The following is a 57,671-nucleotide window of genomic DNA, read 5'->3' as shown; positions in this document are numbered from 1 at the left end:
TTTGCTTCTGCTTTCACAAGTGGTTCATTGCTAGCATTTCTGGTATTTGGACCAATGGTGGATATTAAAGGTATTGGGCTAATGCTATCAATTTTTAAACCACGAGCATTGTTTTATTTATTTGCATTGGCAGGACTACTAACATTTTTGATGACGCTATTTTTGAATTTACACGTCTTTTAATATCAAATGACTAGTCAAACGAATACTAAACCCAAAATTTCTCCGAAACTTCTAGCTTGGCTTGATGTTGTAGCGATTGGTTCTTGGGGAGTTTTAATGTTGAAATACTGGCAAACTGGTAAATTAAACGTTTTAATTCACCCTGATTATTTTTGGTTAATAATTGTTGCGAGCATCGGATTATTATTAGTTGCTTTTTTAAAAGCTAAAGAATTATTACAAAGGCGCCGCTATAACGAAATAGTAGGCGCCCAACACATAACAGTTTTTCCTCCTGGTTGGAGTAGTTCGTTATTAATAATTACAGCGCTTTTAGGGTTTTTTATTACACCCCAAGTTTTTGCCTCTTCTAGCGCAATGAATAGAAGCGTCACCGAGTTACTGGGACCAACACGTTCGCAACCGCAAGCTTTCCGCGCTTCAGTTCGTCCAGAAGAAAGGTCATTAGTAGAGTGGATACGGACTCTTAGCGTTTACCCAGAACCTGATGCTTATACAGGGCAAAGAGCAAAAGTTCAAGGTTTTGCCATGTATCCCAAAGATATCGGTCAAGACTTTATGATGCTGTCACGGTTTGTAATTACTTGTTGTGCTGCTGACGCTTATCCAGTTGGAATACCCGTCAAACTATCTGAAGGTCGAGATAAATACCCCGCTGATAAATGGTTTGAGGTTGAAGGCAAAATCATTACAGAAACCTTTAATGGAAAACGTCACCTCGCCATTAACGCTACATCTATTAAAGAAATTCCACAACCAAAAAATCCTTACAGTTCATAAAAATTTTAGAGTTTGGATTTTGGATTTTGGATACAATCTTAAATCCAGAATCGATTCATGTGTGTAGCAAAATCTAAAATTTAAAATCTAGAATCTAAAATCAATAATGGCTAGAAAAAAGTTTTCATTATTACCTATTGACCGTATTTCTATTACCCTAATAGTAATAATATCTATACTAATTGGTATACTACTTATCCAAGGTGATGTTGTTAGGGCAAGCGTCAGAAACTTTAGTTGGGAAAATCAAAAAGTCGGCGCCGATGATACTTCTTTTAGCATGACATTTAGTCGTCCAATGGATGCTAAAAGTGTTGAAAATAATTTAAAAATAGACCCACCATTAGCTGGAAAGTATAGCTGGGCAGGACGACGGATGGTGTACACGCTGTTAACTCCGGCGCCTTATGGTACAAATTATAAAGTTCAATTACAGGGAGCAGTCGATAAATTTGCCAAAAAACAGGGTAAAAACTTAACGCTTCAACCTTTTTCAGGCGCCTTCCGCACGCGCGACCGTGCCATTCTTTATATTGGTGCGACAGGAGAAGAACAAGGAAGGTTAGTACTTCAGAACTTGACGCAAGACCAAAAAACAGTCCTTACCCCCAAAGACCTAGCGGTTATGGACTTTAAACCTTATCCAGAAGGAGATAAAGTTTTATTCTCTGCACGTGCGAAAACAAACCAAGATTTGCTCTCCAGCAAAATATATACTGTCACAACAGGCTTTCCGAGTAAACCTACAGAAGAAGCACAACCCCCAAGTCGAGTTGACTTGGTACTAGATAGTGATGGGTATCAAAATTTAAAATTCGATTTATCACCCGATGGCAAGACTATTGTTATTCAACGTGGCAAAAAAGATAGTCCTGGTGACTTTGGGTTATGGTTTATGTCCGCACGTAAAGATTCTTCAGAAGGAACTAAACTTACTCGTCTAGAAAGTCAACCAAGTGGAGACTTTTTAATTACCCCCGATAGTAAAGGGGTAGCTGTTGCCCAAGGTGAGGGTGCAGCAATTTTGCCAATACAAAAAGACGGTAGCAAACCACTTGACTTTTTACCTCAGTTTGGTTTAGTACAAGCGTTTTCTAAAGATGGGACACAAGCTGCAATGGTTAAGTTTAACCGCGACTTTCAAAACCCGACTCGCTCGTTATTTTTAGTCACAAACCAAGGTGTAAACAAAGAGCTGATAAAAACCACAGGTACAATAATAGGTTGTCAATTTGACACGGCATCTCCGAATCTTTACTGTTTAATTACCCAATTATTACCTGGCGACCAATTTTTAGAACAGCCATATTTTATAGCAATTAACCTAAAAACCGGGCAACAAAAAGCATTACTAGTTCTGCCAGCAGGGCAACGTAATATACAAATGAGTCTTGCTCCCGATGGTTTAGGGTTGCTGTTCGACCAAGTAGTAAGCCTTGAAGGTGGCGCCCCAACAACTAGCAGCTTAAAAACCTCATCAGGTGAAACAATATCAGGGAGTAGTCTTTGGCTAATGCCCTTGCTACCCGTTGCCGACGCATCAAATGCCGCCGAAATAAAACCCGAACAACTACCAATAGCTGGGTTTTACCCACGTTGGCTCCCCTGATTAGTTAGGAGTTAGGAGTTAGAAGTTAGGAGTTAACTCTTAACTCCTAACTTTCAAACAAGTAGAATGTAAGTACAATTAGTGCTATAAAATACTATGAACAGGTTTGTAAGCCCTAGGTCGCTTCAAGAGTGTTCTAGGTAAAATTTTATAATAAATGCGCTGAAAACCCTTGCTCTTGACACCGAAATAATATTTAAACTTGTGGGTGAGTGATGAATGAAACTAACACCCCAGATAATGGGGCTACCGAACAACCAACATTATCTGAGACAACCGCACAATCTGAGCCTATAGATTGCCCGTTTTACTCGGTTGTGCCGCATAATTTGACAAATCAAATGTTGACAAATACAACCCTTGTGTCAAGCGAACAGAGTAATGACGCTGATTTTAAGCAGCAAGTTTTCACCTTAAATGAAGAACAATGGGAAAGTCAGGTAATTACAACCCCTGAAATGTCAGAAAATAATGACAATCAGGCGCCATCAAAAGATTGGGTAGCAGAACCAGATAGTGCCAAATTAGCGGCAATTGATGCAGAATTTCAGCAAATGCTTGCGTTAAACCATGAGTTACGAGCAGCAAACGATAAACTATATAGTCAAGTAGAAGAATTAACGTCTCGTTTGGCAGAGTCTGAAAAAGCTGTGCAGTTTCAGCAAAAGCGTTATAGCGTCACCGAAGCAATGCTAAAACAACAAACGCAAGAACTTTGTGCCACTCAAGAACAAGTTCAATCACTTTATCAGCAATTAGACAATTCTTTACAAAACGTTCAACGTCAAGAAACTTTAGTTGAAACGTATAAAGCTCAGTTAGAATTTAACCAACAGCGTCTCGCACAGTTAGAGCGAGAATGCGCGAACTTGCAAGCTAATTATAGTTCGCAGTCACAGCAACTAATTCAGTCAGAAACTGCGTGTAAAGAACTGCGGACAAGGTTAATGCGACAGCAACGTCAAACATTGCAGTTTAAGGCAGCACTTGAAAAATGCCTAGACCCGATGTCTGTTGTCGAAAGCGATGATAACGAATCTCCAACGTGTCAAACTACAGTTAACGATTCTCCTTCTCTGAAAAAATTTAAGTCTTTGTTCGTAAATGCCGAACCGATAAAACCTTGGTCAGCTTCAGGAGATTTTGATTCTGTAGAGCAAAGTATCGAACCACTAAACGAAAGTATAATTGTACCACAACAGACACCCACACAACCAGAAGCATTAGAGGCGCCACCTCAACAAGAACCACATCCTCGTGACAACTTAAGTGAGCAAATCGACAGTGTAATTCAAATGTACTTTGTCTCTCAAACGGCGCCAGCTTCATCAGAAGTGAATATAGAACAAGATATACAAGAGATTATAGAGGCACCAAAAACAACTTCTTTTAAACAAGCAGAAGACATATGGGATACAGTAGCAGACGAAGTTGAAACTCAATCATTCAATTTTACAAGTCAACAAGCAGATAAAAATAGTACAAATAATGATACGGCAATTACTCCGGAAATAGTTATTGAGAAAAACTCAATTCCAAATGCTGTGGAAGAAGATTATTGGGCAGAAGTCTCGCAACTAACACATTTAGATTTACCAGCTACAGAATCACCACATCATCCTTCTCATAATATTGATGATGCAAATTCACCTTCACCAGTAGTTTACCCCAGGCGCCCACCTCAAGGACGTAAATCATTATCCTCTGTACAATTACCTAAATTTCCTCCAAAACCTCAACAGTAAAGAGCGTTTCAAATCAACTATCATGAACATAACGTACCAACGTTAATGCGTACTTATGTTATTTGATGAAACCCATCTTATGCGACTGTCGCAAGGACAACTTAATACACTAGAAAAGTGTCCGCGACAGTTTCAGCATACTTATTTAGAGCAACTTTACTCTCCTATTGACCCAGACCACGATGAAAAGCTAATGCTGGGAAGTCGGTTTCACTTGCTTATGCAGCAACGTGCAATGGGTTTATCTATCGATAGTTTTTTGGAAACTGATGCTCAATTACGCGGTTGGATAGATGGACTTAATACTGTGGCGCCGTTTATTCTAGAAAAAACGAGTGATGAAACGTTCAAGGAAAGCGAACACTATCGAACTCTACAATTTCAAGATTACTTACTCACGGTTGTTTACGATTTGTTGATTGCAGATAATGTACAAGCACAAATCTTAGATTGGAAAACTTATCCAAAACCGCAGAATCAGAAGTATTTAGAACAAAATTGGCAAACAAAACTTTATTTGTTTGTTTTGGCTGAAACTAGCCAATATGTGCCAGAAAATATTTCTATGACCTATTGGTTTGTTCAACCTCATGATAAACCACAAAGCATAAAATTTAATTACAGCACTGCTCAACATGAGCAAACAAAAAGAAAATTACAACAGTTACTTACTCAACTAAATCGATATATAACTGTATATTATCAAGGGCAAGATTTTCCACAAGTTCCTGAAGGCAGTAAAATATGCGACAACTGCCAATTTGCAGCACGGTGTAATCGAAATTACGCTGTCTCTAATAGCAACTCTCAACAGACTCCCTCCTTAGCATTAGACCCTTCGCTACTCGACTTAGTTACGATTGAAGAAGTAACCCTTTCATAATGTAGAGACGTGATATATCACGTCTTTCATAAGTCTTTTTTATGCAATTTGATAATAATGATACGGTGTTTGTTCGCGAATTAGGAATTGATGATATTGCCACCATCTACCATCTAGGGGAAGAATTATTTACAAGTGATTTATACCCGTATTTATACCGAACTTGGGATGAGTGGGAAGTGATAGGACTTTATAACACCGACCCAGAATATTGTTTAGTTGCTGAAATTGATGGCGAACTTGCTGGATTTATTTTAGGAACAATTATCACTAAAGCTACCTGGACTTATGGTTATATTCTCTGGTTAGGAGTTAATCCAAAGTTTCAGCGTCGTGGTGTAGCTGACAAACTGGTTGATAAAGCCATTTCGCGGATGATTGAAGACGGCGCCCGTTTTATGCTTGTAGATACCGACCCTGCCAATGCACCAGCGCTTAAGTTTTTTAACCGCAAAGGTTTTGGTAATACGCGCGAGCATATTTTTCTATCGATGAATTTAAGTAAGCACGAGCATTACGGCAGATTAATAGAATACGAACATCAAAAGGCAGAACGTGCAGGATATCGAAGAGTCGCAAGGGAGCGGAGTAGACGTAACCCCACATTGCGCGCAGGTAAACCAGATGCAGGCGCCAGTGATGTTGTTTTGAATCCCCTTGTCAACGATATTCCGTCAGTGGATGAAACATCTAACAGCCAGGATTAAAAAAACACCTCGCACAATGTAAAAAAAAGTTATGCTAACTTTTATGAAGATTTAAGAATTTGGGGAGAACACGGCAATGGAACTATCTCCATCGGTTAAGTACGGGTTGAATTTCGTCCACCCAGTCCTGATGTGGGGGTTATTATTAGTATCACTGTACGCAGCTTATCTGGGTTTAAAAATACAACGTACCCGTAGCGCGCAAGGTGAAGAAAAGAAAGAGCTAATTAAAGGACGTTATAATGTTCGTCACTTTCAAATTGGTTCTTTGCTACTAGGCTTTATGGTGGCTGGTTCTGTAGCGGCGATGGGTGTGACTTATATTAATAACGGTAAGTTATTCGTTGGTCCCCACTTGCTTATAGGACTTGGAATGACAGTTCTAATTGCGTTTTCAGCATCGCTTTCCCCTTTTATGCAAAAAGGCGCCAATTGGGCACGCATGACGCATATTTTAATCAATTTCACTATATTGGGTTTGTTTACTTACCAAGCTATTAGTGGTGTACAGATTGTACAGAGAATTATAAGTAAAGCTTAATTGAAAAGCGAATGGTCGCTGGAATATACTCCAGCGACCACCAAGCATCGATTATTGAGCATTATCACTTTTTTGGAAAAGGTACACCAATTGAACCGTGAAAATCGTCTTGAACCTTACGTGTTAAACGACGTGAGACTTGACGAACAATTTGGTTGAGTAAACGCTCACCTGTGCTTTCTATCAAAGACTGAGGTAAACGCTTAATAAACTTAGGAAATTGAATATGAACAGCTAAATTTAATTCCCACTCAACGCGCGTTTGAAGCGAACCAATTGAAACATCTTCCTCACGGCACTCGACGAGTTGCAAGCTAGCGCGATAATCTACATCGTATCCAGGTGGGTTGTAATCGGGAATTGGAATAGTCTGAATTTTGTAAACACCTTCATCGGGTGGTAAAAGTTCTAAACCGATTTTTGGTTCAACTTCATAATTGAAGGCGCCAAAGCGACCGATGACCAAAGCGTAACCATTTTGACCAAGTGGCTGAACCTTCATTGGTTCTGCACAGCGCACAAACCACTTAGAATGACAGTTTAAATACTCTGCCACAGTGTCAGATGGGGCGTACATTTCCATACAATCGCTGTGGCGACAATAAAACGTTATTGGTTTGCCAGCGTCAATATTAGAGATTAAGTCCTCTGTGTTGACTAAACCTGATGTTACAGACATTACTTGCTCCGTGGTATCAAGTGTTTGGTAGTCCTGGTCTTTCGATAGCATATCGGTACTCCTGTGTCTTTTTCCTTGCCCTTTATTAATCATTCCCATATTTAAGATAAGGTTTCGTACTAATTTTCTATTTTTACCAAAAGCTTAAAAATATGTAACAAAGTTCATTTAATCTTTTTAATAATCAGACTTAACCAAACACTTACTAGTTTCTTAGGGTAACGTTTATCATGAAAGCTTTTGTAGCAGGTGCAACAGGAGAAACAGGTCGTCGCATAGTTACTGAACTAGTTGCGCGTAATATTCCTGTCCGTGCCTTGGTTCGTGATATCAACAAAGCAAGAAGTATTCTTCCTGCGGGTGTTGATTTGGTACAGGGTGACGTTCTTGAACCTGGTACCCTTACGGCAGCAATAGGTGATAGTACTATAGTTCTTTGTGCTACTGGTGCCAAGCCAAGTTTTGATCCCACCGGACCATACAAGGTAGACTTGGAGGGAACGAAAAATTTGGTTGATGCTGCCAAAGGTAAAGGAATAGAGCATTTTGTTTTAGTGACTTCGCTGTGTACTTCACAATTTTTTCACCCCCTCAATTTGTTTTGGTTGATTTTGGTATGGAAAAAGCAAGCTGAAGAATATCTTCAAAAAAGTGGCTTGACTTATACAATTGTCCGTCCAGGTGGGTTAAAAAATGAAGACAACCAGGATGCAATTATCATGCAAAGTGCTGATACATTGTTTGACGGTAGCATACCCAGACAAAAAGTGGCGCAGGTTTGTGTAGAAGCTTTATCAGAACCAAGTGCAAAAAACAAGATAGTCGAAATTGTTGCAAAACCCGAAGCGGCGCCGAAAGGTTTTAGTGAGCTATTCGCGGGTGTTGCTTAGTAATCTTGCAACGGATGGAACAGATGTAACGGATAATTTATTACAAACTGAAATCAATCAACCATCCGTTACATCCGTTAGGCATCCGTTGCCAATTTACCCTCTTTTTTCCTATGTCTCTGAACCTGAAAAGCGAATACAAATCCTTTGGTGGTAAACTCAGCTTTTACTCCCACGCTTCCACCACTTGCAACAGCGAGATGTCCTTTGCTGTATATCAACCTCCACAAGTACAAAAGTCTTATCCAGTTTTATACTTCCTTTCTGGGTTAACTTGTACAGAAGAGAATTTTATTGTCAAAGCCAACGCTTTAAAATATGCTGCTGAATATGGGTTGATTTTAGTGGCGCCAGATACAAGTCCTAGAAATGCAGGTATTCCAGGTGAAAATGATAATTGGGACTTTGGCACAGGCGCCGGATTCTATGTTGATGCTACACTTGCACCTTGGTCAAACTATTACAACATGTATAGTTATATAGTTGAAGAGTTACCAAATTTAATCGCTGCTAATTTTTCTATTGATATAAACAAGCAAGGTATATTTGGTCACTCAATGGGAGGACACGGCGCCCTTGTTTGTGCCATAAGAAATCCAAATAAATTTAAGTCAGTATCAGCATTTGCACCAATTGTGGCGCCAATGCAGTGTACTTGGGGAACAAAAGCATTTACTGGTTATTTGGGTGAAGATAACCAAAATTGGCGCCTTTATGATGCGAGTGAGTTAGTTAGAAAACATAAGTATCACGGTCATATTCTGATTGATCAAGGTACAGACGATAAGTTTATACAAGAACAATTGAAGCCTGAGATATTTGAGCAGGCTTGTCAAGAAGTTAACCAGCCTTTAACATTACGTTATCAAGATGGCTATGACCATAGCTATTATTTTATTTCTAGCTTTATAGAAGACCATATAAAGCATCATGTTAAAGAGTTAGGTGTTTGACTAAAATCAGCGCAGTATTTTAAAAATCTTTGTGGAATTTCTGGAGAACTTCCCCAGTGTTGGTGAATATAAGAAGCATGAACATTAAATTGTGTACTCCATCCTTCCAAACCTGTAGGTTCTTCTGTATCAACACGATAAGTTTCAAAAGTAGGCGCCTTTGAGTTACACAATAAGTGTGAACGATGAAATTCGTGTCCATATATAACTGTATTTGTATCAAAAAGAAAATTTTTGTGTAATGTGACAGCACGTCGATAACCCAAAGTTAAGCGTTTGTCCATTACTGCTTGAGTTGGTAATGCTCCTACCATTGGGCAAGCTTTGCCTTCAAAGTCGATAATTTTTTCACATAGATACATCAAACCACCGCATTCAGCTATGGTGGGCATTCCTGTGTTTATGGCGGCTTTAACACTTTTAATGGCGCCTATATTGTTAGATAACTCCTGAGCAAATACTTCTGGAAATCCACCACCAAAATACATTCCCTGAATATGTTTGGGTAAATTATCTTTTATTGGACTCCAAAAAACTAACTCGGCGCCAAATTTTTGTAGTAAGTCTAAATTATCTTGATAGTAAAAATTAAAAGCATTATCTAACGCAACAGCGATTCTAACTGTATATTTGTCTTCGACACTTTCCCGTTTTCCGTTTCCCGTGTCCCCCAACAACGGTAATAAAGTTTGCCAGTCGAAACAATTGGCGCCTAAGTCAGCGAGTCGGGAGATAATAGCATCAAGTTCTGATAGCTCGCTAGTTGGGACTAAACCTAAGTGACGGTCGGGGATTGATATGTTATCTTCACGTCGCAATACACCTAAGATTTTGATTTGTAAGGGTAGAAGTGCATTTTTGAGTAAGTCTAAGTGACGGTCACTGCCAACCCGGTTAAGAACTACACCTGCAATATTTATAGTGGGGTCGAGTGTGCTGTAGCCATGTACGATTGCAGCTACAGAACCTGATAATCGACTACAATCAACTACTAAAATTACAGGTATATTTAATAACTTTGCTATGTGCGCTGTGCTAGCGAAGGGAATAGTTTTATTTCCAATTCCATCGAATAGTCCCATTACTCCTTCTATTAAGGCAATATCGACTTGTTGACGATGATGGTGATAACATTCTTTGACGTAAGTTTCTGATGTTAATACTGGGTCTAAGTTGCGACTTGGTTTACCTGTTATATAACGGTGAAACATTGGGTCTATATAATCTGGCCCAACTTTATATGATTGTACTTGGTAATTGTTTTTACATAAATATGCTAATAGGGCGAGCGTGACTGTTGTCTTGCCCACCCCACTGCGTTCTCCGGCGATGATTAATGACATGGTTGTTTGGCGATTTAAAAAGGCGGGTTTAGGAGATATGCTTACTGTTTTAGGATATCTGTTAACCCGCCCCGACGTATTTATTCTTCGGTGCTGAATCCTAATTTTAGGATTTGGGCACACGTTGCTAGGCTTTCTTCTAATAATGCTTCGTGACCCCAGCGTTGTACTTGTTGACTTAATAGGGCTTCTGCTTTTTGTTCAGAAAGTGAGGTTACTTGTTGGAATAGACCTGTGGATTGGGCGCCACCTTGAGTTTCCATCCGCATACAGCCACCTGTTTCGGAACAAATTAATGTGCCGCAGTCAGCGTTGATGTTGGTGGAGCTTAAGCGTAGTGCGATTAAGTCTCCTGGTATTTGACCACCTTCTCCCATTGGTACACCTGCTAATTCGGCTTCGATGGGTCGCTGGTCGTTGGAAAGGAATTTGATTTTGGTAATGTCGTAATCGCCTTTTTCTTGTTGATAACCAACTGGTTTCCAACCTAAGCGACTAGCAAACCAACCGATAAATAGTAGTGCTTGTACTGGACTACCTTTTTCGTAATCAATATTTACACGGTCAATATCACCTAGCGCTGCGCGACGGTTTGGTGCGTCATATGCTTGTGCTGCTAATTCTTGCCAACCAGAAATTCGGCGCCAATTTAGGTCTGCAAGCGGTACACCGTTTTCGACTAACTCTTGTAAGTTGAGTAAATCTTTTTCAGGTTCGTTGAAATTACAGGAGTCAACAATTACGTTATTACAAACTGCCGACAAGCGTTTAAATAATGGGTTATTTGGGTCGGGTGTTGCTTTCCACCATAAAAATTTAGGCAAACCACCAATTAATAAAGCTGGTATCATCCCACCAATACGTTCGAGTGCTGTTGCTGTACCTGTTAAAGTCAGGTATTCACAACAAACAAGCGTACCCGATGATTGTTTTTGAATAGGACAATAAGCAGCAACTTGAGCTTTTACACCTTCATCAGCACCCGCAACCGGAGAAAGAGTTACTATACGGCAGGGATTACGAAGTGCAATTTCATCGGCGATACGAGGACTTTTTGAGTCGCCCATAGATGAAGCGGCCTCAGAAATTGTTCCCGAAGCTCGACTTTTCGCTGCTTCTCCCCGCAATATTGTAAGTGTGTCAGGTGTTACGGTTCCTGTTTCTGGAATTTTAAAAGCTTTTTGGGCTGCCCGCAGTGCCACTTCGGTTTGAGGTCCTAATATCCCATCAATTGGGCCACTATAAAACCCTAACGCTGCTAAAAGTAGCTGCGTTTCTTCTGGTTCATAAACAACTAAAGTAAAAGTTGTTGCACGAGTTGCAGCAGGTAAAGCACCATCTTCGCCTGCCATACCATAACTTTGCCAAATTTGCCCTAATTCCGCTTCGATTTCAGTTAGCGAAATATCTTTAGGCGCCTGAAGTGAATAAATTGTAGGAGCTTGGGAAACCATAATTTTTACTAAGTATAAACAGTGATATGTAGAGACGTGATATATCACGTCTCCACATTTTTAGAGTCTTCTCCAACGACGACCGTCGCGGTTAATGAGTAGTTCGGCTTCAACAGGTTCCCAAGTACCAGCTTCATACTGAGGAACTACTATTGGGTTAGAGGATGCATCCCAAACACTTAGTGCTGGTGTTACTACTTGCCATGCGGCTTCTACTTCGTCACCGCGTGTAAATAAGGTTTGGTCTCCCATCATACAATCTAAAAATAGACGGTCGTATGCATCGGATGTTGCTTCGATACCAAACGAACCGTAACTAAAATCCATATCTACAGAACGAGTACGGAAGTCTGCTCCAGGCATTTTCACTTCAAAACGTAGCGAAATACCTTCGTTAGGTTGAATTCGCATTGCCAAAACGTTGGCGTTAACTTGTTGAGCGGCAGATTGGAAAATACGCGAGGGGACTTCGCGGAAGTGGATGGATATTTCGCTGACTTTTTTGGGCATTCGCTTTCCTGTTCTAAGGTAAAAAGGAACACCTTGCCAGCGCCAGTTATCGATGACAAATTTCATCGCTACAAATGTGGGGGTGGTTGAGTTGGGGTTAACGCCTGGTTCTTCGCGATACCCAGGTACTTGTTTACCCTTCATCCAGCCAGCACTGTATTGACCGCGTATTGCGGATAAATCTAAGTTATTAACGTCTGCCAGCCTAGTAGCTTGTAGCACCTTTACTTTTTCAGTACGGATACTTTCAGCATCCATTGCGTTAGGCGCCTCCATTGCGGTCATACAATAAAGTTGCATGAGGTGATTTTGCAACATGTCTCGTAAGGCGCCGGATGATTCATAGTAACCCGCGCGGTCTTCAACACCGACGGTTTCAGCAACTGTTATTTGTACGTGGTCTACAAAACGACGGTTCCACAATGGTTCAAAAATGGCGTTGGCAAAACGAAATACCAACAAGTTTTGTACTGTGTCTTTACCTAAATAGTGGTCAATACGGTAAACTTGGTTTTCTTTGCAGTGTTTTTGTACTACAACGTTTAGACTTTTTGCAGAAGCTAAATCGCGACCAAATGGTTTTTCAATTACTAAGCGATGCTTGTAAGGGTCATCAAGCATTTTAGCATTACCAAGCTGTTTAATAGCTTCGGCGAATAAATTAGGAGAAAGCGAAAGGTAGAACATGCGGTTGCCGCGCGTTCCTCGTTTCTCATCAAGTTCGCTTAAAAGTTTCTTAAGTTTTTGGTAATCTTCGGGTTTATCGGTGTTGCCAGAACAGTAAAACAAACCTTGAGCAAAGTCTTGCCAGAGTTCCTCTGGATGTACACCACCGTGAGCTTCTTCCATACCGCGCCGCATTTGCTCACGGAAGTATTCGTGAGTCCACTCGCGACGTGCGACTCCAACAATGGTTGTTTCTGGTGGAATGCGTCGTTCTTTTCGCAGTTTGTACAATGATGGTACAAGCTTACGCCAAGTCAAGTCTCCGGAGGCGCCGAAGATTATAATGATTTGGGGTTCGGGCATCCCTTGTTGTTGCAGACCAACCCGCAAAGGATTTTCTAGCAGACTGACCATAGAATTTTTGATGTTAGATTACGGATTTTAGATTGGGTTAGGGGCTAGTCCCTAACCCATTATTCCTACACAGGAGACAATAGCTTAATTTTGTCTTCTAAAGAGTTCATCAATGACTCAAAAGGTTTGACAAACTTATCAATACCGTCGGTGAGAAGTTCATCCATGACGGCATTAATGTCAATATTGATATCTGGGTCTTTAAGACTCTCAATAAGGTTGTAAGCTTCGTCAACATTACTTTCTACGCGACTTGCAACGTCACAATGGTCGCTACAAGCTTCGATTGTTGCAGGAGGTAAAGTATTAACGGTTTCTGGACCAATTAGTTGATCAACGTACATAACGTCACTGTAACTGGGGTCTTTAGTACTTGTAGAAGCCCATAGTAACCGTTGTACATTTGCACCCTTTGCTGCCAAAGCTTGCCAGCGTTCGTCTTGTATAATTTTCTTATACTCTTGGTAGGCGATTTTGGCGTTAGCAATTGCAACTTTTCCTTTCACTGCGCGTAGTTTAGCATCTACAGCAATGTCGGGAACCCCCTTTTTAAGTGTCGCATCGATTTTGCCATCAATATTGCTATCGATTCGGCTAAGAAAGAAACTAGCAACAGAAGAAATTTTGTTAATAGGATTACCATTCGCTGAACGTTTTTCTAAGCCGCGAATATAAGCCCAGAAACAATTAACATAACTTTGCACACTAAATAGCAGTGTGACGTTAACGTTAATCCCTTCCGATATTACAGTCTCTACAGCAGGCAACCCGGCTTCTGTTCCGGGAATCTTAATCATTACGTTGTCTTTGCCAATTTCTTCGTAGTAGCGACGAGCTTCTTTAATTGTTGCCTCGGTGTCATGGGCAATAGTAGGTGGGACTTCTATACTTACATACCCATCTAAACCATCTGTAGCATCATATACTGGGCGTAATATGTCACAGGCGTTGCGGATATCTTCAAATACAAGCGATTCGTAGATTTTATACGTAGGTAATCCGGCGCGAACACCTGCTTCGATATCAGCATCGTAGATGGCATTACCGTATATAGCCTTTTCAAAGATGGCAGGGTTTGAGGTAATTCCACAAATCCCTTGGTTTTCGACGAGATTTTTGAGTTCCCCTGATTTGATAATATCCCTAGTCAAATTATCCATCCAGATACTTTGACCGTGGTTTTTAATTTCCAGTAGATGATTGGTTGCCATAATTACCCTCGCAGATTGCTAATTTAATCCCGCTATAGCCACCTTCCGGAATAATTCTTCGTTTGTAGAGACGTGACATGTCACGTCTCTACATTCATTAATGACCATTTTTAATGAATGATTCTACTTTTGCCACATCATGCTTACTACCGATGATTAATGGAGTACGCTGGTGCAGTTTTTCTGCCACTACATCCAATATATCTGTAGTACCAGTAGTTGCACGACCACCAGCTTGTTCGATGATGAATGCTAATGGCGCCGTTTCGTAGAGCAAACGTAGTTTACCTTCAGGTTTTTTGACTGTGCCGGGATACAAGAACACACCGCCTTGCAATAATACTCTATGAATATCGCTGACCATTGCGCCACTATAGCGAGCGGTATATCCTTCTGTCCGATGGACATAGCGAATGTACTCACGTATTGATTCATCCCACTGCCAGAAGTTACCTTCGTTAACGCTGTAAACAGAGCCTTGTTCAGGAATCTTAATATTTTCTTCAGTTAAGATAAACTCGCCTAAACTGGGGTCGAGTGTAAACGAATGAACCCCACGACCGATGGTATATACGAGCATTGTGCTGGGCCCGTAGAGAATATATCCAGCAGCAATTTGATTACGTCCAGCGGCGAGCAAATCACTGGCTTTGCCGTCTAAATCTTCGCCTTCTTGTTTACGAATTGAAAAAATAGAACCAAGACTCAGATTAGTATCAGTATTTGACGAACCATCTATTGGGTCGTAAAGCAAAGTATACCGACCAATAGGACAATTTTCTGGAATATAGTAAGGTTCATCCATTTCTTCGGATGCTAGTCTACATACCAAACCGCTTTGCTTAAAGACGGAGATAAATACGTCATTAGCGTACACATCCATCTTTTTAACAGATTCACCTTGAACATTAACCTCTCCAGTGAATCCCAATACACCTTCCATCAACCCAGCGCGACTAAGACGACGAGCTACTAACTTACCAGCAAGCCCGATACGATTCATTAACGCGCTTAAATCCTGTGCCTCTGGGGAAAAACTCTGTAATTGCTGTAGAACGTGACGTGACAGGGTTGTGCAATCACGGTCTAAGCCATCCGAAACAGCGTTAACCATCGATAAATCGGTATATTCTGATGCTTGAGCCATGTTTTTAATCCTCTTGCTCGTGCTGCCTCTATATTAGAAATTTAATTTCAAAACTGATAAGTGTTTTTAGATTAACTAAAGAAAGTTCGAGCTAGGCGCCTTTGTATCAAGCGCCAAAAACCGACCAGTCGTGATAGTTATAGGAATAACACGACTCGTCGGTTTACATTGTCTATGGCTTACATTGACCGGAATTGTTTTCTGTCAATAAAAACGCGACCAATGGCTTGCGCTCAAAGAAAACAATTTGCTATGATTATGTTCCATTATTCATAGGCTTCCTGTTTCCCTGCCCAACCTCCTCGACGATTACCGCCACCGTCACCGCCACCGCCTTCGCGTGGTTTAGCTTTATTGACGCGAAGCTGGCGTCCCATCCATTCGGCGCCGTCAAGTTCGGTAATAGCGTTATCCTCTTGGGCATCTTCGTTCATGTCAACAAAGGCAAACCCGCGCATCCGACCAGTTTCACGGTCGGTAGGCAGGACTACTCTAGTCACCTCGCCGTAGTCTGCGAACACTGCTCTTAGGTCTGCTTCGGTAGCGCGGTAAGAGAGATTTCCAACGTAAATAGTCATGTGGATCGCGTTAAATATAAACAGAAAACATTTTCGTTCAACTGCAAGACCGTTTGTTACAAATTGCTATTTAAAATAAGCTATTGCTACTTTACGATCAATAACTGGCGCCGTCCGAGGCTAACATATTATTATGTCGTACCGTAAACAGCGCAATCATTATTTGGGCTGAACTTGTGTATACGCTCATAATAATAACTGATTGTGTCAAATTTCAAAGTATGAGATTTTACAAAGGTTAGTAAGTTTAGGTAAGTCTAACTTATATTTCAGATGTCTTAACCTTTTGTGCTAATTAGACGTATATCTTTTCTTTGGATAAAGATAATAAAACCATCATTAAACTTCATTTAAATAGATTCATAGTAACCATAAGAAAATACAAACATTCTCTTAAACTCACTTTAAATTTAGCGCATTTTTACCGCATCATCCATAAATTTCCCCTTGAGTAATTATACTCAATACGTAAGGTGCGTGACGCTACCAACGCACCTTACCATAAAGCATTACTCAATAGAGATAGACTGAGGGCCAGTAGACTTGCCATTGTGAGTAACCGGAGGAGTATAGCTAGTACCCATTTGCTGGTTAAGCCAACTTCTTACAGGGTCATCAGCAAGGTGAAGACGCAGGGCGCCAGAAGCAAAACCGCCCAAAAACGAAACCGGATGCTGAAGCAATTGCTTAAATATAGGAGACAGTTCATCAAGAAACATAATATTCATACCCCCAAAGGCGCCGTATCATAAACCATTGTAATCATTAATTATTGTAACAATCCCCCAATTCGTAGGGGCGGGTTAACCAAAAATCATCAGCCCCGCGCAAAATAAACGTAAACCCGCCCCAACAAGGCGCCCACAAAAACGCACAGTTAAACAACCGAAGCACGTAAATACAGCAATTGAAATTGAGGAAAGAAGTAAGAGAGCGCAGAGAAAACAAGAGTATTAACCCTGTTAGTTTCATTGGGAATAGTAAATATATTCTTGTGGACACTCTTGTGGAGCGGGCATCCCTGCCCGCCTCCTAATCTAAAAATTAATTATATGTAATACAAATATCCTAATATTTAGTGAGAAACCTGGTTTCCTTTGGGGTTTCTTTACTCTTGAAGTATTTCGTACCAGAATGAAAGGTCTTTGACGTGGTGGGAACCGTTTTGAGGATGGCGCCCGATGCCGAAGTTGTCTCTGTTTTGTAGCCAGGATGTTCGGTATAAACCGACTGTATCACCTGTAACTTTGCGTAGAACTTGGTATGTTAAATTGCCTATAACAGATGCGGCGCCGAGCGCACCTGTAACGCTTGCTACTTGTGGTGCTGCTATAGCTAGTCCTAGTAAGGTTGCGGCGGCGCCTTGAAATTCTGTAGACGGTAGTTGTTCTTTTAGTAATGTTGCTAGGTCATCAGAGTCTTGGCGGTTGCGAGATACTGTAATAAAAATATCTAGGAAGTGTTGTGCTTGACCGTAAAAGATTAATAAGCCGTTTTCACCTGTGGGTAAACGGTCGTTGTTTTTGACTCCAGGAAAACGGAAGGTTTGGGGTGTGTAAATACTTGTTTGTTCTCCTGGTGTGGCGCAACCATGTACGACTAGTGCGTCTAGGCGCATTTCAGCATCACCAAACCACTTTTTAGTGTCCCAAATAAAAATATCTTGTAACTTGACAGCAAGATTAGTTGGTTCAGGTATACTTACTGATTCTCTAGTGGCGCCTCGACTGACGGCTAAGGGTACAGTTTCATCTATCAACCATTCTTGTTGAATCATTTATAGATTTTTAATTAAAAGTACAGCGTAAATTTTATCACAAGGTAGTAAGGCAGGTTTATTCCCCAAAAGTATGATAAAAGTTTGCGGGTGAGCAGTACCTAAACCAAATCCTACAGTGTACTGAGTGTTGTAGTTTTTTGAGGTTGAATTTTTAAACGCTCTCGTATATTTTGTTAGCAGAAGGTGCTGAGTCAGGAGTTGAAAATACGCTAGAGAAAATTAGTTTACCCCACCCTAATGATGATGTCGGTTTAAGACCTACCGATTTTGGATTTAATCCACGTCAAGTAGATATTAATGAACCATTATTACTTCAAGATGCAGATAAACTCGTTAAGTTAGTTTATGAGTATTTTGATAGTACAATTGCTTCGCTTTCCAATAATCAACGCGGATCTGTGCTGGCAGGCGTAATGCATAGAACTCAAAGTATAATTCGTTTTGATATTAATCAAGTCAAACCGTATAAAGAAATTTTTCCTCTTCTACATCCTATTTTCCTGAATAGGCTCAATAGATATATTGATGATGCAGCAGATTCAGGCTTGATTTCAGTTCAACTGCTGGGAAAGGAACTTCCGGGTATCCATGCAGAGGTAAAAGCTGCATCTCAGGTTCTCTTTACTCTAGAAGAGCAGTTAAGTAGAAAAGCCGCAATTGAGGATTTAGACGATTTACTCATATTTAATATTCGTATGGCAGGTAGCCAAAAAGGTGAGAGTATAATACGTTGCCCTAACTGCCAGGTTCTCACAAGAGATATACTATCTATTAGCGACCTTGCTGATGAGTTTCTCCAGAAATTATCAAGCTATCGCAAAACGTTAAAATAAGAATTGTTCGTTATTGGAACTGGTTATTTTATGAGAGTATCTATTTCGGAGCTAGATTATTCCGATTATCATGTCTACATTTACCAGGGAAAAGATTTTACAGGTATTGCTTACGAGAATTCCAATTCGGGTCAGCTATTAGCAGAAAATTCTTATGTAGATGGCGTTTTACAGGGAATTTCAAGGGAATGGTACGAAAATGGACAGTTACACTACGAATATTATTATGAATCAGGAGCTTTAGATGGGCTATGTAAAGAATGGTATGAAAGTGGACAGTTAAAAATAGAGTGTTTGTACAAGTTTGGAATTATTATTAGCAAAAAACAATGGAATGAAGATGGAAAGCTGATTGAAGAGTATGAACTTGACGAAATTGACGCAAATTTTCAATTATTAAAGAAGTTGAGCAAACTAAAATTGGCATCAAATAAGGATTTTATAAAGCTACTAACGCAAGGCTAAGAATGGGTAAAGTTAGCATAACTTCCTTGGTATGTCGTAAATATTTTATATCCTGGTAAAATTATTCCAATACCAGTATAACTTTGAATCATACCAGGATATTTATATGGGTTATCATCTGGTTTTGCACCACCAATTCTAATTGTGAAATATGGACACCAAAAATCAAATCCTGGTATTAATAAATCCATACTGTAAGCTATTGCTCTAAGGTTTTTATCACTTTTGGTTTTCATTTTTGTACTATTTTTAGTAACAGGGACGGGCAGGGATGCCCGTTCCACAAGAGTAGGATGTTAATTTGGACTTTGTTCTGGCATCATGCATTTGTCAGAGTCACAACCTGCGGGGCCTGCTTCTGACATTTCGCCAAAGTCGTATTTTCTGAGAGCGTCATAAAAGTCATCGTTATTACGGCGCCTTTCAACTTCTTGGCTTAGTTGTTCGTATTTTTCTTTGGATATTGGCTCGAATGGTAAGCGGGGGAAGGTTTGCAGGTCGTCGAAGCGCGCGAGTAATGCAGCGCTGATGTATCCTTCGTCGTCGCGGATGGCTTCGTAAATGCGGGTGCCGAGAATTTCGATTTCGTTTTCTCGTAATTCAATGGTGGCTGAGGTGTTGTGTGTAACGTAAGATTTTTGCACTTGCATGTAAAAATCTGTTTGCGCCAAGGCATTGAATTTACTGATATCGATTTTATCGGCGCCTGGTAAGTCAGCCCAAGATACAGCAACAGGTATTTCTACAAGCCATTCTGTACAACGTGGGTCGAATGGGTCGTTGAGCAAGTTGCCGTTTTCGTCTTTGTCTGATTGCGAAGGTACAATTGGATATCCGTAATCTAAACATGCGAGAGCAACGGGGTCATTTTTACGACATGTGATACGACGAATAAAGCGCTGTGCCTTTGGTGGGTGCCAACCTGGAGAGGCGCCTGTTAGTAAAGATTTTGTACCACTAGGTTGAACGGTTGTACAGCGGTTTGGACGTTTTAAACCGTGTCTGTCGCAGTATTCCCACACAGCTTTATGAACTATATTTTTCCAGTGATTTAGATATTCTTGCTCTTTGGCTTTAAATATTACACCTTGAGGTGTTTCTGGGCGCCCTTGTTCCCACCAACGTAACCAGTCAACACCAAAAGCGTGAACAAAGAAGTCAAATAGTCCGGTAAACGAAACACCAACAATAGGGTCGAGTTCACGACTATATTGATAACGCGGTTCGAGGAATTTGTGGTGTAATAGTGCTGCTACAGATAAAGCGGCTGCGGTAAATGCTTCTTCTTGTTCTTTGTAATTGTCAGGGTCGAGTAAATTTAAATGTACCTCTGCTAAATTACAAAAGAAGTTAGAACCAATAATTTCTCCGCAAGGATTTAAACCAAACCTTCCTAAGCGATGCTCTAATTCATTGTCATCTATATTTGGATGACGTTCTTGCAGCCATTGTTTTGCTTGTCCTTGCGAGTAAGCTTTAAGAAAATCTATTTTTAATTCTTTAGTTGAAAGTAAGTCGCAATTTGAACGCGCTACTGCTTCACCTGCCCATTGAATGGCGCCTTCTCCGCTGTAATATTGCTTACGTACTGCATCAATACATTCTTCTTTGGTTGGTTTGTAGTGAAACACACGGCTATGGTTTGCCATACGTAATGCATCACGTTCTGGGTCAATACGCCAGTTGCCTTCTGCATCTTGCTGCCACAGGTTTGCTTTGGCATCAGCAAATAAAGCATCATCGCTGGCGCCTTGACGAATCCCCGCACTTCGCCGGATGTTCCCTGCAACAATACATACAGCAGCTTGGTCAATTAATAAGCAACATTCAACTGAGTTTAATTGTCTACCAATTGCTTTATTGAGAATAGAAGCACAATTTGTATAAAGTTCAGGTAATTTTACAGGATTTGCAACTCCACCAAATCCTTTTAGTGTTTCACCTGCTTTACGAACATCGCTAAGGTCAACTATAACTTTTACTTCCGAAGTAAAACGCTCGTCAGTGGAAAGTTCAAGTACAGTTTGATATGACTTAACCCAACCTTGGCGACTATCTCCTACATATATAGTTACTTGATTTGCTTCTACTTTTACTTCTGTTTCTTCACGCCGCTGTTCTAAAGGAGTGGCGCCTATTTCTCCTTCTAATATTACATGTAGCTTATTGCGAATAGGTGGTAGTTTATTGATATATTTTGCTTCTAGGATGGCGCCAGTACCACAGCCCATCATCGCTAAGTCCATCATTAACCCGAAGGCTTTCCAATCTTCGAGATTTGTAGACGTACAATTGTATCCACCTGAAAAGTTGGTAGGTTTTTTGATCCAATCAGTTCCACCCACCCACAACCAGCGTCCACTTGGTAACGCCTTTATACTACGCTCCATTTTGGTCAGGAGTTCCGCTTCTTGGGGTGTTAGCTTACCTAACTCGACTAAACCATTTATAGTACGTTCGCACACCTTATTCCAGCTTTCTCGCATTCCTAAGTCGTTACGACGACTGTAGGTTCTAAAAAATACGGGGTTGGCAGCAGGGGCTGTAACTGGAAATTCTGCACTCTGGGATTTACGCTCAAGCTCTCGAACCATAAAACAAGTCTTTTTGTTTTCAGACACTTCTTGACAGATTAAGACTATACGTTAACTAGCGGCGCGAAAAAAGGATTGCCAAATATGGGAAATTACGCTCTACCTTATGTATACTCGTTCCGCTGTATGATAAATATTTGTTATGACTACTACAACACTACCCGACTGGCGCCAAATTCTCACTGGTGTACTACATCGTAATCGCAAACAACCCTACTCCCGTTACTTTCAATTAGCAACTGTCCAAACGGACGGTTATCCAGCTAATCGCACGGTGGTGTTTCGCGGATTTTTGAATAATACAAACCAATTGAAAATAATTACTGATAGCCGTAGTCAAAAAATAGAGCAAATACAGCACCAACCGTTTGCAGAAGCTTGCTGGTACTTTACAGAAACACGTGAGCAATTTAGGCTTTTAGGTAAACTAACGTTGATAGGCGCCTCTACTTCGGACACAGAACTTTTAAATGCGCGCACTTCAACTTGGCAAGAATTATCAGATAATGCTCGCATCCAATTTGCCTGGGCACATCCTGGTAAAGAACGAGCAAACCCGGAAGCATTTACACCACCACAACCCGATGCAGTTAAACCTTTACCAGAGTTTTGTTTATTGTTGCTTGACCCAGTAAAAGTTGACCATTTGCAGTTGCGGGGAGAACCGCAAAATCGTTACTTATATACACGTGACGAACTCGGAAATTGGACTTGTTTAGAGATTAATCCATAATGGGCGCCTTTTTGTAAACACGTAAAAATAAAACTCAAAACTTAAACCTAAGCATTTTAACTTTGCAAATCGTAAAATTAGATAATTTCTCTATGACTTGCGAACTATTTCTTTCGTCAGTGGTATGTATCATATTTAATTTCTACAACTGATTGTTATCTACATTCAGAATTTATTTATGGAACCTTCGCAACTGAGTCAGGAACTACGGCAAGGTAAAAACCCTAACATGAGCAGGCGCCGTGCAATTATTGGATTATCAATGCTAGGTGGTTCAATGGGGCAACTTGTTACGCTCTACCAAACAGGAATAATTAGTCATTTACCTGACCCACCAGTTCCGATTTTCAACGCAGATAAAGTTGACGCTTCTAACTATGCTTATAAACGTTTCAATGCTCCTGATGGACCTTTGATGATAGCAACATACGCTTTAACTGCGTGGTTAGCTTCTATGGGTGGTTTAGAACGTGCGCGTCGTAATCCTTTAATACCAATAGCAATGGGTGTAAAAATTTTATTTGACTGCGCGACCAACGTACAACTAGCGCGCGAAGAATGGCAAGAAAATAAAGCTTTGTGCGAATACTGTCAAGTTGCTTCAGTATGTTCATTCGCATCGCTAGCACTTGCATTACCAGAATTTCTATTAGCTACGCGCGTCTTACTTGGAAAGAGAGATAAAGAAACCACAGCAAGTAACACGTAGGGTGCGTTACGCTACGCAAAAACTACACTCAACACAAAAAATTGTGTAGCGTAACGCACCATCAATAATTGTTGTATTTTACTTGCGGCTACTATTTTGTATATGTTTGTGAGGTTTAATTATTTTGTGGAATGGGCATCCTTGCCCGTTCCAAAGAGGGCGGGCAAGGATGCCCACCCCACAAGAAATTTCAATAAAAATTATTCCATCAACCAGCCAAATAACTCACCTATAGTTAACTGAAATGCATTAGCCTCATATGGTACAGGAAGTAGCTGGTCTTTTTCATCAAAAATTTCTACTAATCGGTCAGGTAAATATATTAATACAGATTCTTCATCTGGGTCGATTAGCCAACCCATTTTTGTTTGATACTTTAAACAATGAGATATATTCTTCGTAACTTTTGTTTGGCTCTGTTCGGGTGACAAAATTTCAATTGTCCAGTCGGGTGCTATGGGAAAGACATTCTGCACTCTACCATTACGTTGACGGGGTATTCGCTCCCATAAAAACACACTAATATCGGGTACAAACGAGCGTCCACCAAATGTGCAGCGAAGCTCTGTGTAAGCACGCGCTATCTTCTGCGGTTTGAGGGCAATATTAATAGTGCTAGCTAGTTCAGTTTGAATAGTGCTATGTTCACCCTGTGGCATTGGCTTTTGAATTATTTGACCATCAATATACTCGCTTGCAGGTTCGGTCTCTGGAAGTTGCAGAAACTCTTCCAGGGTCAAAGGTTTAGCGGGCGTTTGTACCATTTTATTTCACCTTCTTGACTTCGGGAGTCATTATTATTATTTTAGCTACTTAGAACAACTGGAGGTGGCGCCGCTACGAGTAAGACTTGCTTTAATGTTGCCAAGCATGATAAAAATCAACATAACTCATCTTTAGGGCACAATGATAAATTAGGTTATAAACAGCTTCATAGCGATAAGAAGTACTATTATAACTAGATTTATTCAAATTAGTTTTCAAGCTTTTAACAAATTGTGGCAAGTGTTGAGGTTGTAAGACACAGATTAATTTATCAGATAGTTCTATAAGCTGAGATTTATAAGAGAAATATTGGCAAGGAGTCGTACTATATTCTTCTTCGTATTCCGGCACCAAAGAGTTTTGAAACAACTCCAGATAAGATTTCATCATTGTATCAAGCACATCAGTATAATTTTGATTCTCTTTGATTGATTCTGAGTATCTAAAAGCCTGATACATATTATCTGAATGAAAGAATTTGTGTGACGAAGCTAAATCTATTAATTTATTAACAACTTGGTGATGGTAGTGACCAGCTTGTAATAAAATATTTTTAGCTTTTTCACAAACCCATTCACAGCGATTAAATTCTAATACTTCAAAAAGAATATTAATTGCTGAAATAACTTAAAGCTTCAGCAGCGAGAAAATACGTGCGGTATCGGTAAAAGCTTCCACAACCGTCATCAAAGTTTATCAGCGCTTTGATAAATTCGTCTTTTTGTTGGTTGGAAATATTGTCTCGACTAAACCAGTGCAGAATTTCTACTTTGCTGTGTGGTTCAAAGATTTGGTAATTACTTTGTTCTAGATTACCGGGAATCTGATTGAAGAAGCGTTTGTAATCATTCATCGCCTCCTTCCCACCAATTGTGTGGGGTACTAACGACTTGTAAAAATGATATTAATCTTAAATCGTTAAATATGCAAGTAGTGGCAACGGATGCAACGGATAAGTTATCTAAAATTGACTATCCGTTACATCCGTTCATCATCCGTTGCTAATTTAAATTCCTGAACCGTCGAGAAATTGTTCGATTATTTTATTGTTGAGGCGGCAGGATTGTCCCATACTAGTTTCTGAGTCATCAAATATTTGATGATTATTCATACCTGCGTATGCAAATGCGGGCACATTGTCTGGCGCCAAGTCTTTGTTTTGTGATTTTTTCAACTCTGTTACTTGTTCTTCGAGTTGTTCTAATCTGTCTACTAATGCTCGAATTACTTGGGCTTCAGCATCGGGTAGGCTAGCATGTTCTAGTGGATTTACGCGCACACCAGAGCGATATACTATACGTCCCGGAATTCCTACTACAGTACAATCTGATGGAACATCGCGTAGTACTACAGAACCAGCACCAATACGAACGTTGTTACCAATTTCGATATTACCCAAAACTTTGGCGCCAGTACCAACAACAACGTTTTCACCAACAGTTGGGTGACGTTTACCGCATTGCTTACCAGTACCACCAAGCGTAACACCTTGATAAATCAGCGCATAATTACCGATTATCGCTGTCTCACCTATTACCACACCCATACCGTGGTCGATAAATACACTTTGCCCAATTGTGGCGCCGGGATGTATCTCAATACCCGTTAAAAAGCGGGCAATGTGCGACATAAAGCGCGGGATAAAGGGAATATTTAGACGGTATAATCGATGTGCAAGTCTATGAAAGAGCAGTGCTTGCAAACCGGGGTAACAAAACATTACTTCTAACCAGTTGCGCGCAGCAGGGTCACGCTCGAATATAATGCGAAAGTCGGCTAGGAGTGTAGATAACACGTTAATAGCATCCTCGTTTTGGCAAAATAAGCTCTATCTTAATATTAACGTTTTTTGGCGCCATCTCCCCTTAGTTGATAGGCTAGTAGTAAATAGTGCTGAGTTGAAAGTGCTGAGTGCTGCACTCAGAACTCAGCACTCAGCACTATTTATGAAATTTGGTCATTTCAAATAGCTGTTTGGCACTGTTACCAAGAAACCCATCGAATAGTATTCGCTGACCTTCAACCTCTACCATATACCGCTCGGCGATTTCATAGTAAGCGTATGTCCAAGGAATTAATATCTCTTGCTCTGTTTCATCTACTACAGTAACTAATTCGGTGACTGCTTGTGTTGCTGTTTGTCGCAAACCCACATTTACCGAACCTTCAATTTCCGCTTTCATTGGAACACCTAAAGAAGCTAAAGCGTTTGCAGTAGACTCTATATCTGGATATTGGGGAGTGTTTTGACGGTTAACGTATCCTGTAAAGTGGTTGACTGCATACCCATGCAAAAGTACCCATGCACCATATTGACTAATTTCGCTGACTTTTTCTACGACCGAACGAGATGGTGGTTGCCAAGGACGAGTAAATATTTGTGTTGGGTCAATAGACTTAGCCATTTCAAAGTTGATATTTTTGAGATTGGCGCCTTTTACTGTGTCATATATTAATGTAGCTATGTCAGGTGGTAGCTGTTCTACAATTAATTCGCTAATAAATAACTTTGGCAAATCATATTCTTGTTGTTGAGGGTGACGATAGTAACGTGCGTAAAGATGGTTTGGAAAAAAGTACTCGTCTACTGCTTCGTACCCAAATGCACGTAGCATTGGCTCAAATAATTTTATACCCAGATTGACTTCATCTATATTTAAGCGCAGTGAACGGAATGCAATGTGGTCGTTGGCAACTGTGGATTGAGCGTTTGTTATCATTTCTTGATATACACGTGCGTAGCTGACTCTGGTGAAATATTGGCGCCAGAGAGTGTTCCAAAAATGTGTAATATCTATAGGATGTACCATTTGTTTATTTTATAGGGAGTTCGATGATAAATTCTGTGCCTGTGTTAGGTGTGGAATTGCAATATAATTTACCGTTATGTTGTTCGACGATGATTTTGTAACTGATGGATAATCCTAAACCAGTACCTTGACCGACTGCTTTGGTTGTAAAGAAGGGGTCGAAAGATTTGGATTTGATTTCTTCAGTCATTCCTATTCCATTGTCGGTAATATATTATGTGAATGTGTTTTTTATGACAAAATTTGTAAAAAGCTCGTTGTAAGCACTTTAGTGTTTGCATGAAGAAAGCACTGAAGTGCTTATTACGAGCGTCTCCAGAGCAACTTGAATTTGTTCAGCATCAATAATTAATGGTGGGCAAAAACGAATAGCAGCTTTACCACAACCTAGTAATAGTAACCCGTGATGAAAAGCAGCTTGGAGAATAGCATCGCGCTTATATGTACTCAAATTGCCCTCTGCATCTAAAATATCTACTGCTACCATCAACCCTTTCCCACGTGGTCGAGAAATTTGACCGTAACTTTGATGCAATTTCAATAAACCCGCTTGTAACAATTCTCCCATTTGAGTTGCATTATCCATCAACCCATTTTCAAGTAGCTGTAATGTTGCAATACCCGCAGCACATGCAACTGGGTTTCCACCAAATGTAGTAGCGTGAGAACCAGGTTTCCATGTCATAATTTCACTACGAGCAATAATGGCGCCCAAAGGTAAACCGCTAGCAATACCTTTTGCTGTTGTAATAATATCTGGCGCCACGTTCCAATGTTCAATAGCAAACAATTTTCCAGTTCGTCCCATCCCAGACTGAACTTCATCGACTATCATCAAAATACCGTGTTTATTACATATCTCACGAATACGTTGTAAAAACCCATCTTCAGGAACTATATATCCACCTTCACCTTGTATAGCTTCTACTATAATTGCTGCAACTTCATTAGCTGGCAGTATTGTTGTAAATAACTGTTCCAAATAATCTAAACTTGTGTGTGTACCGTAAGGTATGTGAGTAACTCCTGGTAATAGAGAACCAAAATTTGCTCGTTGTACGGTTTTAGAACCAGTCAAAGACATTGCTCCATAAGTGCGTCCATGAAAGGCGCCTAAAAATGCCACAATCAAATTACGACCAGTATAATAACGCGCAAGTTTAATGGCGCCTTCATTAGACTCTGCACCTGAATTACTAAAAAATACCTTAGCTTTACCCTGGAAAGGCGCCCGTTCTGCAAGCATTTCCGCCAAATCAATCATTGGCTCATAGTAAAAATCAGTACCAGACATATGCAGTAAATTAGCTGACTGGTCTTGAATTGCCCGCACCACATCAGGATGACAATGACCAGTTGAAGTAACAGCAATACCTGCCGTCATATCTAAAAACACATTACCATCAACATCTTCCAGCATACACCCTTCACCTCGTGCAACAACTAACGGATAATCACGGGTATAAGAAGGTGACGTTACAGCATGGTCACGTTCAACCAACATCTTCGCACGTGGTCCAGGTAACGAAGTCAACAACTTAGGCGAACGTGGCAATGGCCTTTTTACAGGTATACTTAACATTGCTTGTATATTTAACTAAATATAGATTTAGTTATTTTTACGACAAGTATCATTTTCATTCTGTCACTAAAATAACATATTCATGACTTGCACAATTAAATAAATTTTCTAGTTGTTGATTTTTGTTTATTTTGATTCATTAGTATTAAAGATTTTTTATTAATTTTTAATTCCGTAGTCGTTCAACTTCTGCTACACTTAACCCTATGGTTTGACTAATAGTTTGTACATCTAGGATGCCAATAAGTGAGCGTGCAATTTCAATCGCTTTTTCTTTTGCTCCTTCTTGTTTACCATCCTGTCGTGCTTTCAAAATAGCGTTTTTACTGTCGTGAAGAAACATTTCTCGTTTTTCAAGCAATTCTAGCTCTTTTCTAGTTAACTTGCTCTCTCTAGCAACTTCAAATGCATGATTTATTTCTGGTACTTCTTCCATAGAAGCAGGAACTGACTCGAGTGTGTTTGCTGCTTTCAGGAAATATAACCACTTATCTGATAAAGTTTCTAGTTCTGAAAGTTGTTTATTAAATTTAGGTAGCTCAACGAATACAAGTTCAATATCATCGCTATAATCTGTTAAATCATCTTTTTCTTTCAACTTATAACGGGATATAACTTTATTACTGTTTTCAAACATGTCAAAGTCAGTAATCGTCAAAGCTATTACTGGGTTTAATAACGTATAGTCTTCACCAACTCTAAGTTGTATTGAAAAGGCTTTCGCTGCATTGTATAGTACTCGCTTCTCAAAGCCTTACACATTTAAAACCTGCCCTTTATGCGTGGCGCCTGATAAGGGTCAAGAATTACTAAATCTAATATAACAGGTTTTTCTTCATACAAAATTGCATTGAGAAAACCAATTAATATATCTTTACTTTGTTTGGAACCAAAGATTTTTTTAAAAGCGAAATCTGTTTTAGGGTTAATGAAGGTCATATTTATTAGACCATCCAAGCTAGTTGTGATTTTAGAACAATAGTATCATAAATTTTGTTGTAGAGTGTGTTCTGTTATGTAGGCGCCGTTACTGATACGTTAACACTATAATAAATTTGAGAGTTAATGGATTTATATAGAATAAGGGCAATGTCGATTACAACTGTAGATGCGATTGTAGATTACTTTATATATGTAGCTAACGATACAGGTTCATTTATAAGTAACCTGAAGCTACAGAAGTTGGTGTATTATGCTCAAGCTTGGCATTTGGGAATTTACGATACTCCGTTATTTGATGATGACTTTGAAGCTTGGGTGCATGGGCCAGTTATTCCTTGGTTATTTCACAAGTATAAGGAATTTGGGTGGAAACCAATTCTTAAAGAAGTACAAAAACCTGAATTTCCACCAGAGTTGGAAGAGTTCCTAGAGGAAATAACAGAAGTATACTTTATTCGAGAAGGCTTAGAACTTGAAATGATGACGACTCGTGAAGACCCTTGGATATATGCTAGAAAGGGTTTAGCAAGAGATGAACCGTCTCATGCGATTATTACTCAAGATTCTATGAAAAGTTATTATAAAGAACGTGCCGCGTAAAAAACCCAAGGAAACAGATGTTCGTCGTACAACATCGGTTGTTCAACCTATAGAGCCAGTCATACCCAAAGGAATTGGTTTTTCTTTTCGGTATCTTCAAAACGATAACCCGAAATTCTCGTTTAATAATAGAGATTCTAGATATTTTGAATCTTTATTGTTAAGATTGCGAGATTTATCAAAGCTAACAGTTTCAGAAATTATTAATAACCGTAGTAAAAGTCTTCGATGTCATTTGATTACATGGGAAGACACTACAGAACCTAATGGTTTTGGAATACCGAATGAAGAGGAAATTGTTACTTCAGCTTATCAATTTCAAATTTCTTCAAATGAACACGGTCGAGTTCATGGCTTTTTTATCGAAAATATTTTTTACATTGTTTGGTTAGACCCTAATCATAATCTTTATCAATGAATTGTTGTAGAGACGTGACATGTCACGTCTCCACATTGTCACGTCTCCACATTGTCACGTCTCCACATTTGTTTAATATGTTAATCGCGGTTGTCAATTTGCGCGCGTTGTAAGCTTCCTGAAAAATCTACATATACAGTTTTCCATTCGGTGAAAGTATCAATAGCAGCGCTTCCTGCTTCGCGGTGTCCGTTACCTGTTTGTTTGACTCCTCCAAATGGTAAATGAACTTCGGCGCCTATAGTTGGCCCGTTAATATAAGTAATACCTGCTTCAATATCACGCATTGCTGTAAACGCACGGTTAACATCACGGGTATATATAGAAGATGAAAGACCGTAGTTTGTATCGTTGAGAATATCTATCGCTTGTTTAAATGAGTTTACTTCGATTAATGCGACTACTGGGCCAAATATTTCTTCACGAGCTACGCGCATATTTGGAGTGACGTTATCTAATATAGTAGGTTGGAAAAAGTAGCCTTCTTTGAGTGTACCTTCGCTTGCTATTCCACCACCTATTAATATAGAGGCGCCTTCAGAGCGAGCAATATCCATATATATTCTGACTTGTTGGAGTTGCTTGTCATTAATAATGGGTCCAATTTCTGTATTTGTGTCATAACCAGCACCCAAGCGTAACTTACTTGCACGCTCTTTAAGCATTTCTGTGAATTTGGCTTTGATATCGCGGTGTAAAATGAGACGACTTGTTGCGGTACATCGTTGCCCTGCTGTACCAAATGCTCCCCATACGGCGCCATCAAGTGCCAATTCTAAATCAGCATCTTCCATAACTATCTGGGCATTTTTGCCTCCCATCTCTAAACATACCCGCTTATGGAGGCGCCCACAAATTTCTCCAACTAGCGAACCGGTTTGAGAAGAACCAGTAAACGAGACTAAGTTCACGTCGGGATGTTCTACTAAACTTTTACCAGTTTCTTCCCCAATACCATGCACTAGGTTAACCACACCAGGTGGAAAACCAGCTTTCTCAAAAATCTCAATTAACTTAGTTGCACAAGCGGGTGTATCTTCAGCAGGTTTTAAAATAACAGTGTTACCACATACTAATGCTGGCATCGCTTTCCAACAGGGAATAGCAATAGGAAAATTCCACGGAGTAATTAAAGCGCATACACCTATTGGTGTTCTAACGGTCATCGCAAACTTGTTAGGCATTTCAGAAGGAGTCGTTTGCCCGTATAAACGGCGCCCTTCCCCAGCACTATAAAAAGCACAGTCAATACCTTCTTGCACATCACCGCGTGCTTCGGTGAGTGGCTTACCCATTTCGCGACTAATTAATTGTGCTAACTCTTCTTTGTGAGTCAGTAATAACTCTCCAACTTTAAATACATACTCAGCGCGCGCAGGTGCAGGAATTAGGCGCCAGTTCTTGTAAGCATTGCGTGCTGCCATTACCGAAGAGTTGACATCTTCGTCGGTAGAACGGGGAAAAGTAGCGACAATTTCATTTTTAGACGCTGGGTTAATACTTTGCAGCCTATTGTCAGTGTTCTCTAACCATTTACCGTTGATGAAATTACGACAAGTAAAGGTAGCAGCCATAATTTATAACTCCAAATAGGTAGTACACTGATACAGTTGCATTTAGTTTCGCTCGAATTTTAGAAATCGTCAATATATTTATCCATATGCTTCTGGTGCGTGACTGATGGCACCCTACATTTTCTGTATTCCAATTGCATAAGTCTTAAAGGTATGACTTTTTGACTAGTTTAATAGTGACTTTCGTCATATTGTGTTGAGTTCTTGCAGCTTATATTATGAAGCTATCAACCAGTAGTGAGATTTAATGACAGAAGCGGATTATTGCTGGCGGTTCAGAGTATATAGATACTGGTAGGTATTGGGTAGCTGTCCAGAGCGGGTATCTTTAAAGTTTATTACTTATTCTACATATTTACATTTTATTCCTCATATTCTATTTTTCGCTCTCTTGTTTCATGCCAAGAGAGCGATTTTTATGGAAATATTACTAGAACTCCCACTGGAGAACCTGAACCTTGTTGCAATAATAAAGGCGCCACGACAATTTTAAATCCACGCAAAGGTAATTTATCAAGTCACGTTCTACCAATACCCAGTTCTAATAGCTTATTTTTTACAGTCATAATACTTTTTATGTAGTATACAGGCAACTCATTGTAGTATTGTGCGACATAATTAAGATGCTTCGTTCCTCAGCATGACATAATTATTCCAAATAGGGATGCTCCCGGTAAGAAAGCATCTCTATGGCAATATTGCTATAACTCCAACTGGAGAACCTGAACCTTTTTGCAATAATAAAGGCGCCACGACAATTTTAAATCCGCGCACAGGTAATTTATCAAGGTTTGTCAAATTCTCTAATATAATGCGGGGTTTTTCTAGAACCATCCGGTTAATAGTAAACTTCGTATCAAGACCACCATCAACACCATGTGTATCAATTCCTACCCCTGTTATGTGACGCTCTCTAAGTAATAACTTTGTTGCTTCGGCGCCAAACCCAGGAAAATGCATGTTACCATTTGCGTCTTCACACATAAAAGCGCTAGCATCATGCCATTTTTTAGACCATCCTGTATTTAATAACACAACGCATTCATGGGGTATTTTACCGTGTTGTTGTTCCCAATCTAAGATATCAGAGATATTTAGCGTGTAGTCAGGGTTAATAGTCGCTTGTGTACTGATATCAATTACAACTGCTGATGCTAATAATGATTCTGCTGGGTATTGGTCGATGCTGGCGCCGTCTTTATAGAAACTAATTGGTGCATTCATGTGAGTAGCGCTGTGTTCACCAATTGTTAGTTCGCGTAAAAAGTAACCGTGGGTTTCAATTTGTGCGACAGGTGTAAATTTTACAGGTGGGTCACCTTGCCATTGGGGAATGTTGTTATTGATGATGTGGCTTAGATGAATTATATTGTTTTGAATAGCTCTTGTGGGATGGGCATCCTGCCCGTCCCTGGTATCATCACTGCACAGCTTGGTTTTGTCACTGCACAGGCAAGATGCCTGTGCTACGGGTGTTAACTGTGCTATGGGTTTTGTTAATTTTTCTAGGGTTGCTGCCATGACATCGCGTGTAAGTCCTGTGACAGTACATATTAATGCTTCTCTGTAAACACGTTGTGCATTATGGTGCTTATAATTAGCGGCGCCACTTGAAACTGTAACAGCAGCATGAGCAATGCGTGTAGTTAATTCAATAGCCCAAGCACGTAAATCTAACTTTCGTGCAAAATCAACATCTTTATTTACTAATGCATCACGAATAGTTGCACGACAATCATTCAACTCATTCTGCAACGAAACATAAGCATTAGTAATAAACGGTAAATTTTTCTTGCGTGCTGTCATCTCAATAATATCTAAACCAGCAAGCGCGCATCCCGTAGCCAAGAAAGTAGATTTTAAAACATTACTTTTATCCTGCTCATGAATCCAACCAGGAGGTTTAGTAAATACCACACATTGCGAAGCCAAAAACCAATTACTAAAAACAACCTCTACAGTATTAGTAGATGGCATAGCCGCCAAATCAGCGACCGTACTAACACTAACAAACCCATCTTCCTCAAAAGGCGCCATCCCAAACAAAGCACTCCCATCAGGTAAACTAGCAGCCACAATGAACTCGTGAAAAACACCCCAACCCGTCACCCAAGGAACCACCCCATTCAAAATATATCCACCATCAACTTTAAAAGCAGAAATAAGTGGTGTCCCTTCACGTCGTAACTGTGAAAAACCAACACCTAATAAAACCTCACCCTTACTCACACGCGGTAAATACTTCGACTGCAACTCACTATTACTGCTGTTTACCAACATACCGACAGCACTTTGGTGTTGAGTTTGTAAAAAAGCTAAGGCGCCACTATAACGAGCAACAAGTTCTTGAAATATACCATACTCAACTTCTTCTACTTCCTTTCCACCCCAAGCACGAGGTAAACGCAGTGCTAGTAAATCCAAATTTCCCAACCCTCGTAGAGCTAGAAAAAGTTCATTACTGTCGCTATCAATAGCATTTGCATTATTTTGTACTTCTGTAAGTAAAAACGATTTAATGGTATCAATTTGATTCAAGTCGTTGTTCATAAGTACAAGGCGCCGTATTTTGGGGAAAACAAAAATATAAAACAAACCCTTGCCTCTTTGCCTCTTCCCCAAAAAATAATCCCCAGCACACCCCCGTAAATACCGGGAGCGCACAGGGGTTCAAATGTTGCAGCAAAAAGTGAATTAGTAATAAGTTAACAGCTTTAGAGTTAAAATCTAAGTAAATTTAGATTAAGATTTGGTAAAGCAGGCTAAGTAGGGATACAGAGTTACTGACCAGAACTGAGTAATGTATCCATAAAGCTACTGATTTGGCTTGATTTTGCGCTTCTACCCAGAAAATTAATTGCTGTAGGCGTAGGCTTTTCAGTATTAATTTTTTTATCTAGATCGAAAATATTACGTTTTAAACGAAGAGTATGGGGAGAGGGTAGACACCCCCCATTTATAGTTATGAGTTTTAACTCCTAACTCCTAACTTAAAATTTTATGGTTCAAAGCGACATCGTAGAGAGTCAAACACTTTTTCGATTTTTGGAAGCGCGTTTTCGCCGTTAGTAATTATACTGACATTTCTTTCTACACCATTGTCAGTAATTTTTACTAGATAGCGAATTGCGGGAACGGGTGTAGTTTGTTCGTCAAATATTTGTTTTCCGTTTTGAACTGAGACAGGAATGGTTTTTCCACACAGCACTTTGTTCTCAATTTTAGAGTCAGTTGGAATAAAGTCACCCTGAAAAATTTCCTGAAGTGTATCGTCTAAGTTAACTGTGTCTTCATCTGGTGACTGTACTACAGGGACTTTACTAACGAAGAGTGTTACATCTGGTGGACTTGTTTTACTTGTGATGATAGCAATATTTTTGGCGCCGAAATTTAAACCAGCGACTCCTTTGGCGCCACCAGGTATCTGATAATCGAATAAGCTTTTAGCAATTGCTTCTGCTCTTGCTGGAGTTAGTACATTAGTTAGCGTTTTTGTTGCAACTCCAACTAAAGCGGTACCTACCAATCCTAATGCTCCCAGCAGAATTAAAAGTAATTCCCATACTCGTACTGGATAATCAGGTGTAACATTTGTTGATTCTTCTTTCATATATAACCCTGAACACCTAACTTAAATCGACTCCTAGAAAACGGTTAAAGAATTTAGAACGCCATACTGCTCTTAGTATAAAACACCACTCAAATGCTACTAAGACCAAAAATAGACAATCTTGCCAGCTTAATACAGCTAGTTCAAAAAAGCGCCGTAATGGTGGCAGCGTTAGAACTACCATATATACTACAAATAATATTGATGCAGCAATAGTGTAACGCCAGTCATTACTCAAAGGTTCTGCGGCAACCCAAATTCTCGCTGGAGGTTTGAGGAAGGGAAGTAAAAATAAATGGCACAAAACGAGAATACTTACCAAAGCTGTACGGGGAAGTGTGTAGTCAACGTCGTTAATGTTTTGACCTGGTGGTAAATCTAAAACGGCTCTAACGAGATAGAGTAAGAAAACCAACAGTGCAACTAATGTCATCGTCAATGTGGCAGGAATTGTAAAATGCATCAACGAGCGAACCATACTGCTATGCTTTGTTGTTTCTCCTGGTTTTGCCCAAATTGGAAATACTGCTGTTGGTAGTCCTACTCCAAACATTGCTAGTAGTGCGCTATGTTTGTTTAGTAGTGGGAAGCTATTGGCTACCATACCTGTTGAGAAAATAAGCAGTGCGACACAAAATACCCTAACTATAAATAGTGCTAGTGAGTCACGAATACCGTTACGAATTCTTTGACCTTCTAAAAAGGCAAATGGTAGTGCTGCAAAAGAGTCTTTAAGTAAAATAATATCGGCAACACTGCGAGTTGCTTTTGACCCACTCTCCATTGATATAGCCAAAGATGCTTGTTTGAGAGATAATACGTCATTAACTCCATCACCAATCATTGCCACATAATTACCCTGTAAACGTAGTGTTTGTACTAGTTTGGCTTTTTGTTCGGGGGTAATACGACCAAAAACAGTAGAAGTTTTTGCCGCTGCTGCAAATTGAGAGTCATCCATTATTGCTAACTCTAAACCCGATACAACGCTAATATCGTCACGTAACCCTGCTTGTTTAACGAGTGCTGCTACTGTGTCTGGGTTATCTCCCGAAATAATTTTGAGGTCGATACCTGCTTTGTTGAATGAATGTAGTGTCTCACTTGCTTGCGGACGGAGTTTATCACTAAAGACGATAACACCTAGAGGCGTGAGTGTACTTGGTAAAGCTATTTTTTCTGGTTCTTCACTAATTACATCCAAATTTTCTGTATAAGCGAACAAAAGTACTCGCAAACCTCGTTCAAAGTTTTCTTGGATATAATTATTTATTGATTCGGGTAATGATATTGATGGAGCTAATATTTCCGGCGCCCCCAAAATAAAAGTACCATGTGGTTCATCATCGAAAGTAATTGCACTCCACTTACGCGCGCTAGAAAATGGTATTTCTGCCTTACAAGATCGCTTATTACCACTACAAGATGACTCAATTGCCTCACTAGTACGATTAGGCGCCGTTGTATTAGTTACATAGTCACCTAATCTTTGTCGCAATTCGGTTTCACTAATCCCAATCGGTAAAACTCGCTGTAGCTCTATTTGATTGCTTGTTAATGTTCCTGTTTTATCTAAACAAAGTATATTTACGTGGCTAAGTGATTCTACTGCATTGGCTTGTTGAATTAATACATCTTGTCCCAACATTCTCACTGCTGCTGTACCATAAGCTAAAGTAATCGCGATTAGTAAGCCACTAGGAACTAAGCCAGCAACAACCGCAGCATGTTGAACGATATCAGCTAAAGTATAAGAGCGACTGGTAAAGCTAATGCCAACTAAAATCCATAAATAACAGGCAAGTAGTAGTAATATGCGAATAATTAAGTTAATTTCTTGCTGTAGCGGTGTATAAACGTGACGAAATGCCCGCGCTCCACTCATTAGTTTATATGCTACCGTTTCGGCGCCAACTTTTACAGCTTCAAAACTTGCGGCGCCGTTCACACAAAAAGTACCAGAGTAAACACTATCTTGGGCGACTTTGGATATTAAATCAGATTCACCCGTTAATAAAGACTCATCAACATCAATGCGACCATCACCAACAACAACCCCATCAACTAAAATTTGGTCGCCAGCAGCAAGGACTATAATATCACCCTGAACAATTTCTGTAGGGTCAATGTCGCGTTTATTACCTTCGCGAATAACAGTAGTATGAGGACGGTTAAGCAAAGCAATTTCGTCAAGCTTGCGCTTCGCCCATATTTCTTGGCAAACAGCGATAATAACACCGCTAGAGATAATAACTACAACCAGAAAAGCATCGCTATAACGGCGTAGTAGAATCATTACAGCGCTAATCGCAAAGAAAACGATATTAATAAAATTGAATATATTCTCGTTTATAATTTGGCGGTACGAACGGCTCGTTTGCAGAAACACATTGTTGCCAAGACCTTCTGCACGCCGCTTTATCGCTTCTTCCTCCGTTAGACCTTGCGGTTGTAAGTAGTTATCCATTAAATAAGGCAGTGGTTAATCAAAGTGCTAGCTGTTCTAATTTGACTCTTTCCCTGCTGAAGCAAGGGAGATTCACAAGAGGTTTTAGGCTATATCCTCTTGTATCCCAGTTTCAGGATTTTCACCCTTAGATTTTGGGTTCCCAGGCTCAACACGTTTGCTCAAGGTAGAGCGTGCTGATTTCTCCTTACGTTTTTTCGGGCGTTTAGCAGTTTTATCCGCTGGTTCCACGCAGTCCCCGTGTACCTTTTGGTATTCTATCAATTCAATTACTCTATCTCGAATTGTTTTTGCAGCACCGATGTCGGCATGTTCGTGATGACCACATTGAGAGCAAATGAATTTTTCATTATCTCTACTTGCCTTATCAATATAACCACAATTTCTACACTCAATGCTAGAATTTTTCGGATTAATTTTAACTACAATCTTTCCTTGCTTCGCAGCGAGATAATCGATTTTTAAAATTAATTCATTCCAGCTAGCATCTGAGATAGCACGATTTAAATATTTTTTTCTTGATTGTCCATTGGGTAAAAACCTCCCTGTATTATCATCGATTTTTACTTTACAACGTCGCAGAATTCCAGCAATGTTTAAATGTTCCACACCAATTGCATCAACTTTACGTGATACAATAGCGTCAGCTATTTCCCATTGATAGGCTTGACGTTTATCAGCAATCTTTTTGTGTAATCTACCTACTGCACGACTTGCACGCTTCTGATTATTACTATTTTTCTTTTTCTGGCTAACTCGACGCTGCCTAACTTTTAGTATTCTCCGGGTCTTTTTATTCGTTGCAAATTTAGGATTATCGATTTGATGTCCATCCGATAGATGAATCAGTTTTACAATGCCTAAATCACAACCAATTACTTTATTTACTTCTGACAGGGGTAGTGGTACATAATCAGGCACAGTTTTGTCTTCAATTCTAACAGAAATGTACCAACCGTCTTGACGCTTACGAACTGTTGCAGCTTTAATTACAAAGCCTGGTGGTATTGGTCTAGAGTCATAAAAACGCATCCATCCCAATTTGGGTAAATAGATTTTATTCCCACTTACTTTAAATCCCACCTGATAGGTGAATGATGTAAAATTACTACGATTCTTAAATTTTGGAAAACCGTTACCATTAAAGAAATTTTCATAAGCAGTATCCAATCGTTTTACATTTTGCTGTAATACTGTCGAATCAATTTCTGCATACCAAGGTCGAGCAACTTTCAATACTGGCAATGCCGTGATTTGGATATCTCCAACGCTACGACGTGGAGTTTTACCACTATAAGGTAAATTATTCAAATCATAAGGAAGTAAACAATACTCTCCCATTGGTACTATGGTATTTTGATTATCTTGTTTCCACGGCTCACCACTGGCACCATTCTTGCTAACAAAACAACTAATAGGACATGCTTCAGCTTTTGTTCTAATATCGCAATAATCACCTTGTATAAATTTTTGATTATATTGAGATATTCTATCATTCAAACACCAATTGTAATGGCTACGTAGCATATCAATCCAACGAACCATTTCATGACTTTGAGTAACATTAGGCTGAAGCTTATACACATAGTTTGTTAGCAATTTAGACTTACCTCCTTGGTTTAGTAACTATTAATAGTATATAAAAATATTGTCAATATATCAATACTAAATTTCAAAAAATCGCGCTGGCGCTTATGCGTGTTCTATTTCAGAGATACGAAAATGAAGTGTGTTGTAATAGTTACAAATATTAAATATTAAAAAACATAAATAATCAATACAGATTATGAGCATCGTGTCAATATTCCAATCATAAATAATTATAAATAAAGAGTGTGATTGATGGCTAAAGCCATCCTAAAAGCTTTCATCCCCGTCTTTTAATTATCTCTGATTAAATTCTAAATAACATCCCCCTCTTGTCGCACAGGCTTTTCGGCCTGTGCAGTCACATAGTTATAAAAAACACCGACGACTAATTATATTTACCACAGAGACACAGAGGACACAGAGAGTAATAGCGAGTTTAGCAGGACTGGAATGGACATGTTGCTCATTATCTACTTGATGAAGTATGCCATAATCGATACCAGTATATTAGGATTTGAATTAATGGTTTGGGCATCAGGGCAAAAATTACAGAACGAAAAATACACAATCGAAGAAAGAATAGGCGAGGGTGGTTTTGGCGTTACTTACTGTGCCAGAGATAATAATGGGCGCCGTGTTGTCATTAAAACTAAAAATTAGGCGCCGAAGTAATAAAATATATCTTGAATCAAAAAATATAAAAATTGTTACTAGTATTTTTGTTTAATTACGTATTTATCGCAAAAAACACGCTATTTTACAAGATTAAAGTGTGTAATTAGGGTAATTTTTATACCAATGACTCACTCTGGAATTCTACCCCTGATGTTAGCTACGCGCTTATTGCTGCTCCTTCTCGTAAAAAATTGTCGGTACAATTCACAACCTACGCTCACTTGACCTCCAGAAAGTTTAATCAGTCCCATACTGCTTAACTTGTGAGTTAGGATGGGGTCGAAGGAAACAGTTTCATTGGTATTCAAAACAGTATCAAAAGCTTGTGCTAACTCAGGCTGTTCTTGCAAGGTTGCCCAGTGACACTGCAAATGATGAGAATAAATTCCTCCTTCAGTGGGAGCATTTTCTAGCAGTTGCGACACAGTTATCTGCTTTCGACTTAAATGATATAGTGCTAGGTGTACTAGCGCCGGATGTCCCTCAACCATTGCCATTAATTGTCTAGCTTCTTCTCCATCTACCCAGTCGAGTTTATAACGTTGGGCTAACTGCTGCACTTCTTGTTGTGTGAAGCAATCTAACTGAATTGGCAGTCCCACATTGAAAGGAGACTGGTTAAGTTCGAGGGGAACGTAAATTTCTGTCGAGTGAACCACTAATAGGCGAAGCTTTTGCCAAATTGGCAGCCTTTTTGCTTCTTCGTACCAAGAACGCAACAGAGGTAAAAAATCTTTCGCTACTTGGGAATGCTCGAAAATATAGTTTACCTCATCCAACGCTAAGACCAGAGGAGTATTAATTGACTCTAGTAGATATTCTTGCAAGTAGAGAGTGCAGCTAATTTTATTTCCCATATCTTCATCCCAATACTCGTCTAACATTGGTTGAAGCTGAAGCTGGCGAGTAATATTAGCACACAACCAGCGTAAAAGTTGATTCAAATCGCTCAAAATTGCCTGCTCGACTTGTTCACAATTTAAGCTGATAGTATGGTAGCCCTGGCGGTTCGCATAGTCAAGAACCCTTAGTAGCAGTGAAGTTTTGCCCATTTCTCTAGGAGCTTTAATCCTGATTAGCGCTCCTGGTTTCCCGATTTCTTGATAAATTTCCTCCTCAAGGAGAGAACGTTCGAGGTAAAAGGGAGAATCGAGAGGAACTGAGCCACTAGGATAGCAAGGTAATGTATTTTGGTTAACATCCGGGAGAGGTTCTGCCAAATTTTGTCTCAAAGGTCTTTTCTGTGAGGCTGTTTGGGTGGTAGCATAAGACTCCAGCAGCGCCCGACAGTTTTTCTTGTTCACGCGCTGACCAATGCCTTTGGAGAGTCGCCCAAACAACTCTGGGGCAACGACATTGGTAAAGTAGCCAGGACTATAACCTGCCTCTACCGCCATTTGTTTGTAAGTTTTATACTGCCAAATGCCGAGCAAAATCAGTTTTTCTGTGGAATTAAGGGGACGATTGTGGCTCTCAATTAGCAGGCGGTCAACAATCAAAAATAGAAGATCAAGGTTCATAGAGATTATAGGCAAATGTCACTAAGATAAGATGGAAAGCGGACGCCTACTATGCTGAAGAAAGTAAAGGAAGAAGTTTTTTATAGCTCTACGACCACTAGCAAAGAGCGCGGTTGTGACAGCTTCCATCAATCTGCTAAAAGAGGAATTCAGTCCAATTTCATAACTTTATATGTGCCTAAAGGTTGAGAGTTTATTTTCGCTTGCAAATAGTTGAAATCAATATTTTTGAAAAAGCCTTATGCTACAAGGATTTCGTATTATCTTATCATGAGGGTGGTAGAAAAATGTTAAGTAGTTAAAGGACTTCAAGAGTATGATTCGTTAATGATTGAACGCCATAGGTGATAAGTCATCCAACTCGTATCATCCCTAAGCTTTCCCCTGATAGAGGTACAAATCTTTTCGATATTGGTGTTAATGTACTATTTTATTTATGCTATGGCGCCGATTTAGTAATGTATATTGACGGAAGCGCAAAGAAAGTGAATTAAAAATAGGCGCCATCCAACAGTTGGATGTTTGAGATAGTTTTTTACGTAATAATACTATACGAATAGTTAAAATTAATTATAAATTATACTAACTAGTGCTTTTGGCTGCTACTATCTTAATCTGCTTTATAGGAGTTTTTTCATTAGGTAGGAAATGTAAAAAAAACAATATTTAGATACGTATCAATCGCACACTTCTAGTCGAGTTAAATATTTTATAAATTATTGTTTAGTATTTATTTGTAATTAGGTTGTAGTAATTTATCATGCATTATAGGTAATTTTATTGCGGGAAGAGAGTATGCAAGATTATCAGATTATTCATAAAATCTATGAAAGTGCTAATTCATTAGTCTATCGAGCCATTCTCAAGCCTGATAATCAACCCGTTGTTTTAAAGATTCTCAAAGAAAACTACCCTACTCCTTCAGAACTAACTCGATACAAGCAGGAGTATAAAATCACCCGCTCCTTAAATACTGATGTAGTGATTAAAGCATACAATTTGCAGCGATATAAAAATAGTCTAGTTATGTTTTTAGAAGACTTTGGCGGTGAATCTTTAAAATTGTTAATGTCAGAACGTCAATTTACCCTCAAAGAATTTCTCTCTATTGCCATCAAAACAACTGAAAGTTTGGCTACTATTCACGCTGCCAATATTATCCACAAAGATATTAACCCCTCTAATATCGTCTATAACCCAGAAAGCAAACAACTCAAAATCATTGACTTCGGCATTTCCACTCGTTTATCGCGAGAAAATCAGACAGTTGAAAATATCGAGCTATTAGAAGGAACTTTAGCTTATATTGCTCCGGAGCAAACCGGAAGAATGAATCGAGGCATAGATTACCGCAGCGATTTTTATTCGTTGGGTATTACTTTCTACGAATTGCTCACCAATAAATTACCTTTTGCCATTACTGATTCTATAGAATTAGTTCATTGTCATATTGCTCAACAACCTATTCCCCCACATAAACTTGTAGAAACGTTAAATTTAACGTCTCAACCAATACCTAAAGCCGTCTCCAACATTGTGATGAAATTGTTGGCAAAAACCCCAGAAGAACGATACCAAAGTGCTTGGGGAATTAAAGCCGATTTAGAAATCTGTCGTAATCGCTTAGAGAGTTTAGGACAAATTGATGAGTTTTGTTTAGCAACTCAGGATATTTGTAATCGCTTTATTATTCCCGAAAAACTTTATGGTAGGGAAAAAGAAGTCACTCAACTATTAACTACTTTTGAGCGAGTTAGTCAAGGTAGCAGTGAAATAATGCTAGTTTCTGGTTATTCAGGAATTGGTAAATCTGCCTTAGTTAATGAAGTTCACAAACCAATATTACGCCAGCGAGGCTATTTTATTAAGGGAAAATTCGACCAATTGCAGCGAGATATTCCCTACAGGGCGGTTACTCTAGCTTTTCAAGAGTTAATACGACAGTTACTTACCGAATCTGAAGCAGCAATACAAACTTGGAAACTAAAACTTTTAGCAGCCTTGAATCCTAATGCTCAGGTTATTATCGATATAATTCCTGAAGTGGAAAAGATTATTGGTAAACAGCCACCAGTTGAGCAATTAGGGGCAATTGAGACTCAAAATCGATTTAATTTATTTTTTCAAAAATTTATTACTGTTTTCGCTCAAAAAGGACATCCCTTAGTTATTTTCCTCGACGATCTACAGTGGGCAGATTTAGCATCTTTGAAGCTAATTGAGCTATTAATAACCAATGCTGATAGCCAATATCTATTGATAATCAGCGCCTACCGAGATAATGAAGTTGATGCTACTCATCCTTTGATGCAAACCTTAGAGCAAATTCAAAAAGAAGGTGCTAAGATAAATAACATCTTACTACAACCATTAGAAATTGGATACATTAACCAATTAGTTACTGATACTTTAAATTGTTCTACAGAAAAGTCAAAACCTTTAGCAGAGTTAATAAAGAATAAAACTCAAGGAAACGCTTTTTTCTTAACTCAATTGCTTCAATCTCTGCACCAAGAAAACTTTTTATCATTCGATTATCAGAAAAATGAATGGCAATGGGATATTAAGGAAATTCAAAAAATAGAAATAACTGATAATGTTGTTGATTTAACTATCCGCAAAATTACTAAACTAAATGAACAAACTCAGAAAATTTTACAATTAGCTGCCTGTATTGGCAATCAATTTAATTTAGAAGTTCTCTCTATTGTCAACAATAAATCTCAAATAACTACAGCTAGAGAACTTCAGCCAGCACTAGAGTCAGGTTTAATTTTACCTCTAAGTCATGAATATAAAATACCTTTGCTTTGGAATCAGGAAGAAATATTAGAGGATACTTCAGAAATATCTAATGCTTTCATTGCTAAAATTCCTAAATATATCCCCTACAAATTTTTACACGACCGAATTCAGCAGGCTGCTTATACTTTAATTCTAGAAGACGAGAAAAAAGCAGTTCATTTACAAGTAGGGCGTCTTTTACTGGAATATATGCAAGAAAGTCAATTAGAACACAATATCTTTGATATTGTCAATCATCTTAACGAAGGTTTGGAATTGATTACCGAACCTTCAGAAAAACATCAACTAGCTAGATTAAATTTTGAAGCGGGTAAAAAAGCAAAAGCATCTACAGCGTATAAGCCAGCTTTAAAATATGTAGAAACAGCTTTAAAATTATTACCATTAAATAGTTGGAAGCATCAGTATGAATTTACATTACAAGTTCATTTAGAAACTTTAGAAGTTTTATACTTAAATACAAAAATTGAGCAAGTTGAATATCTATCAGCTATTATTCTAAAACAAACTAAAAGTATTATTGATAAAGTCAAAGTATATGAAATACAAATATTATTATCTTTTACTAATAACTCTCAGTCACAGAAGGCAATAGATACCGCATTTAAAGCTTTAGCCGCACTAGGAATTGAAATATCTCAAAAATCTGGTGAAATAGAAAAGATAATTAATCAAGAGCTAGAATGTTTAAAATCTTTTTTGAAGGGAAAAACAACTGAGGATTTAATAAATTTTCCTAAAATAACAGATTCTCATAAACTTGAAGCCATAAAAATATTACAGCATATTATGGCAGTTACTGTAGCAAAAAATTTTTTCCTTCATGTTGAGGTGGTGTTAATCCAACTCAACCTCTGTATTAGATATGGCAATCCTTCTCAAGCAGTTTGTCCTTATATTTTTTATGGTTCGCTTCTCTGTAAAGGAATAGACGCTATTAATATAACAAGAGATATTAATTTAGGGTATAAGTTTGGAGAACTTTCAATCCAGTTGCTAGAGAAAATCAAGAACCGTGAGTTAGAAGCTTTAGTTATGCAAATGTATTATGGATTTATCTGGCATTGGAAAATAACTCTAAGAGATAAATTTGCCGAGAATAAGCTATTAAACGGGTTTCAAAATGAAATCGATACAGGAAATAATGAATATGCTCTTTATTCATATTCAACTTATTGTTTAATAAACTTTTTTAAAGGAGATAATTTAAAAGATGAGGTTGACGTTCATTTTATTAAATGTATCAATTTTGCAAAAAAACTAAAGCGAAAAGATGTTGTTGATTATACTTCAACATGCCATAACATTATTACTGAATTGCTTAAAGAAAACAAAAAGTACTTATCGATTGATAATTTTCATGAAAAACATAATTTACATTTAAAAAATTTGAATAAAGATGATAAATGGTTAAGCTTTATGTACTTTTTTACTAATATGTTATTTTACTATTTTTTTAAAGAATATAATCTAGCTCTTAAAAATGGTATTGAATCAGAAAAGTGTGTTGAAAATCTTAGCTCACATATAACGGCGCCACAACATAATTTCTACTTTTCTCTCACTTGTATCGCTCATTATAATAATGCTAATAGAAAAAAACAAAAAAAAATATTAGAACAAGTAAACAAAAATCAGTATGATATGAAAATATGGGCTAGTCATTGTCCCGCCAATTTTAAAAATAAATACGATTTAATAGAAGCAGAACTTGCACGAATTTTAGGACAAAATTGGCAAGCAGAAGAACTTTATGAAAAAGCAATTAGAGGCGCTAAAAAAGCTGAATTTATTCATGAAGAAGCCATAGCTTACGAACGCGCGGCAGAATTTTATCTCTCTCTCGGTAGAGAAGAAATAGGACGACTATATCTAAGGAATGCTTATCATTGTTATAGTTGCTGGGGTGCAAAAGCCAAAGTTCAAGCCCTAGAATCGGAATACCCACAGTTTCTAATGGATATAAACGAGCGAAAAGAAAACCAAAGAATTAATACAACTGAGTCCACTGCTAGTGCAAATTCCCAAGCCCTCGATATTGTCACAGTTACTAAAGCATATCAAGTATTAGCTAGCGAAATTAAACTAGACCAACTGCTGGCTAAGTTAATGAAAACAGTAATTGAAAATGGCGGCGCCCAAAAAGGCTTTTTGATACTGGAAAAAGATCATAAATGGGTGATCGAAGCTGAAGGGACGGTAGATTCTGATGACGTAACTCTAATGCGCTCGCTTCCCATTGACTCTATAGATAGCAATCGCCAAATACCTGTCCTACCAGTTGCGCTCATTAACTATGTTGTTCGTACTCAAGAAGATGTAGTTCTTAATAACGCTAAGGAAGAAGAACAGTTCATTCGCGATTCCTACATCGTTGCTACTCAACCAAAATCGATTCTGTGTACTCCTTTGTTACATCAAGGCAAAACAAGTGGTATTTTATATCTGGAAAACAATTTAACCACAGGCGCCTTTACCAGCGAGCGCATTGAAGTTTTAAGAATCCTTTCTGCTCAAGCGGCTATCTCTATTGAAAATGCCCGTTTGTATGCACATTTAGAAGATTATAACAAAAATCTAGAGCTTAGAGTAGAAGAGCGCACTCAAGAACTCTCACAAACCCTAGAAATTCTCAAAGCCACTCAAGCCGAACTGCTGTTTGAAAACGAGTTACTTAAAAGTGCCGAACAACCCTCTAGCTTTGACTATCAAGTGGGAGGAAGTTTGCCTTCTGATGCTCCCACTTATGTTGTGCGTTCAGCAGACCGTTATCTGTACAAGGCATTGAAGCGCGGGGAGTTTTGTTACATTCTCAATCCTCGGCAGATGGGCAAATCAAGCCTAATGGTACGTATGATACACCATCTCCAGCATGAGGGATTTAGCTGCGGGGCAATCGATCTGACCCGTATTGGCAGCGAAAACGTCACGCCTGACCAATGGTACAAAGGCTTGATAGCAGAGCTATGGCGAAGTTTTGGTTTGTTAAGAAAGGTTAATCTAAAAACTTGGTGGCAAGAAAAGGGAGATATTTCTCCGGTTCAGAGGTTGAGTCAATTTATTGAAGAAGTTTTGCTAGTTGAAAATGCTCAAAATGATGAGACTATCTCTAAAAACCTAATAATCTTTATCGATGAAATAGATAACATTTTGGGTTTGAACTTCCCAGTTAATGACTTTTTTGCTCTGATTCGCTCCTGCTATAATCAGCGTACTATAAATCCTAAGTATCGACGTTTAACCTTTGCTATTTTTGGAGTTGCTACCCCTAGTGACTTAATTACTGACCATCAAAAAACGCCCTTTAACATCGGTCATACCATTCAATTGGAAGGTTTTAAAGAGCATGAAGCGCAACCTTTACTTCAAGGATTAGCAGAGAAAGTGAGCAATCCTCAAACAGTGTTAAAAGAAGTGTTAGCCTGGACTAATGGTCAGCCTTTCTTGACCCAAAAGCTTTGCAAACTTATCCGCAATTCTTCATCTAAAATACCTAATAACAGAGAAGCCGAATGGATTGAAAATTTGGTGCAAAAATCGGTAATAGAGAATTGGGAATCACAGGATGAACCAGAGCATTTGAGAACTATCCGCAATCGCCTCTTTAAAAGCAAACAATCCGTTCGACTACTAGAACTCTATCGACAAATTTTGCATCAAGAGAGGATTGTTGCTGTTGATAGTTCAGAGGAAAGAGAATTGCTTATGTCAGGGCTAGTAATCAAGCAACAGGGAACTTTGACAGTTCAAAACCGTATTTATAAATTGATTTTTGTTTGATCTACGTTCTGAAACGCAACACATACTTCGAGGCGCCAAAAATGCTGTCTTCATCCGCATAGGTCTTATATATCGTATAAAATCAAGAAAAAAGTTAATTTTTATACTTTATTATCAACAAAACCTCTCGTTCCTTGTTGGCAAATCAGTGTACATCGCAAGGCACAAGTACGTATATAATTGCATAGTTAATAGCATAAATTGCTACTCAATTATACTTAATAATATTATTTTTCATGAGTTTTTATATATGTTATGGGATGAGTTTTATGAGTTTCAGAGACCAAGAAAAAAACTAATATTAAAGGCGATACTGCATAGGTTTTGAGCTTTTCTAGGTTGGGGAGCCATCTCCCTGCGGGAGCAACCCAACCTACAAATTTTGCTGTTTTAGGGCTATTCCTTGCAGTACTGATACCAAAGGGAATTGACTATGATCAAAGCTCACATTCTGCACCATCAAGTATCACATTCATTGGGGCTACTACTAAAAAGGTTAGTAAAAATGAATAATGCAAATTTAGTACTCGAACAATCACAACAGTATGACGAATTGCAAAAATACTCTACACAAAAATTAACTATTCGCAAATACCAAGATGGTCTGTCTAATTCTCAGTTGCGACGGACACTGGAATATATTAACGACCATTTGGCAGAGGATTTGTCTATTGATGCAATCGCATCAATAGCTGGCATAAGCATAAGTCATTTTTCACGCTCGTTCAAACAATCTATGGGACTCACACCTTGGCAGTACGTCATGCAACGGCGCCTGGAAATTGCCAAGCAGTTATTAGCAATGCCGCAATTATCGCTCTCCCGAATCGCTATGCGTCTAGGATTTGAATATCAGGGACAATTTACGACCTTCTTCCGTAAACATATCGGGATAACACCTTCTGCCTACAGAAAATCTTTATGATTTATCGTTAATTTCTACATTCAGGAGATAGGAAAACTTATGACTGGGATAACAGGCGCCTTTAAAGGCAATTCGAGGGTGGCGCCTATCATTTTATAAAAACAGACGTGTAGAGACCGTATTAATTCGGTCTCTACATAATTTAAACATAGGGGCAGAGGGGATATGTTTACCCATATAGAATGAGCAAATATATATACCCCCCAATTTCAATTAAAAGCTTCCAGGAGCGTCATCCAATGCGAGTAAGAAATTAATCAGGTCTGTTTGCTGGTTTGAATTAAATCCAGCTAACTTATCTACATAGAAGTTATGACCTGTACCATCAAGATTACTACGTACTAAACTTGGGTTAGCTTTGTTGGCTTCCACAACTTTGGCACGCAGTTCACGGTCAACTAAGGCACGCAAGCTACTCGCTGCATCGGCAGGTATACCTTGGCTTAGAGTAGCAGTTAAGCCTAATCCACTTTTATCAACAATTGTGAAGCGACCATTGGGGTCAACCTTCAAACTTCCTGCCCGTACAGCTACACCACCATCATGTAAATACGGTGCGCTTAAATACAGTCCACGTAAGGAAACAGTTTTGTAGCCACCTTTTGGTAATATGCCTTTGGGAAGAGTTGTGGGGTTATCGGAAATTCCTTGTGTTGGTACATCCAGTACTTCTGCGGATTCAGGTATAGGAACTGGGGTATTAAAAGTGTATAACTTAGGCGCCACTAACAATTTATCTAATGCCAAACCAGACTGAGCGCGAGCTGGATTTGCACCTATTTCATCAAGTGGATGAATTATGTTGTCAGTGAAGAAGGGTGGAATATGACAAGTTGCACAATTCGCTCTTTCAAAAACTTTTGCCCCACGCTTCACAGAATTGCTATTCAAAGCTTTCCAATTTTCTTGTGTCTGGTTAGCAGGTGGTACTAAACTATTTTGGAAAGCCGACATCGCGTTGGCAGCAAACAAGAAAGTGCCACTCGCAATGTCTTCAGTCTTACCAGTATTTGGACTAAAAACCAAACCATTGTAAGTAAACAAACTAGGTTGCAGGTTTGGATAGGTTCCTGTACCTGGAGCAGGTATTTGGTCTTCTAGTTCTGCTTGCTGTGGATTTTTTGCAATCACTCCTCGTAACCATTCCGAAGGTTTTACTATGGTTCCTTCTGGTAAACGGAGACTCGGAACGGCAGCATTCTGAAGAAATGTACCAATATAAACTTCTGGGTCAATACCAAGAGTTTTTTCACTAAGTTGAGCAGCTGCCAAGATATTGATTTCTGAAGAATGAACACCATTGTTGATAGAACTCAATCCAGCAAAGGGACCAACAGCAAAATTTCCTGAGAATGCGTAAGGATGATTCTTAAACGTGAAAACGCTGGGGATTTGAGTTGTGTTTCTAATCCCATCTGGTGAACTCTCGAAATGGCCGGACGGTAAATCTAAAACTGCATCATCAAAGGCTTTTTCAAACTTTTCAGGGTCGGGCAGTTCAACTTTATTACCTTTGCTGTCAATAATCGTCTTACCATTGCCTTTATATTGTGGGTCGAGAGGGTTGAAGTTTGCCCGTGCAAACCCAGCAGCTGTATTTGGCGCCAGGGCAAGAAAAAACGGAAAAGCAATTTCACCATTAGGTACTCCCGCAAGGATTTTACCATCATTAGAAAGGGTCGCATGACAGAGCGCACAAGTAATATCACCAGTCGAAGTAGTTCCTAATGCAACAACCTTTCCTTGTTGAACTTTTAAACCTGTAGGAATAACAGTCCCTTTGGGAAAAGTTCGACTCCCCAGAGTTAAATCTTTCTGAAGGGTAATTTTTAGGTTTGTTGTTGACTGACCTTGTAAATTAGCAATTGCTACACCCAGTTCATCCGATATTCTATTGCTACCTTGTCCCAAACCAAATACCCCTTGCAAACCAAATGTATCGCCAATTTTACGGTTTAAGAATATGTTTTCACCTTGAGCGATTAATTCCTTGGTTATTTTAACGGCGCCTACTCGTTGATAAGAAGTGGGGTCATTAGCATCAAGTCCCTTACTGGTAACAATTTGTGCTGCTTCTTGAGGACTCAGCAGTTTGCCAAAATAGTCGTAAGATAAGAGTGGTTGAATAGGAGCAGGTTGCAAAAAATCAGTTCTGTCGAAATTAGCACTAGCTATATTGCTTGTCATCAACCAATTTGATAACAGAACACCAAGAGTACTAGTGATAAAAACGCAGATTAATAAAAAAACCTTAGCTTTCAAAGCAGATACAACCTTTATTAATACCTTAGTATTAATAAAGGTGTTTTTTTGTTGTTTCATAGCGTGGGATTCACACAAATCTTGCTCGTGAATATAACACACTATCCTGTAAATATATTGAAAAAAATTAAATCTTTACTTATAAATTTTACTCTAAAAAATTAGTTATTGTTTAACAAAAATTAATACAATCCTCATTAAAAGTGTTAAATTTTTTAGATGTAGAAACTATAGTTACATTATATACTTTTTTTGAATGACTTTAAAGGATACAAGTATTATTGTTACTGAAATAATTACAAATAATACTTTTTTATTGTTCTTATTTATACTGCTAAAAACAGAATTGTCAAAGCGGATGAATGTATAAAATAACATGTCAGCTAGTCAAGTTTTAGGCGCCTGCATCAAAAAAGTCAAGTTACTAATGTACTACTTAATTAATCAAACGTTTGTTGGGCTGTTGACTGCTGGTTTGACTTTTTTTAAAAAAAGTACTAGAAAGGCGCTTGTAAATAACGCACATCCCATGAACAAAAAGCAATCATTGAATGCCATTACGTTTGCTTCTCGTCGGATGGTACGGTCTAGGACTTCATACGCTTGATTTTGAGCCTGCACTGGGTCACTTGTGTGCTGTAAAAATATTTGAGTTAATTGGTCAATTCTGTCGCGCGTGATGGGATTTGATAGTGAAATTTTCTCAACTAAATAGTTTGAGTGGAATCTTTCTCGTAACGATTGTAGATTCAAGAGTGTTGCAATTCCTAATGAACCGCCTAAGTTGCGCGCCATGCTATATATAGCTGAAGCTGAACCGATTTGGTTTGGCTCAATTCCAAATGTGGCAACTTGAAATGTAATTATTAAAGGCTGTCCCAACGCGCGGATAATTTGAGCAGGTATTAGCTGTTCGAGTCCTGTATCATGAGTCATTGTCGTGTTCATAAAGCAACTGACACCAAACAGCGTAAATCCTACCGCTAGTAGTAACCGTAAATCAATGTGTCTCATCAATTTGGGCACAAGCAGTGTGATAAATAACTGTGGCAAACCTGACCACATAATTGTTTCGCCAATTTGCATGGCGTTGTAACCTTGAATTTGTGCTAAATATAACGACAAAATAAAAGTAGGACCATATAAACCTAGCCCTAAACCCATTGTAGTGATGATAGTAATTAAGAAGTTACGCCTTAGTAGTAAGCGCAGATTGAGTAAAGGATTTTTGTTAACAAGCTGAATAATTATAAATACAGGTATAGAAATTGCTGTTGTTAAAGCTGCTTTTTGAATTTCCTCGCTCACAAACCAATCTTTACGGTTGCCTTCTTCAAGGAAAAACGTAAGCGATGCTAACCCTATTGCCATTGTGACAATACCAAACCAGTCACCTTTTTTGAGTAGATGTAACTTTGTAGGTCGTTGGGGTAATGCGTACCATACACCAGCAATTAGCAGTAATCCCGGTAACACATTCAGGTAGAAAATATACTGCCAAGCATAAGTTTCTGTTAACCAACCACCAACAATCGAACTAAGAGAAGGAGCAATAATTGTGGATAGTCCAAATAGTGCCATACCTACAGGTTGCAATGCTTGTGGTAATGTCATTAAAATGACAAGAAACGCCATTGGTATTAAGACACCTCCAGTAAAACCCTGTCCAGCACGGAACAAAATCATCTGTGGTAAGTTAGTTGCAAAAGCACAAAAAACAGAAAAACAAATAAATAATGCTGCATTCACAAGTAAATATAACCGCACGGAAAATACTTGTGATAGCCAACCTGTAAGCGGTATGACTACAATTTCTGCAACTAGATATGCTGTGGAAATCCAGGCGCCTTCCTCTAGACTTACACCAAGGGCGCCTGTAATATCCTTTAAGGAAGCATTAGTAATTTGATTATCTAATACTGCCATGAAGGCGCCGAGCAGTGTAGAATATACTCCTATCCAATCTTTTAGCGTAACATTCTTTGGTGGTGGTTTTGATGGCGCGCGCATGTTTCATATTTGTATTTAATCTTGTCGGCTCACGGCGTCTCGCCTAACCTACGCACATCTGGGACAGATATGGTACAACTACATTAATGACACAAACCAGTAGTTATAAATATGTTAAATCTTAGTTTGATATTTCAGTCAAAAAACTAGACTAAAGTTAAGTTGCTGCCAAAAAATTAATAATTATAAACTCTGACTTTTTTACTTATAAAAATTTGAATACAAAGTCAAAAAATATACTCGTTATTAAGGTCTCCATTGGCAACCCTACTGTTTATTATTCACAGAATTATTTATAAAGTCATAACTTTCGGTAAGCGAACTTTTACGAACATCTTCCTACCTTTGCCCGAACAAGTGGCGAATAAGTGCCTAATAAGAATTGTAAATATTAAATTACTACTAAAAGGGGTAAATTATGATTATTTTAAATAAATTCATGACTAGTAGGATTTGGAGTCTGATATTAACAAGTGTATTATTAACAAGCTGTTCTGAGCCGAATGCTGAAAAGGGCAACACAATTAGACTACTATATTGGCAGGCGCCAACTATCCTTAATCCCCATCTAGCTTGGGGAGCGAAAGACTTTGAGGCTAGTCGAATTAGTTATGAACCGCTTGCTAGTTTTAATCAAGATGGTAAATTAGTGCTATTTTTGGGAGCGGAAATTCCCACTATTGAAAATGCAGGACTAGCAAAAGATGGTAAGTCAGTTACTTGGAAATTAAAGCGGGGTATTAAATGGTCTGATGGTAAACCTTTTACTGCCGCAGATGTGGTTTTTACTTATAAATATATTTCTAATCCGGCTGTTGCTGCTACCACATCAGGAATTTACAAAGATGTTCAAAGTGTGGAAGCAATTAATGACTACACAGTTAAAATAAATTTTCGCGCTCCTAACCCTGCTTGGTCATTGCCTTTTATTGGTGCTGAAGGTCTTATTCTGCCTTTTCACATTTTTGAGAAATACAACGGTGCTAACGCAAGGGAGGCGCCAGCAAATCGTCTGACTGTGGGTACTGGTGCTTACCAGGTGGTACAATTTAGACCAGGTGATATCGTCATCTATGAACCAAATCCTTTGTTTCGGTCAGCCGATAAAGTAAAATTTCAACGGTTAGAAATCAAAGGTGGTGGTGATGCTGCAACTGCTGCAAGAGCGGTATTGCAAACGACATCAGCAGATTACGCTTGGAATTTGCAAGTGGAGGCAAAGGTTCTCAAACAACTGGAATCAACTGGTAAAGGTAAATTAAACAACGTCTTTGGGTCTTTTGTCGAACGGATTATGTTTAATCAGACAGACCCAAAAAAAGGTTCTAGTGTGCAGTTTCCTCATCCGTTTTTTAGCGATAAGATAGTTCGTCAAGCTTTTAGCTATGCTATTGACCGGGAAACAATCGCTAAACAGTTATTTGGTGATATTGCTCGCCCTGTAGCAAACGTATTAACGGCGCCAGAAATATATAATTCGCCGAATACCACATACGAATTTAACGTCAAAAAAGCTGCTGCGTTATTAGATGAAGCAGGATGGTTTGATACCAACGGGAATGGGATTCGGGATAAAAATGGTGTAGAAATGAATGTTTTATTTCAGACTTCAGCCAACCCAGTGCGACAGAAAATTCAAGAAATAGCAAAACAAGGATTAACATCGATTGGGGTGAAAGTTGATTTAAAAAGCATTGACCCAAGTATATTTTTCTCTGGAGACCCTAATAACCCAGACACAACTAGCCGTTTCCAAGCGGATATGCAACTGTTTTCTGATAATAATAATAACCCAGACCCTAGTATTTCGATGAAGAGTTGGACTTGTTCAGAAATTGCTCAAAAAGAAAATAATTGGTCTAAAAACAATTTCTCACGTTACTGCAATCCTGAATATGACAAGCTTTGGCAACAGTCTACAACAGAGTTGAATCTAGCTCGTCGGCGCCAGTTATTTATCCAAATGAACGATATCCTAGTTAAAGATGCTGTTGTACTTCCTTTAGTTACTCGCGCGCGTGTAATTGCGACTAGTAACAATCTTAGTGGTGTAGAATTTACACCGTGGGATGCTAATACTTGGAATATTCATGATTGGCAGAAAAAGTAAATAGAAAATTGATTATGACCTGGGGGATAACTTCTCCCGATGGTCACTGTCGTGCATTCGATTAACTTACATCTTGCACCTGTTTTCTTACATGTGATATTAATTGCTAAATCTATAACTACGCTCATACCCACCTTGGGCTGAAAGCCGCAAGGCTAATAACTAAAGTCCATTTTAATGGACTAAAATATGTGTAATATTTAAAACATTGTTATTGGAAATTAATGATTAATACGTAGATATGCAAGATATGAGGGAGCAAAGCTGCTAGAAACAAAAACTTGACTGCGTAGACACAAACAATTAAACTGTGTACAATTGTGCATACTATAATTGTATGGAGTACGAATGGGATAGTAATAAAGCTCAATCCAATATCCAAAAACATGGAATAGACTTTGCCGACGCAGTTTCTGTATTTTCGGATGATTTTGCTACTACTGTAGTTAATGAGCATCCCGATGAGCAGCGGTTTGTGACGGTAGGAATGGATGCTTTGGGTAGAATTATAGTTGTTGTTTATACGTGGCGGGGTGACAGTTGTATTCGGTTAATATCTGCTCGGAAAGCAACTAGAAGAGAACGTTTGCAGTATGAATTAGAGGAATAAATCATGGATACTGAGTATGATTTTAGTCAAGGAAAGCGTGGAGCTATTGAACCAACTCCCGAAGGTAAAACGAGGATTACAATTCGGTTAGATGATGATATTTTGACGTGGTTCCGCGAACAAGTCCATCTCGCAGGTGGTGGAAATTACCAAACTTTGATAAATAATGCATTGCGTGAATATGTACAACAGCGTCGGGAACCTTTAGAGGAAATTTTACGGCGAGTTGTGCGCGAAGAATTGAGTCAGATAAATATACGGGTGTCGGAGTAGGTTTTTTCATATCTTGCACCTGGAAAATTTAATGTTAAAACCGCAACCAAGTATAAGTGGAGTATCAGCTAGGAAAGTTACGTTAGTAAACTTCGTCGTGCGTACCTACATCAACTAGGACTATCGTTTTGCAGCTTGTGGGTTGTTAGCAGTCACCTAAAATTATAAGATTCCCTAGTATTTTGATTTGAAAATCTTGAAAATCCTCGTATCCAGACCGTTCAGTTCAAACAAGTTACGATGTAAATCAGGTATAAATATTACTGATGAATTAAAAGCTTTGCCATATCCGTGTTTTGTACGCAACTTACGTAAGATAGCAGCAAGCAGGAGGTTTATATGCTTACTTTAAAAGTGCATTATAGAGGCGTTGATTTTAAAGGACAACAATTGGAACCTCTTGAATTTTGTCATAAATGGTTAAAGATGCCTGCTCCGGGCGAGCGTGGGTATTATAAAACGTGCGTAAAGCTCCTGGCAAAAGCTACAGGGCTTTCGGCTCGTACTGTCGAAGGTTGGGGGTCAGATTTTTCTAACCGTCCTGACTATGTTCTCACGACTCTTAAGAAGGAAGATACAATTCTTCAAATTCGAGAACTTGTAAAAAAAAGTGATTTATCGGAATTTATTGATTGAAATTTAATACGTGAATAACGTATAATATGTTCAGATGCGAAAAGGCACCTTGTAACGAGGAATCGCTACTGACAGGTGCCTATAGATAAAAAAGCTACCAATACTTCGGACACAAAACCAGGTGCGTGCATGTCAACAATCACCTATGTAAAAGGTCTACCAACCAAAGAGTCGGAAATGAACCATCTTGGTTACACCGATTTTGAAATGTTTCTTAATGCCTTTTCCCCTATATTTAAAGATGCAGTTTGTGAGACTGTTGATAAGATTTTAGCCTCTAAAAATTTTGAGAAAGAAAAG

49 protein-coding genes and 1 pseudogene (1 of these 50 cut by a window edge) are annotated in these 57,671 nt (G+C 38.9%); 22 read left to right on the top strand and 28 right to left on the bottom strand.

Annotated elements, in window-relative coordinates:
- The 7 genes from DSM106972_RS14255 to DSM106972_RS14225 all read left to right on the top strand — a co-directional run.
- On the top strand, positions 1-183 hold the end of the coding sequence (locus DSM106972_RS14255; protein ID WP_127081332.1) for a permease. 873 nt of this gene lie to the left of the window's left edge; 183 of the gene's 1,056 nt are visible here — the last part of the coding sequence; its start codon lies off the left edge, out of view; it ends in the stop codon at positions 181-183.
- A 6-nt stretch (positions 184-189) separates the two neighbouring features.
- Positions 190-963: a TIGR03943 family putative permease subunit gene (locus DSM106972_RS14250; RefSeq protein ID WP_127081331.1), complete on the top strand. Its 774-nt coding sequence runs from the start codon at positions 190-192 to the stop codon at positions 961-963.
- 106 nt (positions 964-1,069) lie between these two features.
- Positions 1,070-2,572: an Ig-like domain-containing domain gene (locus DSM106972_RS14245; protein WP_127081330.1), complete on the top strand. Its 1,503-nt coding sequence runs from the start codon at positions 1,070-1,072 to the stop codon at positions 2,570-2,572.
- 215 nt (positions 2,573-2,787) lie between these two features.
- Positions 2,788-4,317 (top strand): hypothetical protein, encoded by a 1,530-nt coding sequence (locus DSM106972_RS14240; protein ID WP_127081329.1) that lies wholly within the window; start codon positions 2,788-2,790, stop codon positions 4,315-4,317.
- A 55-nt stretch (positions 4,318-4,372) separates the two neighbouring features.
- Positions 4,373-5,200, top strand: a complete 828-nt coding sequence (locus DSM106972_RS14235) for a PD-(D/E)XK nuclease family protein (protein ID WP_127081328.1) — start codon at positions 4,373-4,375, stop codon at positions 5,198-5,200.
- A gap of 41 nt (positions 5,201-5,241) precedes the next feature.
- A complete protein-coding gene (locus tag DSM106972_RS14230; RefSeq protein ID WP_127081327.1) occupies positions 5,242-5,907 on the top strand; it encodes a GNAT family N-acetyltransferase in 666 nt (221 codons plus the stop codon).
- A 76-nt stretch (positions 5,908-5,983) separates the two neighbouring features.
- Positions 5,984-6,448, top strand: coding sequence for a DUF4079 domain-containing protein (locus tag DSM106972_RS14225; protein ID WP_127081326.1), 465 nt, complete (start codon positions 5,984-5,986; stop codon positions 6,446-6,448).
- A gap of 64 nt (positions 6,449-6,512) precedes the next feature.
- Here DSM106972_RS14225 and DSM106972_RS14220 read toward each other — a convergent pair whose 3' ends face one another.
- The gene (locus DSM106972_RS14220) at positions 6,513-7,178 is read right to left on the bottom strand and encodes a DUF1997 domain-containing protein (protein ID WP_127081325.1); all 666 of its coding nucleotides are present in this window, start codon (positions 7,176-7,178) and stop codon (positions 6,513-6,515) included.
- Positions 7,179-7,357: 179 nt separating this feature from the next.
- Between DSM106972_RS14220 and DSM106972_RS14215 the strand changes: the two genes are divergently transcribed.
- Together DSM106972_RS14215 and fghA are read left to right on the top strand one after the other, a co-directional pair.
- Positions 7,358-8,017 (top strand): NAD(P)H-binding protein, encoded by a 660-nt coding sequence (locus DSM106972_RS14215; RefSeq protein WP_127081324.1) that lies wholly within the window; start codon positions 7,358-7,360, stop codon positions 8,015-8,017.
- 113 nt (positions 8,018-8,130) lie between these two features.
- Positions 8,131-8,970, top strand: coding sequence for an S-formylglutathione hydrolase (gene fghA / locus DSM106972_RS14210; protein ID WP_127081323.1), 840 nt, complete (start codon positions 8,131-8,133; stop codon positions 8,968-8,970).
- On the opposite strand, the gene DSM106972_RS14205 is transcribed toward fghA, so the two are convergent.
- The 8 genes from DSM106972_RS14205 to DSM106972_RS14170 form a co-directional block, all read right to left on the bottom strand.
- Positions 8,946-10,313, bottom strand: a complete 1,368-nt coding sequence (locus tag DSM106972_RS14205; protein ID WP_127081322.1) for a cobyrinic acid a,c-diamide synthase CobB — start codon at positions 10,311-10,313, stop codon at positions 8,946-8,948. The genes fghA and DSM106972_RS14205 overlap by 25 nt on opposite strands.
- Positions 10,314-10,393: 80 nt before the next feature.
- A complete protein-coding gene (gene opcA / locus DSM106972_RS14200; RefSeq protein ID WP_127081321.1) occupies positions 10,394-11,767 on the bottom strand; it encodes a glucose-6-phosphate dehydrogenase assembly protein OpcA in 1,374 nt (457 codons plus the stop codon).
- A 60-nt stretch (positions 11,768-11,827) separates the two neighbouring features.
- Positions 11,828-13,357, bottom strand: coding sequence for a glucose-6-phosphate dehydrogenase (gene zwf, locus DSM106972_RS14195; protein ID WP_127081320.1), 1,530 nt, complete (start codon positions 13,355-13,357; stop codon positions 11,828-11,830).
- A gap of 65 nt (positions 13,358-13,422) precedes the next feature.
- Entirely contained in the window at positions 13,423-14,568 is a 1,146-nt protein-coding gene (gene tal / locus DSM106972_RS14190; RefSeq protein ID WP_127081319.1) for a transaldolase, read from the bottom strand.
- 97 nt (positions 14,569-14,665) lie between these two features.
- Positions 14,666-15,715 (bottom strand): class 1 fructose-bisphosphatase, encoded by a 1,050-nt coding sequence (gene fbp / locus DSM106972_RS14185; RefSeq protein WP_127081318.1) that lies wholly within the window; start codon positions 15,713-15,715, stop codon positions 14,666-14,668.
- Between the two features lie 266 nt (positions 15,716-15,981).
- Positions 15,982-16,293 carry an RNA-binding regulator gene (rbp, locus tag DSM106972_RS14180; protein WP_127081317.1) on the bottom strand — a complete coding sequence of 104 codons (312 nt, stop codon included), beginning with the start codon at positions 16,291-16,293 and terminating at the stop codon, positions 15,982-15,984.
- 509 nt (positions 16,294-16,802) lie between these two features.
- The gene (locus tag DSM106972_RS14175; protein ID WP_073621285.1) at positions 16,803-17,012 is read right to left on the bottom strand and encodes a ssl0294 family protein; all 210 of its coding nucleotides are present in this window, start codon (positions 17,010-17,012) and stop codon (positions 16,803-16,805) included.
- Between the two features lie 389 nt (positions 17,013-17,401).
- Positions 17,402-18,070 (bottom strand): hypothetical protein, encoded by a 669-nt coding sequence (locus tag DSM106972_RS14170; RefSeq protein ID WP_127081316.1) that lies wholly within the window; start codon positions 18,068-18,070, stop codon positions 17,402-17,404.
- A 173-nt stretch (positions 18,071-18,243) separates the two neighbouring features.
- On the opposite strand from DSM106972_RS14170, the gene DSM106972_RS14165 reads away from it, so the two are divergent.
- Both DSM106972_RS14165 and DSM106972_RS14160 read left to right on the top strand, forming a co-directional pair.
- Positions 18,244-18,906: a YwqJ-related putative deaminase gene (locus tag DSM106972_RS14165; RefSeq protein WP_127081315.1), complete on the top strand. Its 663-nt coding sequence runs from the start codon at positions 18,244-18,246 to the stop codon at positions 18,904-18,906.
- Positions 18,907-18,936: 30 nt separating this feature from the next.
- Positions 18,937-19,371 (top strand): toxin-antitoxin system YwqK family antitoxin, encoded by a 435-nt coding sequence (locus tag DSM106972_RS14160; RefSeq protein ID WP_127081314.1) that lies wholly within the window; start codon positions 18,937-18,939, stop codon positions 19,369-19,371.
- Here DSM106972_RS14160 and DSM106972_RS14155 read toward each other — a convergent pair.
- On the bottom strand, positions 19,368-19,607 hold the full coding sequence (locus DSM106972_RS14155; protein WP_127081313.1) for a hypothetical protein: 240 nt from the start codon (positions 19,605-19,607) through the stop codon (positions 19,368-19,370). The two genes, DSM106972_RS14160 and DSM106972_RS14155, sit on opposite strands and share 4 nt — an antisense overlap.
- Positions 19,608-19,667: 60 nt before the next feature.
- Positions 19,668-21,965 carry a ribonucleoside-triphosphate reductase, adenosylcobalamin-dependent gene (nrdJ, locus tag DSM106972_RS14150; RefSeq protein WP_127081312.1) on the bottom strand — a complete coding sequence of 766 codons (2,298 nt, stop codon included), beginning with the start codon at positions 21,963-21,965 and terminating at the stop codon, positions 19,668-19,670.
- Between the two features lie 142 nt (positions 21,966-22,107).
- Between nrdJ and DSM106972_RS14145 the strand changes: the two genes are divergently transcribed.
- Together DSM106972_RS14145 and DSM106972_RS14140 are read left to right on the top strand one after the other, a co-directional pair.
- Positions 22,108-22,698, top strand: a complete 591-nt coding sequence (locus tag DSM106972_RS14145; protein WP_127081311.1) for an Npun_F5749 family FMN-dependent PPOX-type flavoprotein — start codon at positions 22,108-22,110, stop codon at positions 22,696-22,698.
- Between the two features lie 178 nt (positions 22,699-22,876).
- Entirely contained in the window at positions 22,877-23,407 is a 531-nt protein-coding gene (locus tag DSM106972_RS14140) for a vitamin K epoxide reductase family protein (protein WP_127081310.1), read from the top strand.
- Between the two features lie 200 nt (positions 23,408-23,607).
- Here DSM106972_RS14140 and DSM106972_RS14135 read toward each other — a convergent pair whose 3' ends face one another.
- From DSM106972_RS14135 to DSM106972_RS54885, 9 genes and pseudogenes are all read right to left on the bottom strand, one after another.
- Positions 23,608-24,171: a Uma2 family endonuclease gene (locus DSM106972_RS14135; RefSeq protein ID WP_127081309.1), complete on the bottom strand. Its 564-nt coding sequence runs from the start codon at positions 24,169-24,171 to the stop codon at positions 23,608-23,610.
- A 91-nt stretch (positions 24,172-24,262) separates the two neighbouring features.
- A complete protein-coding gene (locus tag DSM106972_RS14130; protein WP_127081308.1) occupies positions 24,263-24,631 on the bottom strand; it encodes a hypothetical protein in 369 nt (122 codons plus the stop codon).
- Between the two features lie 151 nt (positions 24,632-24,782).
- Positions 24,783-25,025, bottom strand: coding sequence for a hypothetical protein (locus tag DSM106972_RS14125; protein WP_127081307.1), 243 nt, complete (start codon positions 25,023-25,025; stop codon positions 24,783-24,785).
- Positions 25,026-25,178: 153 nt separating this feature from the next.
- Positions 25,179-25,967 carry a serine O-acetyltransferase gene (gene cysE, locus DSM106972_RS14120; RefSeq protein ID WP_127081306.1) on the bottom strand — a complete coding sequence of 263 codons (789 nt, stop codon included), beginning with the start codon at positions 25,965-25,967 and terminating at the stop codon, positions 25,179-25,181.
- A 145-nt stretch (positions 25,968-26,112) separates the two neighbouring features.
- Positions 26,113-26,982, bottom strand: a complete 870-nt coding sequence (locus tag DSM106972_RS14115) for a DUF1338 domain-containing protein (RefSeq protein WP_127081305.1) — start codon at positions 26,980-26,982, stop codon at positions 26,113-26,115.
- A gap of 4 nt (positions 26,983-26,986) precedes the next feature.
- Positions 26,987-27,193 (bottom strand): annotated as a pseudogene (locus DSM106972_RS14110) (sensor histidine kinase); the annotation flags it as partial.
- A 57-nt stretch (positions 27,194-27,250) separates the two neighbouring features.
- Positions 27,251-28,564, bottom strand: coding sequence for an acetyl ornithine aminotransferase family protein (locus tag DSM106972_RS14105; RefSeq protein WP_127081303.1), 1,314 nt, complete (start codon positions 28,562-28,564; stop codon positions 27,251-27,253).
- Between the two features lie 166 nt (positions 28,565-28,730).
- On the bottom strand, positions 28,731-29,273 hold the full coding sequence (locus DSM106972_RS14100; RefSeq protein WP_267901120.1) for an Rpn family recombination-promoting nuclease/putative transposase: 543 nt from the start codon (positions 29,271-29,273) through the stop codon (positions 28,731-28,733).
- Between the two features lie 53 nt (positions 29,274-29,326).
- On the bottom strand, positions 29,327-29,503 hold the full coding sequence (locus DSM106972_RS54885; protein ID WP_267901109.1) for a PD-(D/E)XK nuclease family transposase: 177 nt from the start codon (positions 29,501-29,503) through the stop codon (positions 29,327-29,329).
- A 150-nt stretch (positions 29,504-29,653) separates the two neighbouring features.
- Here DSM106972_RS54885 and DSM106972_RS14095 point away from each other — a divergent pair, with 150 nt between their 5' ends.
- On the top strand, positions 29,654-30,106 hold the full coding sequence (locus tag DSM106972_RS14095) for a Panacea domain-containing protein (protein WP_127081302.1): 453 nt from the start codon (positions 29,654-29,656) through the stop codon (positions 30,104-30,106).
- Complete coding sequence (locus DSM106972_RS14090; RefSeq protein WP_186538523.1) at positions 30,096-30,524, top strand: hypothetical protein; 429 nt, start codon at positions 30,096-30,098, stop codon at positions 30,522-30,524. Before DSM106972_RS14095 ends, DSM106972_RS14090 begins: the two co-directional genes overlap by 11 nt.
- An 80-nt stretch (positions 30,525-30,604) precedes the next feature.
- On the opposite strand, the gene DSM106972_RS14085 is transcribed toward DSM106972_RS14090, so the two are convergent.
- From DSM106972_RS14085 to DSM106972_RS14065, 5 genes are all read right to left on the bottom strand, one after another.
- Positions 30,605-32,098: an aldehyde dehydrogenase family protein gene (locus tag DSM106972_RS14085; RefSeq protein WP_127081301.1), complete on the bottom strand. Its 1,494-nt coding sequence runs from the start codon at positions 32,096-32,098 to the stop codon at positions 30,605-30,607.
- A 687-nt stretch (positions 32,099-32,785) separates the two neighbouring features.
- The gene (locus DSM106972_RS14080; RefSeq protein WP_127081300.1) at positions 32,786-34,648 is read right to left on the bottom strand and encodes a cyclase family protein; all 1,863 of its coding nucleotides are present in this window, start codon (positions 34,646-34,648) and stop codon (positions 32,786-32,788) included.
- 448 nt (positions 34,649-35,096) lie between these two features.
- Positions 35,097-35,708, bottom strand: a complete 612-nt coding sequence (locus tag DSM106972_RS14075; protein ID WP_127081299.1) for a hypothetical protein — start codon at positions 35,706-35,708, stop codon at positions 35,097-35,099.
- Between the two features lie 16 nt (positions 35,709-35,724).
- On the bottom strand, positions 35,725-38,175 hold the full coding sequence (locus DSM106972_RS14070; RefSeq protein WP_127081298.1) for an HAD-IC family P-type ATPase: 2,451 nt from the start codon (positions 38,173-38,175) through the stop codon (positions 35,725-35,727).
- An 84-nt stretch (positions 38,176-38,259) separates the two neighbouring features.
- Complete coding sequence (locus tag DSM106972_RS14065) at positions 38,260-39,774, bottom strand: RNA-guided endonuclease InsQ/TnpB family protein (RefSeq protein WP_127081297.1); 1,515 nt, start codon at positions 39,772-39,774, stop codon at positions 38,260-38,262.
- A 447-nt stretch (positions 39,775-40,221) separates the two neighbouring features.
- On the opposite strand from DSM106972_RS14065, the gene DSM106972_RS14060 reads away from it, so the two are divergent.
- Entirely contained in the window at positions 40,222-40,425 is a 204-nt protein-coding gene (locus DSM106972_RS14060; RefSeq protein WP_127081296.1) for a hypothetical protein, read from the top strand.
- Between the two features lie 143 nt (positions 40,426-40,568).
- On the opposite strand, the gene DSM106972_RS14055 is transcribed toward DSM106972_RS14060, so the two are convergent.
- Positions 40,569-41,960 carry an AAA-like domain-containing protein gene (locus DSM106972_RS14055; protein ID WP_127081295.1) on the bottom strand — a complete coding sequence of 464 codons (1,392 nt, stop codon included), beginning with the start codon at positions 41,958-41,960 and terminating at the stop codon, positions 40,569-40,571.
- A gap of 795 nt (positions 41,961-42,755) precedes the next feature.
- Between DSM106972_RS14055 and DSM106972_RS14050 the strand changes: the two genes are divergently transcribed.
- Both DSM106972_RS14050 and DSM106972_RS14045 read left to right on the top strand, forming a co-directional pair.
- Positions 42,756-48,545 (top strand): AAA family ATPase, encoded by a 5,790-nt coding sequence (locus tag DSM106972_RS14050; RefSeq protein WP_127081294.1) that lies wholly within the window; start codon positions 42,756-42,758, stop codon positions 48,543-48,545.
- 505 nt (positions 48,546-49,050) lie between these two features.
- Entirely contained in the window at positions 49,051-49,470 is a 420-nt protein-coding gene (locus DSM106972_RS14045; protein ID WP_158632822.1) for a helix-turn-helix domain-containing protein, read from the top strand.
- A 213-nt stretch (positions 49,471-49,683) separates the two neighbouring features.
- Here DSM106972_RS14045 and DSM106972_RS14040 read toward each other — a convergent pair whose 3' ends face one another.
- Both DSM106972_RS14040 and DSM106972_RS14035 read right to left on the bottom strand, forming a co-directional pair.
- Positions 49,684-51,792, bottom strand: coding sequence for a hypothetical protein (locus tag DSM106972_RS14040; protein ID WP_127081292.1), 2,109 nt, complete (start codon positions 51,790-51,792; stop codon positions 49,684-49,686).
- A gap of 384 nt (positions 51,793-52,176) precedes the next feature.
- On the bottom strand, positions 52,177-53,742 hold the full coding sequence (locus DSM106972_RS14035; RefSeq protein ID WP_127081291.1) for a DHA2 family efflux MFS transporter permease subunit: 1,566 nt from the start codon (positions 53,740-53,742) through the stop codon (positions 52,177-52,179).
- A gap of 439 nt (positions 53,743-54,181) precedes the next feature.
- Between DSM106972_RS14035 and DSM106972_RS14030 the strand changes: the two genes are divergently transcribed.
- The 4 genes from DSM106972_RS14030 (at position 54,182) to DSM106972_RS14015 (ending at position 57,371) form a co-directional block, all read left to right on the top strand.
- Entirely contained in the window at positions 54,182-55,852 is a 1,671-nt protein-coding gene (locus tag DSM106972_RS14030; RefSeq protein WP_233787889.1) for a peptide ABC transporter substrate-binding protein, read from the top strand.
- Positions 55,853-56,189: 337 nt separating this feature from the next.
- On the top strand, positions 56,190-56,462 hold the full coding sequence (locus DSM106972_RS14025) for a BrnT family toxin (protein ID WP_127081289.1): 273 nt from the start codon (positions 56,190-56,192) through the stop codon (positions 56,460-56,462).
- A 3-nt stretch (positions 56,463-56,465) separates the two neighbouring features.
- Positions 56,466-56,735: a BrnA antitoxin family protein gene (locus DSM106972_RS14020; RefSeq protein WP_127081288.1), complete on the top strand. Its 270-nt coding sequence runs from the start codon at positions 56,466-56,468 to the stop codon at positions 56,733-56,735.
- A 339-nt stretch (positions 56,736-57,074) separates the two neighbouring features.
- Positions 57,075-57,371 carry a hypothetical protein gene (locus DSM106972_RS14015; RefSeq protein WP_170213575.1) on the top strand — a complete coding sequence of 99 codons (297 nt, stop codon included), beginning with the start codon at positions 57,075-57,077 and terminating at the stop codon, positions 57,369-57,371.
- The last annotated feature ends 300 nt before the right edge of the window (positions 57,372-57,671 follow it).

The organism is Dulcicalothrix desertica PCC 7102, assembly GCF_003991905.1.
Classification (GTDB): Bacteria; Cyanobacteriota; Cyanobacteriia; order Cyanobacteriales; family Nostocaceae; genus Dulcicalothrix; species Dulcicalothrix desertica.
Note: the sequence above shows the minus strand (reverse complement) of the source record. Positions and strands in the feature narration are given on the sequence as shown.

Coding starts and splice junctions, on each gene's coding strand:
- DSM106972_RS14250 (WP_127081331.1), top strand. CDS start 190: ATGACTAGTCAAACGAATACTAAACCCAAAATTTCTCCGAAACTTCTA.
- DSM106972_RS14245 (WP_127081330.1), top strand. CDS start 1,070: ATGGCTAGAAAAAAGTTTTCATTATTACCTATTGACCGTATTTCTATT.
- DSM106972_RS14240 (WP_127081329.1), top strand. CDS start 2,788: ATGAATGAAACTAACACCCCAGATAATGGGGCTACCGAACAACCAACA.
- DSM106972_RS14235 (WP_127081328.1), top strand. CDS start 4,373: ATGTTATTTGATGAAACCCATCTTATGCGACTGTCGCAAGGACAACTT.
- DSM106972_RS14230 (WP_127081327.1), top strand. CDS start 5,242: ATGCAATTTGATAATAATGATACGGTGTTTGTTCGCGAATTAGGAATT.
- DSM106972_RS14225 (WP_127081326.1), top strand. CDS start 5,984: ATGGAACTATCTCCATCGGTTAAGTACGGGTTGAATTTCGTCCACCCA.
- DSM106972_RS14220 (WP_127081325.1), bottom strand. CDS start 7,178: ATGCTATCGAAAGACCAGGACTACCAAACACTTGATACCACGGAGCAA.
- DSM106972_RS14215 (WP_127081324.1), top strand. CDS start 7,358: ATGAAAGCTTTTGTAGCAGGTGCAACAGGAGAAACAGGTCGTCGCATA.
- fghA (WP_127081323.1), top strand. CDS start 8,131: ATGTCTCTGAACCTGAAAAGCGAATACAAATCCTTTGGTGGTAAACTC.
- DSM106972_RS14205 (WP_127081322.1), bottom strand. CDS start 10,313: ATGTCATTAATCATCGCCGGAGAACGCAGTGGGGTGGGCAAGACAACA.
- opcA (WP_127081321.1), bottom strand. CDS start 11,767: ATGGTTTCCCAAGCTCCTACAATTTATTCACTTCAGGCGCCTAAAGAT.
- zwf (WP_127081320.1), bottom strand. CDS start 13,357: ATGGTCAGTCTGCTAGAAAATCCTTTGCGGGTTGGTCTGCAACAACAA.
- tal (WP_127081319.1), bottom strand. CDS start 14,568: ATGGCAACCAATCATCTACTGGAAATTAAAAACCACGGTCAAAGTATC.
- fbp (WP_127081318.1), bottom strand. CDS start 15,715: ATGGCTCAAGCATCAGAATATACCGATTTATCGATGGTTAACGCTGTT.
- rbp (WP_127081317.1), bottom strand. CDS start 16,293: ATGACTATTTACGTTGGAAATCTCTCTTACCGCGCTACCGAAGCAGAC.
- DSM106972_RS14175 (WP_073621285.1), bottom strand. CDS start 17,012: ATGTTTCTTGATGAACTGTCTCCTATATTTAAGCAATTGCTTCAGCAT.
- DSM106972_RS14170 (WP_127081316.1), bottom strand. CDS start 18,070: ATGATTCAACAAGAATGGTTGATAGATGAAACTGTACCCTTAGCCGTC.
- DSM106972_RS14160 (WP_127081314.1), top strand. CDS start 18,937: ATGAGAGTATCTATTTCGGAGCTAGATTATTCCGATTATCATGTCTAC.
- DSM106972_RS14155 (WP_127081313.1), bottom strand. CDS start 19,607: ATGAAAACCAAAAGTGATAAAAACCTTAGAGCAATAGCTTACAGTATG.
- nrdJ (WP_127081312.1), bottom strand. CDS start 21,965: ATGGTTCGAGAGCTTGAGCGTAAATCCCAGAGTGCAGAATTTCCAGTT.
- DSM106972_RS14145 (WP_127081311.1), top strand. CDS start 22,108: ATGACTACTACAACACTACCCGACTGGCGCCAAATTCTCACTGGTGTA.
- DSM106972_RS14140 (WP_127081310.1), top strand. CDS start 22,877: ATGGAACCTTCGCAACTGAGTCAGGAACTACGGCAAGGTAAAAACCCT.
- DSM106972_RS14135 (WP_127081309.1), bottom strand. CDS start 24,171: ATGGTACAAACGCCCGCTAAACCTTTGACCCTGGAAGAGTTTCTGCAA.
- DSM106972_RS14130 (WP_127081308.1), bottom strand. CDS start 24,631: ATGTATCAGGCTTTTAGATACTCAGAATCAATCAAAGAGAATCAAAAT.
- DSM106972_RS14125 (WP_127081307.1), bottom strand. CDS start 25,025: ATGAATGATTACAAACGCTTCTTCAATCAGATTCCCGGTAATCTAGAA.
- DSM106972_RS14115 (WP_127081305.1), bottom strand. CDS start 26,982: ATGGTACATCCTATAGATATTACACATTTTTGGAACACTCTCTGGCGC.
- DSM106972_RS14105 (WP_127081303.1), bottom strand. CDS start 28,564: ATGTTAAGTATACCTGTAAAAAGGCCATTGCCACGTTCGCCTAAGTTG.
- DSM106972_RS54885 (WP_267901109.1), bottom strand. CDS start 29,503: ATGACCTTCATTAACCCTAAAACAGATTTCGCTTTTAAAAAAATCTTT.
- DSM106972_RS14095 (WP_127081302.1), top strand. CDS start 29,654: ATGTCGATTACAACTGTAGATGCGATTGTAGATTACTTTATATATGTA.
- DSM106972_RS14085 (WP_127081301.1), bottom strand. CDS start 32,098: ATGGCTGCTACCTTTACTTGTCGTAATTTCATCAACGGTAAATGGTTA.
- DSM106972_RS14080 (WP_127081300.1), bottom strand. CDS start 34,648: ATGAACAACGACTTGAATCAAATTGATACCATTAAATCGTTTTTACTT.
- DSM106972_RS14075 (WP_127081299.1), bottom strand. CDS start 35,708: ATGAAAGAAGAATCAACAAATGTTACACCTGATTATCCAGTACGAGTA.
- DSM106972_RS14070 (WP_127081298.1), bottom strand. CDS start 38,175: ATGGATAACTACTTACAACCGCAAGGTCTAACGGAGGAAGAAGCGATA.
- DSM106972_RS14060 (WP_127081296.1), top strand. CDS start 40,222: ATGTTGCTCATTATCTACTTGATGAAGTATGCCATAATCGATACCAGT.
- DSM106972_RS14055 (WP_127081295.1), bottom strand. CDS start 41,960: ATGAACCTTGATCTTCTATTTTTGATTGTTGACCGCCTGCTAATTGAG.
- DSM106972_RS14050 (WP_127081294.1), top strand. CDS start 42,756: ATGCAAGATTATCAGATTATTCATAAAATCTATGAAAGTGCTAATTCA.
- DSM106972_RS14045 (WP_158632822.1), top strand. CDS start 49,051: ATGAATAATGCAAATTTAGTACTCGAACAATCACAACAGTATGACGAA.
- DSM106972_RS14040 (WP_127081292.1), bottom strand. CDS start 51,792: ATGAAACAACAAAAAAACACCTTTATTAATACTAAGGTATTAATAAAG.
- DSM106972_RS14035 (WP_127081291.1), bottom strand. CDS start 53,742: ATGCGCGCGCCATCAAAACCACCACCAAAGAATGTTACGCTAAAAGAT.
- DSM106972_RS14030 (WP_233787889.1), top strand. CDS start 54,182: ATGACTAGTAGGATTTGGAGTCTGATATTAACAAGTGTATTATTAACA.
- DSM106972_RS14025 (WP_127081289.1), top strand. CDS start 56,190: ATGGAGTACGAATGGGATAGTAATAAAGCTCAATCCAATATCCAAAAA.
- DSM106972_RS14020 (WP_127081288.1), top strand. CDS start 56,466: ATGGATACTGAGTATGATTTTAGTCAAGGAAAGCGTGGAGCTATTGAA.
- DSM106972_RS14015 (WP_170213575.1), top strand. CDS start 57,075: ATGCTTACTTTAAAAGTGCATTATAGAGGCGTTGATTTTAAAGGACAA.